This is a genomic window from Chitinivorax sp. B, assembly GCF_005503445.1.
Lineage (GTDB): Bacteria > Pseudomonadota > Gammaproteobacteria > Burkholderiales > SCOH01 > Chitinivorax.
The window spans coordinates 1-57671 of sequence record NZ_SCOH01000016.1; the positions used below are offsets into that span (position 1 = coordinate 1).

General features: G+C 54.3%; 43 protein-coding genes (1 of these 43 running past the window's edge). 19 read left to right on the forward strand and 24 right to left on the reverse strand.

The features are described from left to right. Positions 1 to 155: transposase (locus tag FFS57_RS11485; RefSeq protein WP_171013860.1), on the forward strand; the 155-nt coding region annotated here is incomplete at its 5' end. 54 nt (positions 156 to 209) lie between these two features. Next, on the forward strand, positions 210 to 710 hold the full coding sequence (locus FFS57_RS25810) for a PEPxxWA-CTERM sorting domain-containing protein (protein WP_249383976.1): 501 nt from the start codon (positions 210 to 212) through the stop codon (positions 708 to 710). A 70-nt stretch (positions 711 to 780) separates the two neighbouring features. Here FFS57_RS25810 and acnA read toward each other — a convergent pair whose 3' ends face one another. Next, the gene (gene acnA, locus FFS57_RS11495) at positions 781 to 3480 is read right to left on the reverse strand and encodes an aconitate hydratase AcnA (RefSeq protein WP_137937937.1); all 2700 of its coding nucleotides are present in this window, start codon (positions 3478 to 3480) and stop codon (positions 781 to 783) included. A 218-nt stretch (positions 3481 to 3698) separates the two neighbouring features. Next, positions 3699 to 4580 carry a transcriptional regulator GcvA gene (gene gcvA / locus FFS57_RS11500; RefSeq protein ID WP_137937938.1) on the reverse strand — a complete coding sequence of 294 codons (882 nt, stop codon included), beginning with the start codon at positions 4578 to 4580 and terminating at the stop codon, positions 3699 to 3701. Positions 4581 to 4734: 154 nt separating this feature from the next. Here gcvA and acnB point away from each other — a divergent pair, with 154 nt between their 5' ends. The 3 genes from acnB to FFS57_RS11515 all read left to right on the forward strand — a co-directional run bounded on the left by acnB (position 4735) and on the right by FFS57_RS11515 (position 9102). After that, a complete protein-coding gene (acnB, locus tag FFS57_RS11505; RefSeq protein WP_137937939.1) occupies positions 4735 to 7323 on the forward strand; it encodes a bifunctional aconitate hydratase 2/2-methylisocitrate dehydratase in 2589 nt (862 codons plus the stop codon). Between the two features lie 339 nt (positions 7324 to 7662). Further along, entirely contained in the window at positions 7663 to 8592 is a 930-nt protein-coding gene (locus tag FFS57_RS11510) for a LysR family transcriptional regulator (protein WP_249383977.1), read from the forward strand. A 96-nt stretch (positions 8593 to 8688) separates the two neighbouring features. Then, complete coding sequence (locus FFS57_RS11515) at positions 8689 to 9102, forward strand: RidA family protein (protein WP_137937940.1); 414 nt, start codon at positions 8689 to 8691, stop codon at positions 9100 to 9102. Between the two features lie 188 nt (positions 9103 to 9290). On the opposite strand, the gene FFS57_RS11520 is transcribed toward FFS57_RS11515, so the two are convergent. Continuing rightward, positions 9291 to 10184: a LysR family transcriptional regulator gene (locus tag FFS57_RS11520; RefSeq protein WP_137938026.1), complete on the reverse strand. Its 894-nt coding sequence runs from the start codon at positions 10182 to 10184 to the stop codon at positions 9291 to 9293. Between the two features lie 95 nt (positions 10185 to 10279). On the opposite strand from FFS57_RS11520, the gene FFS57_RS11525 reads away from it, so the two are divergent. Then, positions 10280 to 11152 (forward strand): pirin family protein, encoded by an 873-nt coding sequence (locus tag FFS57_RS11525; protein WP_137937941.1) that lies wholly within the window; start codon positions 10280 to 10282, stop codon positions 11150 to 11152. Positions 11153 to 11249: 97 nt separating this feature from the next. Next, on the forward strand, positions 11250 to 11876 hold the full coding sequence (ycaC, locus tag FFS57_RS11530; protein ID WP_137937942.1) for an isochorismate family cysteine hydrolase YcaC: 627 nt from the start codon (positions 11250 to 11252) through the stop codon (positions 11874 to 11876). Between the two features lie 570 nt (positions 11877 to 12446). Here ycaC and FFS57_RS11535 read toward each other — a convergent pair. From FFS57_RS11535 to FFS57_RS11565, 6 genes are all read right to left on the reverse strand, one after another. Beyond that, positions 12447 to 13502, reverse strand: coding sequence for a haloacid dehalogenase-like hydrolase (locus FFS57_RS11535; RefSeq protein ID WP_137937943.1), 1056 nt, complete (start codon positions 13500 to 13502; stop codon positions 12447 to 12449). 270 nt (positions 13503 to 13772) lie between these two features. Beyond that, positions 13773 to 14942 (reverse strand): class C beta-lactamase, encoded by a 1170-nt coding sequence (gene ampC / locus FFS57_RS11540; RefSeq protein ID WP_137937944.1) that lies wholly within the window; start codon positions 14940 to 14942, stop codon positions 13773 to 13775. Between the two features lie 240 nt (positions 14943 to 15182). Continuing rightward, positions 15183 to 15926, reverse strand: coding sequence for a substrate-binding periplasmic protein (locus FFS57_RS11545; RefSeq protein WP_137937945.1), 744 nt, complete (start codon positions 15924 to 15926; stop codon positions 15183 to 15185). 294 nt (positions 15927 to 16220) lie between these two features. Beyond that, entirely contained in the window at positions 16221 to 16754 is a 534-nt protein-coding gene (locus FFS57_RS11550) for an SRPBCC family protein (protein WP_137937946.1), read from the reverse strand. Positions 16755 to 17708: 954 nt separating this feature from the next. Continuing rightward, positions 17709 to 18509: a 2,5-didehydrogluconate reductase DkgB gene (dkgB, locus tag FFS57_RS11560; RefSeq protein WP_137937947.1), complete on the reverse strand. Its 801-nt coding sequence runs from the start codon at positions 18507 to 18509 to the stop codon at positions 17709 to 17711. 245 nt (positions 18510 to 18754) lie between these two features. Then, entirely contained in the window at positions 18755 to 19960 is a 1206-nt protein-coding gene (locus FFS57_RS11565) for an MFS transporter (protein WP_137937948.1), read from the reverse strand. A gap of 99 nt (positions 19961 to 20059) precedes the next feature. On the opposite strand from FFS57_RS11565, the gene FFS57_RS11570 reads away from it, so the two are divergent. The 3 genes from FFS57_RS11570 to FFS57_RS11580 all read left to right on the forward strand — a co-directional run bounded on the left by FFS57_RS11570 (position 20060) and on the right by FFS57_RS11580 (position 23983). Then, the gene (locus tag FFS57_RS11570; protein ID WP_137937949.1) at positions 20060 to 20944 is read left to right on the forward strand and encodes a LysR family transcriptional regulator; all 885 of its coding nucleotides are present in this window, start codon (positions 20060 to 20062) and stop codon (positions 20942 to 20944) included. Between the two features lie 508 nt (positions 20945 to 21452). Next, the gene (locus FFS57_RS11575; RefSeq protein WP_137937950.1) at positions 21453 to 22604 is read left to right on the forward strand and encodes a hypothetical protein; all 1152 of its coding nucleotides are present in this window, start codon (positions 21453 to 21455) and stop codon (positions 22602 to 22604) included. Between the two features lie 242 nt (positions 22605 to 22846). After that, complete coding sequence (locus FFS57_RS11580) at positions 22847 to 23983, forward strand: hypothetical protein (protein ID WP_137937951.1); 1137 nt, start codon at positions 22847 to 22849, stop codon at positions 23981 to 23983. Positions 23984 to 24230: 247 nt separating this feature from the next. Here the strand turns inward: FFS57_RS11580 and FFS57_RS11585 are convergent, their stop codons facing one another. From FFS57_RS11585 to FFS57_RS11625, 9 genes are all read right to left on the reverse strand, one after another. After that, positions 24231 to 24923 carry a PEP-CTERM sorting domain-containing protein gene (locus FFS57_RS11585; protein WP_137937952.1) on the reverse strand — a complete coding sequence of 231 codons (693 nt, stop codon included), beginning with the start codon at positions 24921 to 24923 and terminating at the stop codon, positions 24231 to 24233. Positions 24924 to 25387: 464 nt separating this feature from the next. Next, positions 25388 to 27469, reverse strand: coding sequence for a YehQ family protein (locus FFS57_RS11590; RefSeq protein ID WP_137937953.1), 2082 nt, complete (start codon positions 27467 to 27469; stop codon positions 25388 to 25390). Further along, positions 27466 to 28620 carry a VWA domain-containing protein gene (locus tag FFS57_RS11595; RefSeq protein WP_137937954.1) on the reverse strand — a complete coding sequence of 385 codons (1155 nt, stop codon included), beginning with the start codon at positions 28618 to 28620 and terminating at the stop codon, positions 27466 to 27468. Before FFS57_RS11595 ends, FFS57_RS11590 begins: the two co-directional genes overlap by 4 nt. 4 nt (positions 28621 to 28624) lie before the next feature. Continuing rightward, positions 28625 to 31033 carry a DUF5682 family protein gene (locus FFS57_RS11600; RefSeq protein WP_137937955.1) on the reverse strand — a complete coding sequence of 803 codons (2409 nt, stop codon included), beginning with the start codon at positions 31031 to 31033 and terminating at the stop codon, positions 28625 to 28627. Further along, positions 31030 to 32130 (reverse strand): ATP-binding protein, encoded by a 1101-nt coding sequence (locus FFS57_RS11605; protein WP_137937956.1) that lies wholly within the window; start codon positions 32128 to 32130, stop codon positions 31030 to 31032. The genes FFS57_RS11600 and FFS57_RS11605 overlap by 4 nt, the downstream gene beginning before the upstream one ends. Positions 32131 to 32144: 14 nt before the next feature. Then, positions 32145 to 35966 (reverse strand): WGR and DUF4132 domain-containing protein, encoded by a 3822-nt coding sequence (locus FFS57_RS11610; RefSeq protein ID WP_137937957.1) that lies wholly within the window; start codon positions 35964 to 35966, stop codon positions 32145 to 32147. A 330-nt stretch (positions 35967 to 36296) separates the two neighbouring features. After that, positions 36297 to 38942 (reverse strand): PEP/pyruvate-binding domain-containing protein, encoded by a 2646-nt coding sequence (locus FFS57_RS11615; RefSeq protein WP_137937958.1) that lies wholly within the window; start codon positions 38940 to 38942, stop codon positions 36297 to 36299. Positions 38943 to 38945: 3 nt separating this feature from the next. Next, positions 38946 to 39545: a TetR/AcrR family transcriptional regulator gene (locus tag FFS57_RS11620; RefSeq protein ID WP_171013862.1), complete on the reverse strand. Its 600-nt coding sequence runs from the start codon at positions 39543 to 39545 to the stop codon at positions 38946 to 38948. 143 nt (positions 39546 to 39688) lie between these two features. Next, a complete protein-coding gene (locus FFS57_RS11625; RefSeq protein ID WP_137937960.1) occupies positions 39689 to 40645 on the reverse strand; it encodes an MBL fold metallo-hydrolase in 957 nt (318 codons plus the stop codon). Between the two features lie 373 nt (positions 40646 to 41018). Here FFS57_RS11625 and FFS57_RS11630 point away from each other — a divergent pair, with 373 nt between their 5' ends. From FFS57_RS11630 to FFS57_RS11640, 3 genes are all read left to right on the forward strand, one after another. Further along, positions 41019 to 42812: an acyl-CoA dehydrogenase C-terminal domain-containing protein gene (locus FFS57_RS11630; RefSeq protein WP_137937961.1), complete on the forward strand. Its 1794-nt coding sequence runs from the start codon at positions 41019 to 41021 to the stop codon at positions 42810 to 42812. A gap of 245 nt (positions 42813 to 43057) precedes the next feature. Next, positions 43058 to 45268 carry a cellulase family glycosylhydrolase gene (locus FFS57_RS11635; RefSeq protein WP_137937962.1) on the forward strand — a complete coding sequence of 737 codons (2211 nt, stop codon included), beginning with the start codon at positions 43058 to 43060 and terminating at the stop codon, positions 45266 to 45268. Positions 45269 to 45468: 200 nt separating this feature from the next. Beyond that, positions 45469 to 46047: a hypothetical protein gene (locus FFS57_RS11640; protein WP_137937963.1), complete on the forward strand. Its 579-nt coding sequence runs from the start codon at positions 45469 to 45471 to the stop codon at positions 46045 to 46047. On the opposite strand, the gene FFS57_RS11645 is transcribed toward FFS57_RS11640, so the two are convergent. Beyond that, the gene (locus FFS57_RS11645) at positions 46029 to 47477 is read right to left on the reverse strand and encodes an SH3 domain-containing protein (protein ID WP_137937964.1); all 1449 of its coding nucleotides are present in this window, start codon (positions 47475 to 47477) and stop codon (positions 46029 to 46031) included. The two genes, FFS57_RS11640 and FFS57_RS11645, sit on opposite strands and share 19 nt — an antisense overlap. A gap of 213 nt (positions 47478 to 47690) precedes the next feature. Between FFS57_RS11645 and FFS57_RS11650 the strand changes: the two genes are divergently transcribed. The 3 genes from FFS57_RS11650 to FFS57_RS11660 all read left to right on the forward strand — a co-directional run bounded on the left by FFS57_RS11650 (position 47691) and on the right by FFS57_RS11660 (position 50064). Further along, positions 47691 to 48035 (forward strand): ArsR/SmtB family transcription factor, encoded by a 345-nt coding sequence (locus FFS57_RS11650; RefSeq protein ID WP_137937965.1) that lies wholly within the window; start codon positions 47691 to 47693, stop codon positions 48033 to 48035. Further along, a complete protein-coding gene (locus FFS57_RS11655) occupies positions 48028 to 49314 on the forward strand; it encodes an acyl-CoA desaturase (protein ID WP_137937966.1) in 1287 nt (428 codons plus the stop codon). Before FFS57_RS11650 ends, FFS57_RS11655 begins: the two co-directional genes overlap by 8 nt. Before the next feature lie 144 nt (positions 49315 to 49458). Then, positions 49459 to 50064, forward strand: coding sequence for a class I SAM-dependent methyltransferase (locus FFS57_RS11660; protein ID WP_137937967.1), 606 nt, complete (start codon positions 49459 to 49461; stop codon positions 50062 to 50064). Positions 50065 to 50067: 3 nt separating this feature from the next. On the opposite strand, the gene FFS57_RS11665 is transcribed toward FFS57_RS11660, so the two are convergent. The 3 genes from FFS57_RS11665 to FFS57_RS11675 all read right to left on the reverse strand — a co-directional run bounded on the left by FFS57_RS11665 (position 50068) and on the right by FFS57_RS11675 (position 52648). Beyond that, positions 50068 to 50613 carry a GNAT family N-acetyltransferase gene (locus tag FFS57_RS11665; RefSeq protein WP_137937968.1) on the reverse strand — a complete coding sequence of 182 codons (546 nt, stop codon included), beginning with the start codon at positions 50611 to 50613 and terminating at the stop codon, positions 50068 to 50070. Between the two features lie 14 nt (positions 50614 to 50627). Then, positions 50628 to 51959: a M1 family metallopeptidase gene (locus FFS57_RS11670; protein WP_171013864.1), complete on the reverse strand. Its 1332-nt coding sequence runs from the start codon at positions 51957 to 51959 to the stop codon at positions 50628 to 50630. A gap of 410 nt (positions 51960 to 52369) precedes the next feature. Further along, complete coding sequence (locus tag FFS57_RS11675; protein ID WP_137937970.1) at positions 52370 to 52648, reverse strand: hypothetical protein; 279 nt, start codon at positions 52646 to 52648, stop codon at positions 52370 to 52372. Between FFS57_RS11675 and FFS57_RS11680 the strand changes: the two genes are divergently transcribed. Genes FFS57_RS11680 through fabI form a run of 3 tightly spaced genes read left to right on the forward strand, consistent with a single transcriptional unit; the run spans position 52647 to position 56003 of the window. Beyond that, on the forward strand, positions 52647 to 54020 hold the full coding sequence (locus FFS57_RS11680; protein WP_137937971.1) for a bifunctional enoyl-CoA hydratase/phosphate acetyltransferase: 1374 nt from the start codon (positions 52647 to 52649) through the stop codon (positions 54018 to 54020). The genes FFS57_RS11675 and FFS57_RS11680 overlap by 2 nt on opposite strands. A 3-nt stretch (positions 54021 to 54023) precedes the next feature. Then, a complete protein-coding gene (locus FFS57_RS11685) occupies positions 54024 to 55211 on the forward strand; it encodes an acetate/propionate family kinase (RefSeq protein ID WP_137937972.1) in 1188 nt (395 codons plus the stop codon). Positions 55212 to 55226: 15 nt separating this feature from the next. After that, positions 55227 to 56003 carry an enoyl-ACP reductase FabI gene (gene fabI / locus FFS57_RS11690; protein ID WP_137937973.1) on the forward strand — a complete coding sequence of 259 codons (777 nt, stop codon included), beginning with the start codon at positions 55227 to 55229 and terminating at the stop codon, positions 56001 to 56003. A gap of 511 nt (positions 56004 to 56514) precedes the next feature. Here fabI and FFS57_RS11695 read toward each other — a convergent pair. Together FFS57_RS11695 and FFS57_RS11700 are read right to left on the reverse strand one after the other, a co-directional pair. Further along, positions 56515 to 57069: a GNAT family N-acetyltransferase gene (locus tag FFS57_RS11695; RefSeq protein WP_137938028.1), complete on the reverse strand. Its 555-nt coding sequence runs from the start codon at positions 57067 to 57069 to the stop codon at positions 56515 to 56517. A 192-nt stretch (positions 57070 to 57261) separates the two neighbouring features. Continuing rightward, positions 57262 to 57671: the 3' end of a polyphosphate kinase 2 family protein gene (locus tag FFS57_RS11700; protein WP_137937974.1), read on the reverse strand. 475 nt of this gene lie beyond the right edge of the window; the window shows 410 of its 885 coding nt (coding positions 476–885); its start codon lies beyond the right edge, outside the window — the gene reads right to left on this strand; its stop codon occupies positions 57262 to 57264.

Sequence of the window (57671 nt, forward strand, 5' to 3'; positions counted from 1 at the left end):
CATTTAAGGTTATGCCACAACGCTGGATTGTAGAGCGCAGTTTCGCTTGGTTGGAAAAACATCGGCGGCTGTGGAAGAACTGTGAGCGGCAGTTGAATACCAGCTTGCAGTTCATCCATCTCGCCTTCTTGGCTCTATTGCTCAAAAGACTTTGAACAGGCTCTTATAACGCAGGGAAGTATTCAGCCTCTTCGGCCACAGATGGCAATATGATCACCCAGAAAGTGTCATTGGGTGAGCTGCCATTTGCGGCCGGCTTGCAAAGCATTTCGTCATTCTCCCGCCACTTCACGTTAATGGGGGCTGGGCGTTTGGAAATCATGCTGCACTATGGCTATAAGGCAGGCAATAATCCGAAATCGATCTACGATCCGGCGTTCAATTTTTATTCCAGCCTGGAAGTATCGGCCATTGCCCCTTCGTCGGATGGTTCTCAAACCCGTCGTTTCGATGCGTTTGAAATCGCTCGTCCAGGTGGCAATATTGGCAGTTTTGCCGAAGGAACCGGCAGCATGTTCGTGTCCTTCGAGAACTTTGGCAATTCCGCCATGGATGTGATGTTGACGGATTTCTCCCGCGTCAATATCGCCAATGCCCAGTGGGGACAGCCCGTACCTGAACCAGAAACCTACGCCATGATGTTGGCTGGCCTGGGGGTGGTGGGTTTTGCCATCCGCAAGCGTCGCCGTGCGATGGCGGATATTGGTTGATGTATTAGGACTGTGTTGATGTGGTGGGTTTTACGGGTCGCCTGACTGATGGCAGGCGGCCCGTTTTTGCTTAGGCGCTCAGTAATTCACGCAGCACATACGGCAGAATGCCGCCGTGTTTATAGTAATCCACCTCGATTGGCGTATCGATGCGGCACAGTACCGGAATGGATTGCTTGCTGCCATCGGCGCGAGTGATCACCAGAGTCAAGTCCTGCTGTGGTTTCAAATCAGCAGTGACACCGATCACGTCGAAGGTTTCACCGCCGGTCAGGCCAAGCGATTCGACGCTGTCCGTGCCTTTGAACTGCAACGGCAGTACGCCCATGCCAACCAGGTTGGATCGGTGAATGCGTTCAAAGCTTTTTGCACACACGGCCTTGATTCCCAACAGTTGTGTGCCCTTGGCGGCCCAGTCACGGCTGGAGCCGGTGCCATATTCCTCCCCGGCAAAGACAACCGTAGGAACACCGCGTTGCTGATAGGCTTGTGCCGCTTCGTATACCGTCGTCTGTTGCCCGTCCAGCACCGTGAAACCGCCTTCCACACGGCTTCCGTCTTCCTTTGGTGGTAGCATCAGGTTCTTCACGCGAACGTTGGCAAATGTACCGCGCACCATCACGTCATGGTTGCCGCGGCGCGAGCCGTAGCTATTGAAATTGAGCGGCGTCACACCTTGTTCCTGCAGCCATTTGCCGGCTGGCGTGACTGGCTTGAAGCTACCCGCCGGGCTGATATGATCGGTGGTGACCGAATCGCCTAGAATCAACAAGGGTTTGGCGCCCACAATATTACCAATGCTGCCGGGCTGCATTCCAAACTGATCAAAGAATGGTGGTCTGGCAATATAGGTGGAGGCTGGCCAGGAATAGACCTGCCCGGTGGGGGCGGGGATCGCATTCCATAGATCATGATCCTTGGTGAAATCGCCATAAAGTGCCCGGAACACGGACGGGTTCATGGCGTAATGCATCAGCTTGTGGATCTCATCGCTACTTGGCCAGATGTCGCGCAAGTAGACGGGTTGGCCTTCCTTGCTGGTACCCAAGGGTTCCTGATCCAGATTGATGTTCACGCGCCCGGCAATGGCAAACGCGACCACCAGTGGCGGGCTGGCCAGGAAGTTGGCGCGTAGGTTGGGGTGGATGCGTGCTTCGAAGTTGCGGTTGCCAGACAGCACGGCAGCACAGACCAGGTCATGACCGGTGATGGCTTCATTGATTTCAGGTAGCAAGTCGCCCGCATTGCCGATACAGGTGGTACAGCCATAGGCGGCAATGTTGAAACCAAGTTGGTCCAGATAGGGTTGCAGGCCGGTTTCCTTCAGGTATTCGGTCACCACGCGAGAACCAGGGCCAAAGCTGGTCTTGATGCGTGGATTGACCGTCAGGCCTTTTTCAACGGCTTTCTTTGCCAATAACCCGGCGGCCAATAACACACCAGGGTTAGAGGTATTGGTGCAACTGGTGATGGCTGCAATCAGCACATCGCCACTGGCAACGTCGATGCCTTCCTTTTTGGTGGCATGTCGTTCACCAAGCTTGTTGGCTGGTTGATTGAAACCATTTTCCGCCACTGGTTTGCTGAACAGGGTGTTGAAACTGTCTTTCATTGCTGGCAGCGGAATGCGGTCCTGCGGGCGCTTGGGGCCGGCCAGTGAAGGCACAATGGTGGACAGATCAAGCTGCAGTGTCTTGCTGTACTGGATATCACCTGCTTTGGGCATGCCAAACAGGCCCTGGGCTTTGAAGTAGGCCTCAAATGTCGCGATTTCCTGCTCCTGTCGGCCAGTACCACGCAGATAGTCGATGGTTTTTTCATCGACTGGGAAAAAGCCCATGGTGGCGCCATATTCCGGGGCCATATTACCGATGGTGGCGCGGTCGACCACGGTCAGACTGGCAGCACCTTCGCCAAAGAATTCGACAAACTTGCCTACTACTTTTTCACGACGCAACAGCTCAGTGACAGTCAGGACCAGATCAGTCGCCGTGATGCCTTCATTCAACTTGCCTTTCAGTTCTACGCCAACCACATCCGGTGTCAGGAAATATACCGGCTGCCCGAGCATGCCGGCTTCGGCTTCGATGCCACCCACGCCCCAGCCAACCACGCCCACCCCGTTGATCATAGTGGTATGGCTATCTGTGCCGACCAAGGTATCCGGGAATGCCACGCCATCGCGAATCTGCACGCCCCGGAACAGATATTCCAGATTCACCTGATGCACGATGCCAATGCCAGGTGGTACGATCTTGAATGTATCAAACGCCTGCATGCCCCATTTCATGAACTGATAGCGCTCGGCATTGCGTTGGAACTCCAGTTCCATGTTCAGGCGCAGGGCTTGCGGGCTGCCTTGATGATCGATCATCACGGAATGGTCGACCACCAGATCCACCGGGACTAGCGGCTCAATGACTTTGGGGTTCTTGCCCATGCTGTGTGCCACGTTTCGCATGGCGGCCAGATCGGCCAATAAAGGAACGCCTGTGAAATCCTGTAGGACCACGCGCGCTACCACAAACGGAATTTCATCCACTCGCTCGACAGTGGGCTGCCAGTTGGCCAACTGCCGTATATGGGCTTCGGTCACTTTTTTGCCATCGCAGTTACGCAGTACGGATTCGAGCACCAGACGAATCGATACTGGCAGCTTCGAGACTGGGCCGATACCGGCGGCTTCGAGTGCGGGTAGCGAATAATAAGCGAGGGGGGGGGCTGCGGGAATCGTCAGGATCTGACGGGTATTGAAAAGGTTGTGGCGCATGATGACTCCGGAAAGGTGGACGGGAGATAACCGGCCTGCTCGATGACCCTGTCTGCATGGCAGATCAAACTCAGTCGGGTGGCCCAACCGTGTGGATAGCTGGGTATGGGGATTGTTCAAGGAATTTCAAGCGCGGATTTTGCGCCATGCCCCATTATAGGTTGCCTTCAGTTTGCGTGTGGTGGCTAGTCAGGGCTATAAAATCAATAGCTTGGTGTTTATTTGGCACTGTTCTCCAGCCATTGGCAAAACGCCTCGATGGCTGGGTCGTTCATCATTGCTCGCGGCACCACCCAGCAATAGCCTCGGACTGGTACACGTGGGGTGGGAAGTGGGGCGATCAGTCCGCCAGTGGCGATTTCCGATTGCATCATCGGCAATGGCCCCAATACCACGCCGAGGCCATCCATGGCGGCTTGCAGGGCTAGGTAGAAATGATCAAAGTGTTGGGTACGGGCAGGTTTCAGATCCGGTACCCCTGCCAAGGTCAGCCAGCGTTGCCAGGCGGTGGGGCGGGTGTCAGCTTGCAATAGCGTGTGTCGGGCAAGATCGGCCGGGATAGTCACTGGCAGCCGCGCCAGCAAGGTTGGGCTGCACAAGGGCAGTTCCCATTCTTCAAGAAACGGTTTGGCGATATAGCCTGGCCAGTCGCCGGGCCAACGTCGCAGGGCAATGTCGAATGGGCTTTCCAGTCGACCCACGTCGCGATCGGAGGTCATCAGTCGCAGTTCGATATCTGGAAACTGCTGCTGAAACTGCGGCAACTGTGGTAGCAACCAGTGCATGGCCAACGTTGGAGTGGAATTGATCACCAGCCGGCGTTGCACATTGGGTTGCATCAGTTGCGCGGTGGCGTTGGCGATGATGTCCAAGCCATCCTGCACCTGTACCAGATAGCGCCAGCCGACATCGGTGAGTTTGACGCGGCGACCGGTGCGTTCGAACAGCTTGACGCCAAGCCAGTCTTCCAGCTGCTTGATCTGTTTGCTCACAGCACCATGTGTGACGAACAGCTCGTTCGCTGCTGCGGAAAAACTGCCTAACCTAGCTGCTACCTCGAAAGTTCGCAGCGCGTTGAGGGGAGGGATATGATTGTTCATCCTGTGATTTTAACTCACAAGGGATGTGGCAATTACTCGTTTGTGTATCTAAGCGTATGGGCGTAATCTACACGCCGATTAAAAGGCTTTGCTGCACTGCATTCGCACGTAGGCAAGCCAATGCCGATCAACCATCAAATTGAAGGTCAACATCATGCTTGAAGCTTATCGCCAACATGTTGCCGAGCGTGCGGCGCTTGGGATTCCCGCCCTGCCGCTGAATGCGCAGCAAACTGCCGATCTGGTCGAACTGCTGAAGAACCCGCCGGCTGGCGAGGCGGAATTCCTGGTCGATCTGATCACTAACCGTGTACCGCCGGGTGTGGATGATGCTGCCAAGGTCAAGGCTTCTTACCTGGCCGCCGTAGCATTCGGTACTGAAGCTTGCCCGCTGATCAGCCGTGAAAAAGCAACTGAACTGTTGGGCACGATGCTGGGTGGCTACAACGTCAAGCCGTTGATCGAGCTGCTGGCAGATGCTGCTGTAGGCGCCATCGCTGCAGAAGGTCTGAAAAAGACCCTGTTGATGTTTGATTACTTCCACGATGTGAAGGAACTGGCCGACAAGGGCAATGCACACGCCAAGGCAGTGATCCAATCGTGGGCAGATGCTGAATGGTTCACCAACCGTCCGGAACTGGCCAAGAAAATCACCCTGACCGTGTTCAAGGTGACTGGCGAGACCAACACCGATGACCTGTCCCCAGCGCCGGATGCGTGGTCCCGCCCTGACATTCCGCTGCATGCATTGGCGATGTTGAAAAACCCGCGCCCTGGTATTGAGGCTGATGAAGCAGGTAAAATCGGCCCGATCAAGCAATTGGCTGCACTGCAAGCCAAAGGCCATCAGATTGCTTACGTTGGTGACGTAGTCGGTACCGGTTCTTCCCGTAAGTCGGCAACCAACTCGGTGTTGTGGTTCACTGGTGACGACATTCCGTTCGTACCCAACAAGCGCTTTGGCGGTTTCTGCTTCGGCACCAAGATCGCGCCGATTTTCTTCAACACCATGGAAGATGCTGGTGCACTGCCTGTTGAAGTGGATGCGGGCAAAATGGATATGGGCGATGTGATCGACTTCTACCCATACGAAGGTAAGGTTGAGAAGAACGGTGAAGTGATTGCCCAATTCGCACTGAAGTCTGATGTGTTGTTGGATGAAGTCCGTGCTGGTGGTCGTATTCCGCTGATCATCGGTCGTGGCCTGACTGCCAAGGCGCGTGAAGCACTGGGTCTGCCGGCTTCCACCGTATTCCGTCTGCCGCACGATCCTGCAGATTCCGGCAAGGGCTTCTCGCTGGCACAAAAGATGGTTGGTCGCGCCTGTGGTCTGCCAGAAGGCAAGGGCGTGCGCCCTGGTACTTACTGCGAGCCGAAGATGACGACCGTGGGTTCGCAAGATACCACTGGGCCGATGACCCGCGACGAGCTGAAGGATCTGGCTTGCCTGGGTTTCTCGGCTGATCTGGTCATGCAATCTTTCTGCCACACTGCAGCGTATCCGAAGCCTGTTGATGTGAAGATGCACCATGAACTGCCAAACTTCATCTCCAGCCGTGGCGGCGTTGCGTTGCGTCCGGGTGATGGTGTGATCCACAGCTGGTTGAACCGCCTGTTGATGCCGGATACCGTGGGTACCGGTGGCGATTCGCACACCCGCTTCCCGATCGGTATTTCCTTCCCGGCTGGTTCTGGTTTGGTGGCGTTTGCTGCTGCTACCGGAGTTATGCCGCTGGATATGCCGGAATCCGTACTGGTCCGTTTCAAGGGTGAAATGCAGCCTGGCGTGACCCTGCGCGATCTGGTCAATGCGATTCCGCTGTATGCGATCAAGGCGGGTCTGTTGACTGTTGAGAAGAAGGGTAAGAAGAACATCTTCTCCGGCCGCATCCTGGAAATTGAAGGTTTGCCAAAGCTGAAGGTTGAGCAGGCATTCGAGCTGTCCGACGCATCTGCAGAGCGCTCCGCAGCCGGTTGTACTGTGCATTTGGATGAAGAACCGATCATCGAATACATGAAGTCCAACATCACCCTGATGAAGTGGATGATTGCGAATGGTTACGCTGACGCACGCACCCTGGAGCGCCGCATCAAATCGATGGAAGCCTGGATTGCCAAGCCGGAACTGCTGCAGCCGGATGCCGATGCAGATTACGCTGCAGTGATCGAGATCAATCTGGCTGACATCAAGGAGCCGATCGTTGCTTGCCCGAACGATCCAGATGATGTGAAGACGTTGTCTGAGGTTGCTGGCGACAAGATCGATGAAGTGTTCATCGGTTCGTGCATGACCAACATCGGCCACTTCCGTGCAGCTTCCAAGCTGTTGGAAGGCAAGAGCGACATCCCGGTTCGCCTGTGGGTTGCGCCACCGACCAAGATGGACGCGCAACAGCTGACTGAAGAAGGTCACTACGGCGTGCTGGGCCGCACAGGTGCACGGATGGAAATGCCAGGTTGTTCGCTGTGTATGGGTAACCAAGCACAAATCCGCAAGGGCTCCACCGCGTTCTCCACTTCCACCCGTAACTTCCCGAACCGTCTGGGCCTGGATACCCGGGTGTACCTGGGCTCCGCCGAATTGGCGTCGGTCTGCTCCATGCTGGGCAAAATCCCGACCTATGAGGAATACATGGCCAACATCGGTGTGATCAACAAGAATGCCGATCAGGTTTACCGTTACATGAACTTCAACGAGATCAAAGAGTATCAAGATGTCGCTGATACCGTTGCAGTGAAGTAACACGCTACTGGCCATTGGCAAATGAAGCGGCCCGCATAAGCGGGTCGTTTTGTTTTGATTGCTGTGATCATTGACTATCGGTGGTGATATGCGTGAAGGCCGTCACCGAATTTTATAGTTGAATGCCTTCAAACGAATGTTGAATGGCTGTGATGAGGGATGATTTGCTGGGTGAATAGCAGGAACGAGTCCATGGCAAACGGTTGCTGTGGGTTGCAATGCTGACATTGGCAGTTTGCTGAGCCAGCGTAGCGCAGTAGGAAAATGGTCCACTTTTCAAATAGTGCCTTAATCGGGTAAAGCCAGTCGGAAGGGTAAAGTTCAAGCATTGGGCTTTAGTTGGAAAAATTGACCAAGGTAATCAGTGAGGCAGGCGTGATCGAGAAGCTCGAAATCAATCATCTCAGAACCCTTGATGCTTTATATAAGTTTGGAAACATATCCCTGGCTGCGGAATATCTCAGTGTCTCTCAGCAGGCAATCAGCCTTCAACTCAAGAAAATAAGAGTGGTTTTGGGGGATCACCTGTTTGTTCGAACCGGGCATGGTATGGTACCAACGCCTTACGCTAAGCTGATTGAACCCCATGTTCTCAAGGTGCTGATTCACCTCAATGAAATACCACTACCTGATTCCATTCTGCCTGGCAGGATGGAAAGGACATTGGTGATATCTGCAACCGACTATACACAAAAGGTCATTGTGGGAGAGTTGATCAAGGATCTGAGAGCATCTGCGCCAAAGGTGAAAGTCATTGTCACCAATATTGAAAGTGCCAATTTAATCAGGAAGATGCATCAAGGTGAAATTGACCTGACATTCACAGTGAGTGGATATGTGCCTGAGGGGTTGATTTCAGAGACCTTGTTTTTCGAGAGGTACCGCTGTGTTTCAGCGGATAAGGCTATCTTGTCTGGCGATTGTCTGTCGCTGGCGGAGCTTGTGAAACATGACTTTGTCGTCACATCACCAGGCATCGCCAGCTTTAAGGGGTCGGCAGACACCTGGTTTGAACAGCAGGGGTTTCATCGGAATGTGGTGCTCTCGGTACCCTCATTTTTTATGGCACAAGCATACTTGAAACAGTCAGATCTGGTGGGATTTCTTCCGTCCCGTCTTTTGCCGTGTGACGGGTTGTTTGACATCCCACTGGAGAAGTACCCTCCGGGATATGAAGTCGTGGCGGCGTATCACCCCAGTGCCAAAAGCGATCCATTTCTGAAATGGTTGCTTGATAGAGTTGGTCAATGCTTTATTGGGTCAACATAGCAAGGCTTGTATCAGTAACAAGCTTGTATTGATGGATCAGGTCTACCTGTATCGGTACGCTGACCGAACGTTTCCATACCGATTTCAGAGGCACTCATGAGTATCAAACATATCAATCCAACCACACTTTATGATGGTGCGCCATTTGGCATGTCTCAGGCTACGATTGAAACAGACAGTGGGTTGGTGTTTGTTTCAGGGCAGGTCGATTGGGACACCAATTATCAGGTCAAAAATGGCAGTATCGAAGTACAGGCAGAAGCCGCTGCAAAAAACCTGCTTGCCGTATTGGCTGCGGCAAACGCTTCTGCCGATCAGATACTGCAGTTGCGTGTCTATGTCAGGGGAGAACTGAGCGATCACATGGAAAAAGTTGTCCCGGTACTCGTCAAGTATTTGGGGGTATCGCGCCCTGCATTGACTGGGATTGGAGTTGCATCTTTGGCATCACCGGATACGTTAATTGAAATTGAAGCGGTGGCGAAAGTATCAAAACAGTCAGTTGCTTGATACCCATCGACTATCTCAAAAGCCATACTCCATATGTTGCCGCACAATATGCCTGATTCCGTCGGTCGAGCCAGATAGCGGGTGAACTTAATTGGGCAGACGAACATGTCTTGCCCCGTACAGAAACAGCCTGTCAGTCAGGCTTTTTTAGGGGCGTGGACAACGTCAGAGGGATTATGTCCGTGCTGTTATGGGTTTTTGATGTGATCAGCCAGGTAATCAATCAGCACGCGCACACTTGGAATCAGCCCCCGCCTGGACGGAAATACCGCATGCACGATACCGGTGGTGGGTGTCCAGTCGGGCAGAATATCGATCAGTTCGCCACTGGCCAGTTCGTCTTCCACTACCATACAGGGTAGTTGGACAACACCCACGCCGCGTAAAGTGGCCCGCTTCAAGGCAGTCATGTCATCGGTAACATAGCGGGGTTGATACAGAACCCGCGCCTTGGCGCCATCAGGGCCGTTCAATTGCCAGCAATGCTCACGATGCGTTCCCCAATCCAGGCTGGGCAAGGTATTCAGGTCAGCAGGGTGTTTGGGGGTGGAATATTTTTCAAGTAATGATGGGCTGGCCACCAGCCGTTGCGGGCTATCAGCCAGATGGCGCATGACCAGATCGCTGTCTTCAAGTGGTGGAAAGCGAACCCGCAGCGCAATATCCAACCCTTCTGCCAACACGTCAACCGGCCGATTGATAGCCTCCAGTAGTACCGTCACTTTCGGATAATCCACCATGAACTGGCCGACCAGTTCACCAATCCGGTAATGCAACAACGTGGTTGGGCAGCTTAACCGGATGACGCCTTGGGGCTCGGACTTGGTGCGCTCAATCACTTCTCTGGCGGATTCCACTTCAACCAGTACGGCCTGGCAACGGCTATAAAACGCCTGGCCGGTTTCCGTGACTGAAAAGTGCCGGGTGGAGCGATTCAGCAAACGTACATCCAGCCGCTCCTCCAGTAAGGCAATGCGCCGACTGAGCTTTGACTTGGGCATGTTCAAAGCCCGGCCTGCTGGTGCGAAGCCGCCATGCTCCACGACTTGCGCAAAATAAAACAGATCGTTCAGGTCATCCATCATCGTTCACAAAATAGAACACTGAGGTCGATTTTACAGGTCTAGCGCGAACAGTGTTGCGAAATTAATATTTCTCCATCAACAGGAGGCACATCATGAAACAAGTTCTTGGCATCTACAGCGCACCGCATCCACACTGGGTTGGGGATGGTTTTCCGGTCCGGACATTGTTCTCATATCACGCATTTGGTAAACATATCAGTCCCTTCCTGCTGTTGGACTACGCAGGCCCGGCAAACTTCGCGCCAACCAGCCAGCAACGAGGTGTTGGACAACATCCCCATAGAGGAATGGAAACGGTTACAATAGTGTATCAGGGCGAACTTCAACACCGCGATTCAACCGGTGCTGGGGGCGTGATTGGACCGGGGGACGTGCAGTGGATGACCGCTGCCTCGGGCATCATGCATGAAGAATTTCATTCAGTACCGTTCTCGCAATCAGGTGGAAACCTGGAGATGGTACAGCTTTGGGTCAACCTGCCTGCGAAGCACAAGATGGACCGCCCTGGTTACCAAAACTTGTTGAATGCCGATATTCCCAACATTTCACTTCCCCATGGGGCTGGGCAGTTGCGGGTAATTGCCGGTCAATATGGTACTGCCCGTGGGCCAGCACATACCTTCACCGAAATGGATGTTTGGGATGTCCGGGTCAAGGCAGGCAATACAGTTACATTCCCCGTTCCTTCTGGTCGCAATACTTCATTGGTGCTGCTACATGGCTCGGTATTGATTAACGCAACATCGGTGGTAAATGAAGGCCAGTTTGCAATGCTTAGCCAGACGGGTGAGGAATTCACACTGCAGGCGAATACTGACGCGGTATTTCTCATACTCAGCGGCGCACCGATTGATGAACCCATTGTGGGGCAGGGGCCTTTTGTCATGAACACCGAGGCAGAAATTCGTCAGGCCATGTACGACCTGAGACAAGGTGCATTTGGCCGTCTCGCCGAACCTGCGTAACTCACGAAAGCTATTTTTGTTTCATCTTTTTCCGTGCCACATTGTGATGTGTGGCGCAATTTCAACCCCACGTTAACTTAATAAAGAGGAATTTCTCATGTCAACAACCTATAAAAGACTGGATAAAAACGACGCGGCCGTATTGCTGGTTGACCATCAAGCCGGTTTGCTCTCGTTGGTGCGTGATATCGAGCCGGACAGATTCACCAACAACGTACTGGCGTTGGCTGATCTCGCTAAGTACTTCAAGCTGCCGACCATTCTGACTACCAGCTTCGAAAACGGCCCAAATGGCCCGCTGATGCCCGAACTGAAAGCACTCTTCCCGGAAGCGCCCTTCATTGCTCGCCCAGGTCAGATCAACGCTTGGGATAATGAAGACTTCGTCAACGCAGTCAAGGCAACTGGCAAAAAGCAACTGATCATCGCCGGTGTGGTGACTGAAGTATGTGTAGCCTTCCCGGTACTCTCCGCACTGGAAGCGGGTTACGACGTTTTCGTCGTGACTGACGCATCCGGTACGTTCAACGACATCACTCGCCAAGCAGCATGGGATCGTATGTCAGCAGCCGGTGCACAGTTGATGAGCTGGTTCGGGCTGGCAGGTGAGTTGCATCGCGACTGGCGTAACGATGTGCAAGGGCTTGGTACTTTGTTTGCCAATCACATTCCGGACTATCGGAATCTGATGACTAGTTTCAGTGCACAAAATGCTAAAGCGTGAAATCGATTTCTAATTTAGATTTTGACTAAGCGATGGGATACAGATCCATATGGATCTGTATCCCATTTTCTTTAGCAAATACTGGGAAGCTGTCTTGAAAACTGAACTACGAGAGCATCCAGCGTGCCTGAACATGAATCGTGGCGGAGAGGATGAGCCATTTGCGCCATGTGCAGGTTCATGCGGCCAACGTGCATGACACTCACAAGATCAAGGATGGCTTTGTCCGTTACTGAAACGGTGGGGAAGCGGGCGTTTGCCTGGCTGAGCAGTTTTCGGCGGCTGGCTAAGGATACGAGGTGCTGACGGCGACGGCCGAAAATTCCGTGCCCATGCTCAACATGATACTTGCCAAATTGCGATGGCATTACCTAGTGTAGTGTTTCACGTAGATTGCGACTGATAAAAGTGATGGATTTCTCGACGAACCGAGGCGCAAACCACATCAATAGCGAGCTATGGCGAGGATTTGTAACGAAGAGTCGGCATGAAGGACACACTTTTATGTCTCAAGAAAAGTGAAACACTACACCAGGCAGCTTCTTGGATGCGGGATTGATTCAGGCTGTGTTACTGGATTTCTTCGGGTTTCACGATCACCCAGTTTTTGTCGGCAGTAACGGGTTGACTCAATGCAGCCTGTTTCTTGGCTGCATCTTCCCACCAACTTTGCATTTGTGGCATGTACTTGGCTTTGCGGTTGACCCACAGGCGCATACCGCCTTTTTCTACATCCACACCGTTCAATAACATATAGCCATCTGACAATGGGGTATCACCGCCAACCAGAATGGGTTTTTTCCATTGATCGATCCAACCGTGGATGGTGCCAAGCTTGCCTTCGTACCAGGTCATTGGGTTAACAAGGTATGGAGTCAGTTCCAGTTGCTGATTGCGGGCCTGGTCGTATTTGCCCTTTTTGATCTGCATGCGAGATGTAGTCAGCTCGCCGGTTTTGCGGTCTTTCAGCAGTAGATTCACACCCAGCACGTTTTGCGGCCTGGCGTTGTAGCCGTATTTCGGGTCAGCGGCGACCATGCGGACCAGTTCTTCACTAGCGGCAGTCATCACATAGACTTCGATACCATTTTCTTGCAGCTTGTTGTACAGCTCTTGCATGCCCGCGAAGGGTTTGGGCGGATTGACGGTACCGTTGACGAGCTTGTCACCCTGGTAGTATTGGATGGGAACGGGCTTGTCGTAAGCCATCAGTTCATCCACGTAACCTTTGAGTTCTTTGAGGGTGAACCCGGAAAACACCTGGGCAACCCAGGGGTAGCAGACCAGATCGTCGATTTCACACAGGCGGAAATAGTAGGAATTCAGGCTTTCCTTGCTTGTATCAGTATCCTTGAACGGGATCAGTTTGAGCGATGGGTCAAGTTTGTCGCGGGTCAGCACACCTTTCATTTCCAAAAACGGTAGCAGGGATTCTTCCAGATCGTAGCGATAGCTGGTGTTGTCCATATCGAATACGGCATAGGCGCCTTTGTTGGCATGTTGCTTGATCAGGACATTCAGCTTGTTGGCCGCTTCAGTTGGCCAGTGTTTCAGATCGGTGGCGTGGGCGCCCAGGCTCAAACTAGTCAGCAGGACAAGGGACGCAAGGCGGGAGGGAATGGACATAAATGGCTTTCTTCTTATATGAACCCGATTGGGAGGTCCACTATTCTAATGACAGATTTGATTTTTAAAAGTATCTGATATGTATTGAATTGAGATTGAATAGAGTTGATCAATTGCGAATTGATTAATTTAAATGTTGAAGCGGACACGCTGCAGTGTGCAGGTGTCCGTAGAAACAAGTGATTGGTAATAGAAGGCCAATGTTGTGGTATGGCTGGCAAAATGCAAGGTCAAGCAGTTTGCTATGGCTGTTGACCTGCTCCGGTCAGTTTATCTCCCTGTGTTGGCCATGCTATCCAGTCGGGTCAAAATTTTGTTGGCTGCAATCAATCGTGGTGCAATGGGGTAGCTCTTGTTGGCCAGAATCACGATGCCAATTTTCCTGGCGGGGATATAGGCAACATAGGCTGCAAAGCCGTTGGTGGAGCCGGTTTTGTTGATGAGTGCATTCGTTGTCGGTGGCTGCGGTGGTGTCAACTGGGTGGCTGGGTTGGCATTGAAGATCATGGTGTCACCGTTGCCTGACTGGAGTTGCTCCAGCTTCACTGGGTAAGGATACTGTTCCCAGATCAGGTCCTGCGTAATGTCGCCTGATTTGAAATAGCCAGTATGGGTGGCATCAATGGCGCGTTGCAGGGGGGTATCAATCTTGTTGACCTGCATATTGGCATCGACGAAGCGAATCATGTCTGCCGCACTGGCTTTCATACTATAGGCCTCAGTCCCCAATAATCCAGGTTGCAAACGTATCGGTTGATCGGCCTTGGTATAGCCCTGTGCATAGAACCTCATCTTGGCTGTGGGTACGGTGATGTAGGTGTTGGTCAGGCCCAGCTTGCTGAATACATGTTGGCTCATGGCGGATTCAAATGATTGATTCAGGCTTTTGGCCGTGATCAGGCCCAGCAGACCGATGCTGACATTGGAATAGTTGCGATGGGTGCCAGCAGCAAAGTCGGATTGCCAGCGTTTCAGATAAGCCGTCAACTGATCAATATGGTTGATTTTGTCGGGCACCTGCAGTGGCAGGCTACCAGCGGTATGGGTAGCAAGATGCAACAGACTGATGTTGTCAAATTGGCTGCCCTGTAATGCAGGCAGGTGTTTGCTGACAGTGTCTGAGAATGACAGTTTGCCAGTGTCACTTGCATACGCGGCCAGGGTGGCGGTGAAGGTTTTGCTGATTGAGCCGATTTCAAACAACGTGTCGCTGCTGATGGGCTGCTGGGTATCTTTTGAAGCGACACCGTAATAGTGGAACGTATGTTTACCATCTACCGTCACGGCGACGGCCATACCGGGGATCGCGTATTGTTGAATGATCGGTTGGATGGCTTTGACAATGGTGTCTTGCAGGTTGGCTGGGTCGGTATTGTCAGCAGCCTGACTGTTTGCGAGGAATAGGGCGGTCAGCAAGGGCAACCACTTTGAAGGTTTCATCTTTTTACTCGAAGTTGAATAGTTGGTCGGATACAGTGGTTTGATGTGTTATCGATGGTCGGTACCACTGCATAGGCGGCCCTGAAAACACATGGAGAGACGTGCACAGATAGACCATCGCTTGGTCACTGAAGACGGACAAGCTGTAAACCTATGGTTGCAAATCTTAGCAGTGGATGGGTTGCGGACAGGCTGCTGGTGTCGTAACACATGTAACGAGATCTGTGCCACATGATTGGTTCAGGGGCTGACGGACATCTGCATGATGGCCTGATAACCATATGGCATCTGTTCCTTGTAAATCTTTTCCAGTGTCCCATCTTTGATCATCTCGCCGACAACCCGATCATATGCGGCGGCCAGTTCGCGCTTATTCTTGTTGAAGGTGAGATAGAGCTTGGTGGAGTCGAGCAAGGGGGTGAGTACCCGGATTTTGATCTGTAGCCGTTCGGCAAGAATGGGAGCCGTATATGGGTCCAGCACAACGTAGTCATAGCGGTGCCGTGCCAGCTTGCGCAGCATGTCCTCATCCGTGGTGGCGTAATTAGGGTGCCAGCCCTTGAAGCTGGTAATTTTGGCTGTGTAGTCGTAACCACGGACCATGCCGATGGTTTTGCCTTGCATGGCCGACCAGCTGAATGTGGTTTGTGGAAAAGTATCCAGCACATAGACGCCAAGTGGGTAGTTGCCCGTAGGGTGTTGGCCACTGATGAAATGCGGTGATGGCGCATTGTCTATCACCGCATCGTAACGCCCTGATTTGACATACTCCAGGCAACGGGGCCAGGGGAGTTCATTGGCTTGAAAGCGGAGTCCGAGCCGACGAAATGCTTCAGTCAACATGGCAAAGGTACCGCCACTGACAATCTTTTGTTTGTCAGTATAGGTGAACGGTGCCCATTCAACCCCGCACAGCATGATATCCCGCCCCCAGGAGAGCTGTGCAGCCAACGCAACGCCGATGATGCCAACTTGGCGGAGCATGGTGATTCCAGTGTGACCCAATGATATCGCTCAAAAAATTGTGAAATGTCAGTATTCAGCGTAGTGCACTGGGCGCAGGGTTTCTGGTTGGATTGACTATGGTTGCGTCTGCAGACAGCAAGATAATGATGTTTGTTTTGGCTGCCGAGATGATGGCAATGTTGCCTGACATCACCGCTTCATCAAGGCTGGGCATCGTGATGGATAAAGGCCGATTCGGCAGCAATCCATTCAGGATTTGCTGCCGTCGGGGTGAAGTGGTATCAGGTCAATTGCAAAAAAGAAGCAAATTGATCAGCCCTGTTTTTCGGCCGCTGTTTTCAAGTTGGCCAGCCCTGCCTCGAAATCCTTGCCGACCATTCGGTCTACGTCGACAAACACCTGCATCAACTTGGAAATAAAGGGTGTCGGGCCAGACATGGTCCAGGTTACATCCGTCGTTTCCCCATGTGGATTCAATGTGAACTCGGCGGTGTTGTGACCGGTAATCGGTTTGACGAAATCCAGCTTGATGGTGACCTTGGATGGGGCGGTGACATCGGTGATCTCCATGCTGCCTTTGCCAACGTCGCGGTTTCCCTCCCATTCATAGATGGCACCCTTGCCATTCGGTGGCCCGCCAAATGTCCGCTTCATTGCGGGATCTTTTTTCTCCCAGGGTGACCATGTGCCCCAGCGGTGGAAGTCGTTGATCAGGGCAAAGACTTCTTCTGGCGGAGCATTGACTGTCGTTGCCCGCTGGATACGGAACGTATCTGGCTTAGTTGCGGCCATGACAAGCAGCACAGCGATGACAACGATGACGAGGACTGCGATGGTTTGAAACATGGTTTCCTCCTGGTTCGACATTGAATCATGTGCAGGGCAGGCTACGGTCGCCATGCCATGCTGATATGGAGAAAGGCTTCAATGAAAATCAATCACATCATCAGATACATCTTTGATTGTTGTGAGGCTACTTTGTTAAATGAATAGTATGAAGCTATTGATGTGTTGTTGACATTGAAGTGGCAAATTCAATATAACAACATCTTCATGGGTGGATATGATTTGGATTAAACTTCGCCGCTGCCAAGTCAAGTGGGAATAGGTTGGTTCATCTATTTTTAAGTTTCTGTATCTTGCTGATAAAGCAGGTTAATAGTTTATCTGTGATTCGCCTTCAACTTATCACCGCTGCGGTGGAATTTCAAGGTGCACGTGGAGTGTTATGAAGGCCTGAATGTCTTTCAATTGTATGATAAATATTTTAGGGGTGGCTTTCAGGTTAAATGATGGAAAGGAGAGGGGCATTAATCGAGATGGTCACATAAAAAGGAACGTGAGGTTTTATCAGGCTAGCCAAGCATCGTGGATGAACGCAGCCAGGTGATACCATGAGCAGGCTGCCATGGCAAATCATATGGCGTATTCCGGAGGGGGCCGTTGCAATTTTCACCTGCCACTGCAAGTGGGGCCGATAACCCCGTATACTGCCGCGCTGATTTGCATCATCGAAAGGAAACATCGTGGCCCAAGCCAATACAGTGAACCCGTGCCCACGTTGTGGCCAGCCCGGTGAAGTGAGGAAGTCGGGCTCGAACCGTTGCTGGGTGCAATGCATCAAATTCGGTAAGGATGGCAATTGCAAAGCGATTTCGACGATCTGCCCAACCAGGGCCGAAGCGATTGCGGCGTGGAACAAGATGCGCTGAGTACAGCTGTTGTTCGTCCAGGAGAACGGCCCAAGTCCACGGGCCGCTTTTTTTCAACTCTTACCCATTTCTTTGGCTGGTCAGCCCATCAGTCCCATTGCGGGCTGAAATCAGGGTTGGCCAGGCGCTCGTTCCGATCCAACTTGGCAATGGCTTGCATGTCGTCGTCACTCAGCACGATGTCGGCGGCTTTCAGATTGTTGGCCAGATGTGTCCGCTGAGTTGATGACGGAATGACGTGCAAACCCTGTTGCAGCAACCATGCCAGCGAGATCAGGGCCGGGGTGGTTTGCCGCTGGGTGGCAATGCGTTGTAATACCGGCTCATCCATCACTTTGCCATAGGCCAGTGGCATGTAAGCCGTTACCCGAATGCCTTGCTGCTGGCAAAAGGTCACCACCTTGCGGTTTTGCAAGAATGGGTGAATCTCGATCTGCTGGTTGGCAATCGCGTGGCTACCGACGATATCAATGGCCCGTTGCAAATGGCGGAGGGTGAAGTTGGAGACGCCAATCGCACGCGTCAGCCCTTGTTGCTGGGCTTCGGCCAGTGCAGTCATGTATTCCTCAACGGAGAGGTCGTTGTTGGGTGAAGGCCAGTGGATCAGCGTCAGATCGACCTGATTGACCTGTAACTTGTCGAGACTCGCTTTCAGGCTGTCGGCCAGCTTGTTTTTGCTCAGGTTGTCGAGCCAGATCTTGGTGGTCAGGTACAACGCGTCACGGGCAACACCGCTTTGACGAATGGCTTTGCCCACCTCCGCTTCATTGCCATAAACCTGTGCCGTGTCGATATGGCGATAGCCTTCCGCCAGCCCGTTGAGCACGGCGTCAATGACAACTTGATCTTGCAGGCGGAACGTACCAAGGCCAATGCGGGGTATGTTCATGTGATGGACTCCAAGTAATGATAAAAGGATCAAGTAACGGTTGATACAGTCGCGAGCCGAGAACCCGCGCCAACAGAAGCTAGTGTGGATATTTCGCAAATTCGCGAGGTGATGGCGCAGGATTTTGATTCATAGGGAGATTTCGTGAAGGCGTCGCGTAGTGGCTCTTACGCGCGACAGAACGAAAATCTTCATATGGATCAAAAGACAAGCTAGCACTCGCGTCAATTTATGAAATATCCAGGCTAGTGTGCGGTGACGGTAACGGCTGGTTTGCCACGTGGGTCTATGCCTGCTTGTCGATCCAGTCGTCCGGCCCAGGTGGTCAGCAGTAGCGCGCCAACAACGACCACAGCACCAATCCAGGGTGTGGCCAGCAATCCAAGGCTGTTGACGATCAGCCCACCCGCCCAGGCGCCGCCGGCAATGCCAATGTTGAAGGCAGCAATATTCAGGCCGGAGGCGACATCCAGCGCATGTGGTGCATCGCGTTCCGCCTGTTTCACCACATACAGTTGCAGCCCGGCCACGTTGCCAAACGCCACGGCACCCCAGGCCAACACAGTGGCAACGACCAGTACTGGCGAATGGGCGGTGAAGGTCAATACCAGCAACACCAACGCCAGCAGGCTGAAAATGCACTGCAGTGCGGTGATCGGGCCTTTACTGTCCGCCAGTTTGCCACCCCAGATGTTGCCGATTGCCACTGATACACCATAGACCAGCATCACCCAGCCCACGCTGCTGGCGGCAAAACCGGTCACTTGCTGCAGGAGGGGGGCCAGATAGGTAAAGGCGATAAAGGAACCGCCGTAGCCCAGCGCCGTCATCGCATACACCAGCAGCAGGCGGGGTTTGGTCAGCACGGTGAGTTGGGCTAACAAGGTGGTCGGCTTGGTCATCGGAATCTGGCGTGGAATCAGAATCAGACTGCCAACGAATGCCATCACGCCCAGCAGCGATACCGCCAGGAAGGTGGCCTGCCAGCCGAAGCTTTGACCGATGAACGTACCCAGCGGCACGCCAGTCACCAGCGCAACCGTCAGGCCGGAAAACATGGTGGCAATTGCACTGGCCCCTTTTCCCTTGGGCACCAGGCCAGTCGCAATCGTGGAGCCGATCGAGAAAAACACCCCATGTGCCAGACCGGTCAGTACCCGTGCCGCCATCAGCGCCTCATAGTTGGGTGCCATCCAAGCGACCAGGTTGCCCAGGGTAAACAATGCCATCAATCCCAGCAGGAGTTGTTTGCGAGGTACGCGACCCGTCAGGGCTGTGAGCACGGGGGCACCAACAGCTACACCCAGCGCATACAGGCTGACCAGCAAACCGGCAGAGGGTAGCGATACCCCTAAACTGATGGCAATGGTTGGGATCAGGCCGACAATGACGAATTCGGTGGTGCCAATGGCAAAGGCGCTGAGTGTCAGCGCCCATAAGGCGGCAGGCATGGTGTGCTCCGGTGAAATTGAATGTGCTGGCATTGTGGCTGCTTGTTCTCTGGGGAAAAATCCGCTCTACTGACAATCACTTTTGACGGGGAGTCAATAATGCTGAATGTCGATGCCTTGATTGCTTTTGTCGCCATCATCGATGCCGGTTCGTTTTCTGCCGCCGCGGCCCAGCTGCAACAAACGCCTTCTGGCGTCAGTCGTACCTTGTCCCGTTTGGAAAGACAGTTGGGTGTCAGCTTGATTACGCGAACGACACGACGGTTGGATCTGACCGAAGAGGGCCGTTGGTTGCTGACCAGAGCTCGGCAGATTCTGATGTCGTTGGCCGAAACAGAAGCCCAACTGCATGCCAGTCTGTCGCAGCCATGCGGTCTGTTGCGGGTGAATGCAGCTACCCCGGTGCTCAATCACTTGATTGCACCACTGGTGGCCGGTTTTCAACGACAATTTCCACTGGTACGGCTTGAACTGATCGGGGCGGAAAGCGTGGTGGATCTGATTGAAGAGCGTGCCGACGTCGCCATTCGTATCGGCCCATTGGCTGATTCCACATTGAATGCACGGCGACTGGGGGAAAGCCGTTTGCGGTTGGTGGCAGCCCCGTCATATTTGTCACGTAATCCAATGCCCAACAATATTGCTGAGCTTTCGAAACACGCGTTGCTTGGGTTCACCAGTCCGGCATCGCTCAATGTTTGGCCGTTGATGGCTGGCCAGCAGGCCGGTTGGTCAATTGAACCGGCAATTGCCGCATCCAGCGGCGAAACGTTACGACACTTGGCACTGAACGGTGCGGGCATTGCCTGCCTTGCCGACTTTCTGATTGGCGGCGACCTGAACGCCGGTCTGCTTCAGCCTGTGCTGGCAGATGCTGTCTTACCTTGGGCACAACCGGTCTGGGCTGTGTTTTACAAGCAGGGTGCGTTGGCACCACGCATCGGTTGTTTTGTGGACTACTTGGCAAGTGCTTTGCCGTTGTAAAACATGGATGTCTCAATCATGGACAGATCAAAACCGGGCTGGTCGGTTTGGATTGGTGGCCTGTCAGCGCCCTGAAAATACCATCTATCAATGAAGGTTTCATCGTGCAAGACAGGGGCTCACTCGTTCGGCTATCAATTCTGCGTAACGTCACTGTTTAAAATCAATTAATTATTTATATGCTCAAACATGCTTAATGAATGTTGTGGTTGTAAAAAATAAATAATATTGAACAGTTAAATAAATGATATTTGACATGTGGATTACAGTTTTCTGCTAGTGGTTTGGCTATGGGTAACGGTTTTAACGAGTTGCTTGATGTGGATATGTTTTTGTTTGTAGTGTTTTGTTTTTGTTGTTTTTTGGTGATTTGTGATTGGGTTGATTTAATTCTTGACTTTGGTGGTTTGGCAGCAAGAATATAATCTCGCCGATGTAGTTGGCGGTTCAAAAGATGGCACTGCATCGGTAATCACAGAAGTATCCCGAAACCTACAAGGAGGTGTTCATGGATAGCTTTCTCAACCTGCAAAATGGATTTTACAATGCATTGTCGCAGGGCTTGGGCTTTTCCCCAGGTAGTCCGTTCCAGTTGTTTCAGCCTTCCACACCGCTGTTACCTGGCAACAACCAAGCATTGTGGATGTATTTCAACAATATTCCGCCATTTTCATTGACCCAGAACTATGTCGCCAGCGCTGGCAACCAGTTCTTCAGTGATTACCAGGGCATGATGTCTGCATTGCAGGGCCCACCCAACAACTTCGAGCAGGATGTGGGCGAAGTCTGCTTCAATGCGTGGATCAGCTATGTCACCAGCCTGAACCCGGCCCCGTCGCCAAACCAGTTGCCTACCTTGTTCCGTAACTGGGCGATGATCCGCTACCCAAGTGTGGCGGTTCGTGGTGCATCGGATCTGTCGGCAATGTTGCTGGACCCGATCAGTGCCGGCCAACTGGCGCTGATGCCATATCAGAATGGTACGCCACCAGACTGGAGCCTTGGCTACGACGCACTGGTGAACCAACTGAGCGTTGCACCGTCCCGCTCGTTTGATCTGTCAAGCAGCAGCATGAATTCGGACGTATCCAATAGCTGGACGCAGGGCGGCAACAGCGGCTTCTTCGGACTGTGGGGCGGTAGCAGTTATCAGTCCAGCGAGAGCCAGACCTTTGCATCGTCCGGTGTCACGGTATCGGCATCGTTTGCACATGTGATGACCTTTGTTGCATCGCCTGGCAACTGGTACAACTCGTCAGCAATGGGCGAGGCTTACAGCCAGAAGAGTGGCGTGCCTTGGAATCCGCAGTCACCAATCAATTGGGGCAATACCTTCGATCCGAAGTCGGGCAACATGGCACGTTTCGCGGCCAACCTGATTGTGGCCGATACCATGCGTATTCAGGTGACTTCGCTGGCTACGTTCAACAGCGATCAACAAACCACTATCCGCAACAATTCCAGCGCCGGCATGTGGCCGTTCTACTGCAAGGGCAGCAGCAGTGGTGCACATACCGAAGTGTCGTTCAACAACAACGGTCAGATGACGGTGTTGATCAGCAGCCAGCCTGGTGTGCCAGTGGTGATCGGTGTGAATGTGCTGTCAGCAGGCGAATTTGTCGGCCACGCGGTTGAAGGGGCGAAGCTGGTCCGCAAGTAAAGGGAAATCCGCCATCTCGCACTGGTTGATGCTGTCAGGGAGAGACTCGGGAGATTGAATCCGAGCATGTCCAGCATCGGCCGTGTGCCGCCGGCGGGTATGACAGAGCCTGGTCGCTTTTGCTGCCAGGCTTTGTCACGATCTCACAAGCTGCAGAATTGCTCATTGCGGCTAATTTCCAAAAATAACACTGGCTTGCCTCTCGCTGACACAGATGCGGCTGGCAGACAGGGAGGTAGGCTATGTTGACGCCATTGCAGCCTGATCCGATGACTCAATTGCAGAACCGTTGGTACAACACCGTGGTGGATAGCTTGCATTTGTCCCGTAATGCATTTCAATTGAATGTCCCGGTAGTGCCTGTGGCAACTGAAGATGCCGCTATCTGGGCATATTTGAATCAGATACCACCGGTTTCTCTGACCGCGAATCAGTCCCAATCGGATGGGAACACCTTTTTTGATCAATATGAAGCAATTGCCTTGCAAATGCAGTTTCCGCAATCTGCGTTTGAACAGGATATCGGCGAGGTGAATTACCAAGCCTGGATGGCTTATCTGGCCACCATTAATCCACCTCCGCAGTTGTCTGCCCTGCCAGCACTTTTCCGTAATTGGGCTATGGTGAAGGCACCGGCAGTAATGGCGGTGGGGGTGGCGGATCTGTCGAATATGGTACTGATCAACACAGCGCAGATTGCTTTGCTACCCTATATCGAACAACCGGCCAAGCCAGTGGACTATATGCTGGGGTATCAGGCGATGATGTCCCAGGTTTACAACGCGCCATCGGCAACGGTGTTGTTTGACAGCATGGCTGCCAGCAGTGACGTCAGCAATACCTGGGCCAAGGGGGTGGATTTCGGTGTGCCGGGGCTCTGGGCTGGCAGTAGTCCGCACAGCCGAATCAGCCGAGGGTTTGCTGCAAGTCACGTGCGGGCGCAACTCAATCTACATGCGGTGTCTGTCTGGACTTCTCCGCCAGGGGCCTGGTATAGCTCAATGATGTTGCACCTTGCCTATTCCAGCCAGAGTAGCCCACCATGGCCCGCGGACGCCTTTCCGAACTGGCAGGATGAATTTGGTGCTGATGGCGCTTTGCCGGATGCAGTGGGTTCGCTACTGATTGTGAATGGGTTGACCCTGACGGTGACAACGTCGCATCGGTTCCCTGCAGTGGATCAGCTATTGATCAATGACAATGTGCAGCGTGGTACCTGGCCGCTGTTCAGTCCAAATCAATCAGGTGTGGTATCGAATCAGGCAGAGTTTGACAATGACGGCTTGTTGACTCTGACGACCACGGTTGCGACAGGGCATCCTGTTGTACTTGGGGCGAATGTACTAGCTATCAACAGCTATCTTGGACATGGTGGCTAGCAGGGGCTGTTTATCAGCGGGCTGTCTGCATGGATGATCATCATGGCACATATGAGGCTGTTCGGATTGGGCCTCAGGATCATGTGCTGTTCAACACCTTGTTTGCCTTAAGTATTCGGCCCCAAGGTATGGCGGATGAAAATCCGCCATACCTTGGGGCCGAACGGGCGTGGCTGCCATGACTGCCGTTATGTCTGTGTCGGTGGCTGGTCAGAGCGGGCTGGGCAATACTCGTGATGTGACACAGCTATGTGCGGTTGCGACGCAAATGACCCAGTCCCAGCAAGCCGAGTGCCGCCAGCGATAAGATACTGGGTTCCGGGACTTTGTTGCTGGGTATGAATGCCTGCAGGTCGCCGAACGTCAGCATGTCGAAACCGATTCCGCCGGTGGATGGGTTGCTCAGGCTAGGGTCGACCACGACTGAATGAAACAGGCCCAAACCTGCCAGTTCCAGGTGATCGTTGCCACCGCCTTCTACCTGTGTCACTTTGCCAATCAAGCTGCCATCCACCGCATAACCGTATAGTGTGATGCTATTACCGCTGCCACCTGCACGGTCAGTATTGATGCTGAAGAAGTCCGTTAGCATGGGGCTGTTGCCATCTTTGGTGGAAACAAAGGTGAAGCGCATTGGGGCATCGTAATCCAGAAAGCCTTTGCTACCAATGCCACCAATCATGTAACGACCTGATGCAGCATGGCCCACGCCACCATCAAGCAATACTGTGTTTTCGGCAACGATGCCCAGATCGGCAAAGTGGCGATTCACTTTCGCGCTATCCGGCAATGCGCTACCTTGCCAGTATGGAATGGCGCTCAAGCCGACGGATTGCGGGTTTTCGAAATCCAGCATGGTCAATGCACTGGCTTGTGTAGCCAAGCCTATCCCTGCGATTGTTGTGATGATGCACAACGCTTTATTAACGATTGATTTCATTTTATCCAGTTTGAAATAGCGATGAAGCTGCCGTGGTCAGGTAGCAGCGTGTTTAACGGTAATATGTCTGAGAACATGTTCAATGTCTTACTTGTGCGAGCGCGATCGGGGCTCATGTACTACTCAACATCCTCATATGTCACACATATATTCCGGTTTTTGCGCTGCGTTTCACCCTGCTGGCGGCCGTTCATGACAGGTATTGAACAGGTTTTGAGGGCATTTATTGCCACATGCCCGTGATCAGTCCGGGCGATCAGAACCCATGTGGTCACTGGGCCAGCGAAGTGGGAGTCCAATGTTCAATATATTACCGCAATCGGTATTATAGATGATTTATATGACTTTTGCATGAATTGGCCTGGTGCGCCATTTGAATGACCTGGTGCACTGCACCTAAGTAGAGAATTCATGGGCGATTCTGCCGGTTTTTCCAATAAGGTGGCCTGTTTGCTTGTCATCGATTACTCAATCTCGCTCAATTCACCCAATAGGATATGTAGCACCGCCAGATTGTTTGCCAAGTCGGCAGGACTAGGGTTACCGAGTGAATCGACCGTATCGGTCAGTGCCTGCGCACAGTGGGTCAGTCCGTTCTGTAGAAGCAAAGCCGCCTGGTCACGAGCCCGGGTCAACGCAGTTTGACCCTGATGTCGCAGGCCTTGTCGCAACCATTGCGATAACAGGGCACATGTATTGCCAAGCATCGTTTGCAGGTCCGAAGTGGCCCGATCAGGAGCGTAGGAGGGTAAGGCCTGTGTGGGTTTGTGGCCAAGTGGCCCAAATGCCAGGACATGAGCCTGCCGATCGGTCATGATGGCCAACGGTGTCATGACCAGTCTGCCGTCCACGGTTTGCACCATACCGGCTACAGCATGAATCACACCATTTTCGCCGGCCAGTACATGAGCTAGTCTATCCACAGCATGTGGACTGGCGGGGTTGTGTCGCAAGCAAAGTAATAACGACTCGTCATTGGATGGCTCGTCTTCGTCACCTACTTCCGCAATTTGCAGATTGGCCTGCAGGATTTGATTGGCGGCATCCCAGCCCCAATCCATGACATTGGCCACAGGTAGCACATGGACATGTTCAATGACCTGCAATGGCCGGGTGAAGCCGGGTGGTTGGTGCTGCAGATAGTTACGCAACGCGGCCAGGCTGGGCTGCCGCAACGGCGCAGGCAGGTTGTCCCAACTGCTGGACGAGAGTGGCAATACGTTGGTCTGCCGGGTGTTGCTGGCAATTTCCAGCAGGCCATTGGCGTGCCGCTTGGCGCTCTTGGTGACGATTTGACTGGTGGCCAGCCGATGCAGCGGTTGGCCAACCACCCGGCGGTCCGCCAACGTGGTGTTGGATTGCTGGTCATCCATTTTGGGCCAACTGCGGGCCAATACAGTGATGGCCAGCGTGTCCGGGTCGACGAACACCAACTGCGCCCCTTCATGCTGGTTGTCGGCCCAGCATAACGCGCCTAGTGACACCAGCCGCAAGTGGTCCAGTGCGACCTGGCCTTTGATGCCGATTCCCAGTATCTGGCTGGCTGGTATTGGCGGCAATTGGCCTTGCCAGGTCAACTGATCTGCATGTTGAGCAGCAGCCAGCCGTGCCAGGAGTTGCGACAGCTGGTTCAGGATGAGGTCGCCATCCACTCGGCTGGACCGGGCATGCAGATCCTGGATGCTTTGCTGAAGTTGTGAGAGCGATTCGCTGACCCAGCACCAGCCCAAAGCCGTGCAAGCCCGTTGGGCTTGTTCAAACCGTGACGTCACTGCCAGCGCCGGTTGCATGGTGCCTTCCAGCCAAAGCTGGTTGGCCAGTTGGCGGATCGTATCGATGGCCTGTATGGCGTCCGCGACTTGCAGCGGACTAATACTCATCTCTTCGCCATCCGTGTGGACGGGTTGCAGCTCGACGGTGGCCTCGACAAAGTCGGCCCGTTGGGCATGTGCTTGCTGAAAGGCCCAGATGGCGACCACCACATGTGCACAACCGCTGCCTTGTTGGCAATCGCAACGAGCATGGGCCAAGCTGCTGCGAGAGAAAAAACGGACATTGCACAATGGCAGCCGGGCCATGGGGGTGGTGGATTGTGCTTGCCATGCCGTCAGCTTGATGATTGGCCTTGCTGCGGCCAGTTTGACGGCCTGGGCCTGTACTGCTGCCGGCAGTGTTGAAATGGCGTCGGCCAGCTCAGATGGGCACCAGGGGGCTTCAGTCCCGGGCGTGGTGCTGTCAGCGTCTGCCGATGGGGCGGCAGCCTGAGCATGGGCTTGATACGCCAGCACCAGTGTCACGCGATGCCGGCACAAGCCACTGGCTGGGCAGGTGCATTGTGCATCGCGCAAGGTTTTGCCTGGGGGCAGGGTGGTGACCTGGCCATCGGCATATCGAGCGGTCACAGTGCCATCGTCGTGCTGCTCAATGCCGGGTAGGTTGCCTTCGGCAATATCTTTCTGCGCGCGTTTGACGAAGCCGGCATTGGCGAGTGCAATCAGCGCATCCGCTGTCAGCTCAAGCAGGTCACTGCGGGTCAAGGGGCTCATCGGCGTATCTTTTCTGCCAGCCAGGCGGCCAACTGGCCAGGCGTCATTGCCCCGATATGGGCACCGGCGTTGACCATCCGAGTGGCGGTTTCACGGTCATAGTTGGGGGTTGCGTCGGCATCCAGTGCGGCTAGGCCCAATACCTGAGTGCCGTTTTCCACCAGGGTTTTCACACGTCTGACCAACTCGTGATCACTGCCGCCTTCATAGAAATCGCTGATCAGGACCACCACCGACTTTTGCGGATTGTGGATCAACGACTGCGCATAGCCCACGGCTTTGGCAATATCAGTACCGCCACCCAACTGGACTTTCATCAACAGCTCGACCGGGTCGGCAACATCATCGGTCAGGTCAACCACCGCAGTATCGAACGCTACCAGATGCGTGCGCATGCCGGGTAGGCTCCACAGACAGGCTGCCATCACGGCGGAATGGATCACCGAATCCACCATCGAGCCGCTTTGGTCAACCAATAGGATGACATCCCACTGCTCGGTATGGCGTTTGACCCGGCTCATGAAAGCCGGTTTGTCGAGGTACAGCTTTTTGCGTTGCGGATCCCAGCGGTGCAGGTTGTCCTGTACGGTACGCTTGAAATCGAAGTTGCGCGCCACGGGAACCCAGGATCGCCGCCGCCGATCACGGCTGCCCGAAAAGGCTTGCCGCACGTCGGTGGCCAATTGTTCCATGATGCGGCGGACCACTTCGGCCACCAGCTTGCGTGCTGCAGCCAGCACGTCCGGGTTCATCAGATGCTTGGTGTGCAGCACGGCACGCAGCAGACTGGGCGAGGGCTCGATGCGCTCCAGCACTTCCAGGTTGGTCACTACTTCGTCAATGCCGAAACGCTCCACTGCATCCTGTTCCAGTCGTTCGATGACCTCCTTCGGGAACAGCTCGTGAATGGTGTTGATCCAGTCCGGTGTGGTCAGTTGCGATTTCTCGTGCCCGCCATGCCGACTGGCGGACCGCTCACCCCGCGCCTTGCGGTCGGGGTCGCGCCCATACAGCCATTCCAGTGCGGCATCGGCTGCCTGGGCCTCACCGGGCAAATCTCCCAGGCAGCCCTGGGCGGCTTCGCCCAGCAGCAGGCGCCAGCGGGTCAATGGATCGGATATGGAAAGTTGTAGCGCTTGGTGGCGGCTCATGAGATCAGTTCAAGGTTGAGATGGCGTCGCGCTGGGGTGGTATCAGCGTGATCCCCCAACTGGCGAGTTTGTCGACGGCGGTTTGTTCCAGTTGCAGATGGGTAGCCAGGCTTTCGGCCGATAGCGTGGGCAACTCTGCCAGCAAGCTGCGGCGCGATATGGGGGGCGCCTGATAGAGCGACAAGATGGCTTCGGCCAGGGCGGCCCGTTCTTGTGTGGGTAACCAGGCAAATGCGCCGCGAATGGCGGGTAGTGCCTGCAAAAAGTCGGCGCCATCCAGTGTGCCAATCAGGCTGTCCAAGGTGCTCACGAATGCCCGATCCTGCGTCAGTTGCTCCCGAGCCAATGCCAACAAGCCAGCCAGCGCATCGCCAATGTGGGCTGTGGGCAGGCTTTGCAGCAATGCGCTGGCATCGGGCTGCGAATCGGATTCCGGTGACAGGCTGAGTACCAACCCCAGGGCGGCGCCACGGCTGACGGCTGCGGCATCGACGGCCTGGGCTTTGCGCCGGCACACGGCCAGGGCGCGATCAGGTTCCAGCGCTGGCAAAGTTGGCTGGCTGCCCGGCTGCGTGGCGAGTGCGTCACGCACGATCAGGCGGATCGCCTGGAAAGCCTGGATGTGCGCCAGTTGTTGCTCGGGCGGGACACTGCCGGTTGCCTCCAGTAGCCATAAAGCCCGATCGAATGCGGCACTGACGGCGGTTTGCAACAAAGCGGAACCCACCATGCCCAGTGATTCACCGTGTCGGTACAGGGTGAACAGTACCTGCAATGGTTCACCGAAGGCATCAAAGTGGCCTTCCTGTGCGATGGATGCAGGCAGCTCATCCAGCAGTCGACTACTGACGACGGGCAGCCCTGCAAATGCGGCGCGGTTCAGGGCGCCGGCCAATACCGCTATTCGGCTGCTGCCGGGGGCGACTTGCTGCAGGATTTCTTCCAGCCGGTTGCGGGCGGCATCTTCCAGTGTCGCCCCGTAGACTGCGGCCTCGATCAGCGCGGCTCGTTGCTCAAGCGAGGTCCGGAGTTGCCAGCACTCCTGTTGGCCACGGCCCATGGCCAGATCGGGTCCCGATTCTCGATGAATGCCGGGGATGGCCAGTAATGTCAATCGGTGTAGGACGCGGCTTTTGAGCCGGTCGTCTTGCGCCAGCAGGTTCAAGTCCAGCGTACCATTGAGTGGGATGCCCAGCCGCGCCAGCTCCTGATCGACAGCCAACACCAGTGGCGGTTGTGGGGTACCCGGGGCCAGCGCACCGCTGGCATCACCTGACAGCACATCCATCATCTCGACCAGGGCCGGATCAGTCCCAGGCCGGATCGGGCCGCGATAGGTCCAAGGGAGCGGTACATCCAGTGCTTGTTTGATCAACGCGGTGGCGACGGCATCCAGCCAGTCGCTGCGTAATGGCACGGTGTGGCCGCGCAGCCGGGCCAAACCCAGTGCATGGGTATGAATGGCGATCAAATCGGCGGTGGACGAAGGTAGACGTTTTTGCCGCAAGCGCGTAAGGATGGCCTTTAGCGCATGTTCACCGGCACCGGCTGCGCCATGTTCCCACACCCATTGGTAATAGGCGGGTGAAGACATGCCGGATGCGTAGCCAGTAAAGGCATCCAGCCGCTTGTTGTGGTAGGGCACCAAATAGGAGCCAAATGTAGCTACACCATGCACATTCGCATTCGGCGCCGGAACGTCGGGCGGCGACTGGCCAGCCTGAGCTGGGCAGTCTCGCCAAAGCTTGGCCAGGGCAGGGGCATGGTAGCCGCCGCACACGACGAGCACTGGGCCATCACCTTGTGCCATGGCCCAAGCAATCCAGCGCGCCATCATCCATTCACGGGCCTGGTTGCCGATCGAGCCCGGATCATCGGCCCGCAAATGGATGAAATAGGTCTGTAAGCGATCTGCCAGCTCTGTCAGTGGCAATTCACCTTCAAACAGGTGGTCCCACAGTGCGTCACGACTGTCGATGGCCAGTTTGTCGCATAAGGCCCGTTCATAGGCTGCCGTGCGGGCCTCGTGCGCTTCATCATCTGCATCGGCATAACGGTTCAGTGTATCGGCAAAGGCATCATGCCAGGCTGGCAGGTCAATAAAGCGAGCCTGTGCACCGACTTGCCGTGCTACCTGCAATGCTTGCCATTCCGGTGAGTGCTCGGCAAACGGTGACCACGATGCGCGCCGATCGTCCAGCGGGCCATTGCTGGAGAAAAAACTGTAAATCGCCAAGGGCAGGCGATGCGGCAGATATAACTCATCGATACGTGGATTGAAGTCAGCTGGGCCTTCGATCAGTACGTGGCGCGGCTTGAGTGCGTGAATCTGCGCTGCCACCAGCCGGGCGCAAGCCGGGCTGTGATGACGCACACCGATGATAAGCGGGGAGGGTGGGGTTTTCTCAGTCACGGCAGGCGATGACGGGCGGCGTAGTAGTCGCGCCAGTGTTCACCCTGGCGTTTGGCGACTTTTTGCTCAAAATAACGACGCAGTTTGGCACGATCATCGGCGTTATCCTTGACCACGGTGCCAGCGATACATTCCACCACGTCGGCCGGCTCGCCTTCGCGCTGATCCAGAAACCACGCCCGCACACCGACCGCATGGGCTACGTTGACTGCCTCGGCGGTGGACATCACCGCATTCAGCTTATCCATCCCGTCGCCGCTACCTGCTTTGCCATTGGCCCCGCGCAAATCGCGGAAGGTTGTGACCAACAGCTCAAGGATTGGTGTTGGCAACTTATGTGGAATACCGCTTTTTTCCAGCAACCGGGCCGAGGCAGATTCAACCAGCGCCAGTTCATGGGCAAAATCAAGAATCGGGAAGACCGTCTCGAAATCGAAACGGCGTTTCAATGCCGCACTCATCTCATTCACCCCGCGGTCACGGGTATTGGCGGTCGCGATGATGTTGAAGCCTTCCTTGGCATACAGCATGCCGTGTTCGCCATCCAGTTCCGGCACAGCCATGACACGGTCGGAGAGCATGCCCAACAGGCAGTCCTGTACCTCCAGCGGGGCACGAGTGATTTCCTCGAACCGCACGATGTGGCCGTCCCGCATTCCCTGATAGAGCGGTGCTGGCACCAGCGCGCGTGGGCTGGGGCCTTCGTTGATCAACAGCGCGTAGTTCCAGCAGTACTTGATCTGGTCCTCGGTGATCGAGGCACCCCCTTGAATGGTGAGGGTGGATTGCCCGCAGATGGCAGCGGCCAGCAGTTCCGACAGCATGGATTTGGCTGTGCCAGGTTCACCGACCAGCATCAGCCCACGGCCAGTTGCCAGGGTAACCAGCATGCGCTCGATGGCGGCGGCAGGCGCAACGATTTTGCGTTCGATACCCGCCTCGGCATCACCCAGAATGAAACGTCGGGCACCGGTCAGGCTCATGGCCCAGCCAGGTGGACGAGGGGCCTTGTCGGCCTTGCAGAGCTTCTTCAGTTCATCAGCATAGAGGACTTCTGCTGGTGGGCGCTGTAACTGCGACTTTTTGTTGGCACTCATGGTTGTCTCGCTTTTCAGGCCCGCAGGCTTTCCATATCGCGGATCAGTTCGCTGACGGCGATCGAATCCAGCGTGTTGAATGCCTCGGGTGTATCGACACTACCCCAGCCATTGGGGTGGCCGGTGGAAACGGTTTGCAGGGTTTGTTCCGGGTATTCGTCGACCATGCCGACGATGATGCCCGGGTCCAGGTTCAATTCCACCATTTTTTTGCCCACGGCTTTGGTGAAGTACCAGATCGAGCCACCATCCTGAGCATCACCGCGTCGCCAGCCCTTGTTGCTCAGCCCCAGGACTCGGCCAGTGGGTACGACAACACCTTGCCAGCGCTTCAACTCAGCCGTGGCCAGTTCATCGGCGGTCAAGGCATAGGTATCCCGACCAATCTGTGGGAAGGGCTGCAACAGCTCATAATCGGCCAGCAACTGGCCAAATGCAGCGGCTTGCCCAGTGGGCAGTTCCAGCGCGTGTGGCAGGCCGATGCGCAGGTTGTTGTCTTCTGGTAGCTTAAATGGGTCGTCTTCAGCCGTCGTGAAGCTGCCGTCCTCCGCAACACGGAAGCAATGCAGTAGTTGACCGCCGAAATTGCTATCATCTTCAACCTGATAGATGCCCCATACCAAACGTTGTACCAGATGGCGTACCAGTGGATGACCAGCAAGAAACTGCTTGAACAGCGCCGGTTGCCAGCGGCGGCGCGCGCACATGGCCACTTCCAGTCGCAACACCTGTTGCGAGGCAATGGTGCGGGCATCTTTCTTCAGCGACTTGAACCGTTCCACGGCACTGGCCGACAGCTCGGCATCATCGGTTTTCTTGGGTTTGGGTAGATCGGCCAGTCGAGCACCTTCATTGTCCCTGACATAGGGCTTCAATGATTCATCAAACCCGACACGGAACTGACGTGGGCCGAAATCCAGCAACAAAGTGCCGTTGCTATCCAAGCCCAGATCAGGTGCCAGACGGTCTTCTAGTTCTTCGGTCGTCAGGTCGCGGGCTTCGGCAATCTGGTCGATCTTTTCACGGGCACGATCCTGCAGTCCCTTGAACTTCACTTTTTGGGCAATGCCGTTGAGCAGCATCAGCGCGACATCACTGCCGATATTGGCCAGTACGTCCAGCCCGGCCACAGCACGGGTATGCTGGCTTTCACCTGGCCAGGCACGAATATAAGGGGTGAGCTTGCGGGCAACGTCGTCATTTCCCAGCAATCCCAATGCGTGGAATGCCCAGTTCTCTTTGGATGGTGAGCCTGCATACATCCAGGCGGCAAAACAATCCCAGGCAAAATTGGCCAGCGACTGCGGCGTGCAGGCTTCCTTCAATTGAGGAATACCGGCATAGATGCCGTCACTGGTCGGAAAACGCAGCATCGCCCCGATATGATCCAGTACTTCATCTGGCAAGGCTTTACCGTTGCTGGCCAATATGGGCCGCGGCCAGACGTTGGGTTGCCAGAAATCCGGCAGCTTGCCGATCTTGGTCGGGCAACGATCCAGCGGGTCCTCGTCCAACAGGGCACGCAGGGCCGCGCTGGCTTCAGGGCCCGGATAACGGCCGGCGACGGTCATCAACAGGGCATCGTGCCCGTGACTGGCCAACAACCGCAGTGCCAGGGCGGCGCTGTCACGCGCTTCGCCCGCCTTGCCCAGCGCCGGCGCGATCAGGCCGCAGGCTGCATGTTCCGGGTAGCGTAACAGCCACTGCTTCGCTTCTTCGCGCGCGGTTTTCAGCTTTGCATAGGCTCGGGCAACAATGGGTGCCAGCTCGACCGCGCCAAATGGCAAGGCGTAGGACAAATCCTGAGTCGGGCGCTGCTGGACGGTGGCCATCAGGCCGGGCAGAACCTTCAGGCCATATTTGGCGGTGATGTATTGCACGCCATGGCCGGGCTCAGACGCCAGTGCGTTCCACACCGTGATACCCATATCGTTGGGCAGGTGCGCGGCAGCGGTGGCGTCGAAGTTGAACCAATAGCTCAAGCCAGTCTGTCGGTATTCGTGCCAGGTGGCGATCAGTTCGTCGACATTCTGGGTTCGGATGGCTTGGGCAGCCCGCCCGATCAGCTGGTCGGCCAATTTGGTGTTGCCGCGGTTGTATTGTCCGAAACCCAACTGCTGGGCGAGTCCCAGCATGTCTTTACCTGCCTTCCGGTAGTGTTCCTGCTGCCAGTCGCTCAGCTCCATGGCGCGTTCGCGCTGGCCGGGCTGCCATTGTTCGATGGCCAGTAGGCTGAGCGGGTCCAAGGTCAGCGCAGCCATGCCTTGCTTGCTGCGCTTGTTCAGCCATGGCGGGTTGGCCAGCACACGTGGCAGCTCGCTGATTTCTGCGACCTCGATCGGGTTGGCCAGTTGCTCTGTCAGCTGATCCAATACGGTCATTGCAGCGTTGGACAGCCAGGGTTTCAGTGTTGGCAGCAATTCAAGGTGGGCGGGCAACAAGCTGAGCAGGGTCGCATGAAACAGTGGGGACTCTTTGCTGCTGGCTGCCATTTTCTCAGTAAGGGCGGCAATGGCAGCCACTGGCCAACGACGTACCGCGCGTGAGAATCGTGTCAGGGCATTTTTGCTTGACTGTGCTACACCAGCTAGCGCGATGATGGCTCGGGGTACTCCAATACCGCATAGCAGATCGGCAGCCGTGTCAGCATAGGCGCCATGTTCCAGGATCGGCACCGCCTCCACGCCACGTTCCAGCGCCAGGGTAGAAAGGAAGTCATAGCGATTGAAGAACATTTTGTCGGCATAACGGACCAGATCGGGTCGACCCAGTGCTGCGATCACGTCTGGATCGGTTGCAGTCAGTTGCAGCCAGACTGCACTGTCCGGCGCATTGGGGCCTGCCAGGCTGCGCCCCAACTCGTTCGAGAACTCTGGCAAATCCGGCAGCAATAAGCCAAATAAGGGTTGGCGGCAGGTCGATAATGTGTGCAGTGATGCGTTGATCAAGTTCACACATTCGGTCCAGACTGGTTCTTCCGCTGCAGAGAGGTAGTCGCGGAAGACCAACTCGGTTTCGCCGAACGGGCCATACCAAGTGTCGTCCAGCGGTTCGCTGTCATCCAGCTTGATCGAGCATTGATAGCGCTGGCTACGTGACCATTCGATCTGTACCGAGTAACGCTCGGCTTCGATCAATGCGGAGATGGCGTAAGGCAAGCCATGATGCGCCACTAGGTATTCAACGAATAGCGACCCAATATTGCGTGCTTCAGAAGGTGCGATGACGCAGGCAACGGCCAGTAATATACCATCGGAGCCCAGTGTGCCACCCAACTCGCTGTTGGCGAAGCGTTGCTCGGCCTCAACCAGCAGTGGCTGGATTACCTGCGATGAGCCTGCCTGACTGAACTGGACGTGCTTGGTCAGGAGCTGCCGCACCTCATGCCAGCATTGGCGTGCCGGCCGTACTGTAATGTTGGCTGGAAACTGCCGTGAACTGAGGCGGCATTCCATGGCATCGCGCGGCAGATCAAGAACGGGGCCACTGGCGAGCCAAGGTGGTGTATCACAATCAACAGAGGCCGGAGACAATTGGGTATGTGTAGGCTTGACGGGTGCGGGTGTGGCTTCTGTGTTTGCTTTTACCGGGTCTGGCTTGGAGCTTTTCCCGATACCGGCTGTGGTAACAGCGCCGACTTCCACATAGCCTTTGCTGGTTTTTTCCTTGACCAGTTTGTCCAACGCGGCGGTAGCTTTGGTGGTATCGGCGAAGCCTTTTGTCTGACTCTGACCATTGGTGCCGATCTTGCCCCATCGAATATTCAGATCACTGCCATCCTGCTCGATTTCCCAAAACTTACTGGAATTGCCCTCAACATACTCGAAACGCCGCATTGGTCACCTGTCTGCTGATTATTTGGATTGGCAGGGCATGTTTGGTACTTTGCCCTTGTGAGACTGAGGCTTGCGGTACCTGATGGTGGTTGTATATGCATACATGGCAAGCCAGACGGTATTGTATGCAAAAAGCATTATGCTTTGGTGGGTAAAGATGAAAAAAGTTTGATGGTGGCCGTAAACGTAGCGCATCCTCGAATAGCGAAAATCCAGAGTTGCTAGGCGAAGGCGTGGATTGGCGTCAAGGATAGGTGGATTGGACTGGCAAGGGGGCAATGCCATGTGCCGGCTCACGCTGGCATTGCGTCCACCTGGATTAATTGGCCGTCAACTTGATTGGGCATGCGGACAGATGACCAGCCCGCGGTCACCATCGACTTCTACCTGAGTGCCATTTTTCAGTAACTGCATGATACCCGGGATATTGACGACTGCCGGGATGCCATATTCACGCGCGACAATGGCCCCGTGCGATACCATGCCACCGGTTTCGGTGATCAGTGCGCTGGCTCGTAGAAACAGTGGAGTCCAGGCGGGGTCGGTAGAGGGGGCGACCAACACGTCGCCATGTTGCAGTTGTGCGCCATCATCCGGGCTGTTGATCAGGCGGACCGTACCGGTGGCCCGGCCGGCTGCGACCGCCAAACCGTGATAAACCGTATCGTTTTCTCCTTGTTGAATCCGGGCCTGTACTGGGCGTGGACTGTCCAGTTCCAGCAAATCCGGGGCGACTTGCGCATTCTGCTGTCGTTGGCGTTCATGACGATCGGCAATCAGTGTGATCAGACCTTGGCCTTGCCAGATACCGGTCATCAATTGGGCCAGATCTTCTGAGCTGCAATGGAAGACATCCTCCACCTGCAACAGCAGGCCGCGTCGTTGTAGGCGGCGACCAATCTCCAGTGCGATGAGTCGCGACAGGCCTGATATCCGGACAATGGCTGATTTGGCTGCTTCACGCTGCGCCGCTTCCACGGCGGCATTGCGAGCCATCGTGCGAATGGTGGGGTGCAGCCAGCGCGGCACGTGCTGACGGATGTCTGCCCAAGCATCGTCGCGGGTTTGCCGGCGGCGTATGGCCAGTTGCTTGTGTTCGTCGCGGCCAATCATACTGCGCAGGGTGACCAGCAACCAGCTTGGGTCCTCTCGCCAACGCGGTCGCTGTAAATCCAGTTCATAGATTCCCCGGTGGCCAAAATCGTGGAGGAAGGCGTCCATTGTCTGCCGGAATGTTGATGCTTCAGGCAACTTGCGCCAACAGAAAGGGTCGTGTTCCGCTGTTTGCAACAATGCAATGGCATCGGGTTCACCGGATGCCAAGTCAGCAAGTTGTGCCAGACGCTGGCCATGTTCGGCACTGGTGATGCCTTCGCTGTCTATGACCAATGCTTGTGCCAGTCGTTCGCCTTGGGCTGCGAGAAAGCGATTCAGTAACCAAGCGAGAGCCATGTGGGTGCCCATTCCGGCGCTCAGCATCAGGTGCAGTTCCGGTTGGCGCGTGAAAAACCGCCCAAGGTCGTTCAGCGTTTTGATCAGGGTACTGTCCGGCTCGTCATGCCAGGGATGGTGCAGGTGGCGCGCTACTTCCTGTTCCACGCGTTGAATGTACTGTGAGCCGCGTGGCCGGATGTGGGTCAGCTTGGCGCCTAGCCTGACATTGCGTAACAGGCGGCGTAAACGATCGGGCCAGCTCGATTTACCGGGCACGTCGATTTCGGGCTGATGGCCGCCAATGGTGCGGTTGATCAGTGCGGGTGACAGCCCGAAACAGTCATGGAGTGCCCATTGCATCAATGAAAGATTGAAATAGCCACGTCCGCGATATCGCCGAGCCCAGCTGACCCCCGGTTGAACCGGGTAGCGTACCCGGTGATAGGATGCATGCAGGATGACGCTGACGGGGTAGAGGCTTGAGGTCCAGGTCAGCATCGATTGCGCCATGGGCAATACGTCCCGATAATTGCCGTTGGACCAGAATACCGGCTGATCGGCAATGGCATCCGCGTGACAAAAGCTACGCGTGGTCACGGGGCGGGCCTGTACAAAATGCAGTTGGGTGCCGTCATATACCCATTCGATATCCTGATGCTGTTCACCATCGCCCAATGCATCAAAAATTCTGATCGCAAACTGCGCCAATCGCATGATGGCATTGTCAGGTAGGCAAGGGCGGGAGGCGTCAATCGCATCGGTCCTGACCAGCTCGGTTCCGCCATCGGCAATCAGGCAGGTCTGTTGTTCTTTCCGACCAATATGGCGTTCGGCGATGTGCCAATCCGGTCCTCGCCGCTGTGTGTCGACCACAAATTCGTCCGGTGAAGCGGCACCGCCCACTACCGATTCGCCCAGACCAAAATTGGCGCTGATATACACCAGATCTTCACGTCCGCTGCGTGGATCGCAAGTAAAGGCCACGCCGGCGGCCACAGCCGGTACCATGGCCATGATGACGGCGGCGGGTTTGGCTTGATCAGCGGCAACGGCCATATGTTGCCGATAGCTGATGGCTCGGGCAGTCCAGGCAGATGCCCAGCATTCCCGAATGGCCATGATGACTGCTGTAACCCCCAGTACATTCAGCGAAGAATGATGCACCCCGGCAAATGATGCCTGGCTGGAATCCTCCGCAATTGCAGATGAGCGTACCGCGCATGGTAGTGCGGTCAGTCCTTGTTGTTGCAGAAAAGCCCGAATGGCTTGTTCGATGGCAACGGGAATCGGCAAGGAAAGAAAACTTTGCCGGATGTCAGCCAATAATGTTGCGCTGGCTTGGGCACCAGCTTGTTCCGCCGCCGCCAGCTTGTCGGTCAATTGGTTCTGTATAACAAATTGCGCATACGCTTCGGCAACCACTACGCCACCCGCAGGCACTTGAAAGCCATAGCGTGCCAGACGGCTGAGATTCCAGCCCTTGCCACCTACCACACCCGCACCAGCCTCAAAGGCTGCTGACCAATCGATTACCCAAGTCATGCGCTACTCCGGTTTGTCTGCTGCGCCGTCGAGAAACAAGGCGATCTGCTCTGAAAAAAGCACATGCAATTCAAGGCCCGGTACATTCAGCCAGTACAGGATAGGGCCCAGCATCATTAGCTCCAGGCTGGCAACCAGCCGGTCAACTGGCATGCCCGGTGTGACATCGCCCTGTTCCTGCCCTTTTACCAGCACCATGTTGAGGTGCACGTCAAAGCCAGATCGTGGCGAGTTGCGGTTCATCAGTTGCGGTGCCGACATCCGGTAGGCGACATATCGTGCCACATACAGCTTGTGCTGGGTAAACCAGCCCGCCAGCCCGCCATAAAGCTCATTGAGACGGGTACGGGTATCGGGGAACATTGCCAGCAGCTCTGTGATCTGCTCATGACACGCCTGATTTTGGGCACGAATGTAAGCGGCAAGAATGGCCTCTTTCACTGGAAAGTATTTGTACAGCGTGGCTTTGGAGACATCAGCAGCTTGGGCGATTCGTTCCATGGTGACTTGATCGAATCCTTCCTGCTCGAACAAGGCCATGGCCACATCGATAATCTGGCTGTGGGTGGCGGCTTTTTTCCGCTCGCGACGTCCTGCGTCCATGATTAGAATAGAGGTTAAAAACATACGTCGTATGATAATGAACGTCGTATTGTTTTTAAAGTGGCAATTTGCAGATGTAAAAAAAGCCACGTAAGGTGGCTTTTAACTGGGAATCCCTTCGGTTATCGGGAATGTCAGCAAGTCTATTTCGGTAGGCTGTCCAGCCATACCTCCAGGCCCATTGCATTCAGGTTGCAATCCATCATCAACCAGTCATGGGCGGTGTTTTCACTGCCTTGAAAGCCTTGCCTCTGCAGGCGGTGCCAGAGCCAGTGGTAAAGGCTGTCGCGCAACTGGCGATGGCGGGAGGCGCCTGCGTTTTGTAAAGGCAGCGCAATATTCATGAATGCATCCAAACATTCATGCAGATCTCTTTCCAATTGTGGGATGTCCGTCACTTTACCGAAATGGGTCAAATAGGCGGCATCCGGTTTCAGCGCTGCCAGTCGTTCGATCGAAGTATGAGCTGCATCGGGATCGAATTGGGGTGGGGTGGTGGTCGGAAACACGAAGGCCCGGCCATTGCAATCCAGTGCACGATAACTGAGGCCGAACGTATCGCCGGTAAAAATGCCATTGCTGCCAGAATCGTGCACACAATGGTGGTGCCGAGCATGGCCAGGGGTGTCAAAGAATGTCAGGACACGGCTACCCAATTCGACGGTATCGCCATCGTTCATCACCTGTACACGGTTCGCCGGAATCGGTTTCAGCTGCCCGTAACTGCGTGCCATTTCGGCTTCACCGTATACCTGGGTAGCACTGGCAGTGAGGATGCGCGGGTCGATCATATGCCTTGCCCCACGCGGATGGATCAATACTGTGGCGTTTGGCAATTGTTGAATCAGCGTGCCGGCCCCGCCAGCATGGTCAAGGTGCACATGGGTCAGTATTAGGTATTGCACGGCTTCAACCGGGACATGATGTGCCGCCAGTGCGCGTAACAGGCCTGGTACCGAATAATTGGTTCCGCAATCCACCAAGGCTGCGACATCGTCATCGACAACCAAATGTGATGCGGCCAGGCCGGTTCGCTGGAATTCTACATCGATGGCGCTGACGCCATGGGCGTAGCGATAGATCTGATCATTGTTCTGCATCCGCGCATTCTATCCAAGTTGAGATATGTCATGCGGAAAAATGCAAGGTAGAAATCCGATGAACTTTGTTGCGGTGCAATATGGAAAAATGATTTCGTTTTTGTTGCTTTGCATCATTGTTGCATGGCAGCATAATTTGTTAAGTGTTTATAAGTTAATGATTTATAATGTAAAAATCTGATACTAAATTTGTCTATCAAACGATTGTTTGAAAAATACTTGCGGAAAGATAAACTAAAGCGTACTGTTAAATCAGAGCCCAAAGCGGGTGGTGGGCTTGCATTGTGGCAGATATGCGGTATTCGATATCAAGCCCCGACCTGTCTGGTTTTCCTGTTTTGAACCGCACCGAATTTGATGGAGATTGACTGAGATGGCTACCTACAAGGCGCCGATGCGCGATATGCAGTTCGTATTGCATGAATTGCTGGATGCTGAAAAGGTTTTGTCGACCCTTCCTGGCTATGAAGAGGTCTCAAAGGATGTGCTGGATCAATATCTGGAAGCCAGCGCCCAATTCTGCGAAAACGAGATTGCACCGCTTAACCGTGCTGCCGATGAAGAAGGTTGCCACTGGGATAATGGTGTGGTCACCACACCTAAAGGTTTCAAGGAAGCCTACAAGCAGTTCTGTGAATTGGGTTTTCCCAGCTTGGATTGTGATCCGGCCTATGGTGGTCAAGGCATGCCCAAGACTTTGGGCTTCCCATCCATGGAGATGCTGATTTCTGCCAATGTAGCCTGGTCGATGTACCCCGGTTTGTCGCATGGTGCATACAGTGCCATCCACGCCCATGGCGAACAATGGATGAAAGACCTGTATCTGCCCAAGATCGTTGATGGTACTTGGTCCGGCACCATGTGCTTGACCGAGCCGCATTGTGGTACCGATCTGGGAATGCTGAAGAGCAAGGCGGAAGTCAATGGCGACGGTACGTACAACATCACCGGTACCAAGATTTTCATCTCCGCTGGTGAACACGATCTGACCGATAACATTATCCATTTGGTGCTGGCGCGTCTGCCGGATTCACCAAAAGACATCAAGGGCATCTCTCTGTTCCTGGTACCGAAATTCCTGCTGGATGCGAATGGGAACCCTGGCGAACGCAATGGCGTGAGCTGTGGTTCGATTGAGCACAAGATGGGTATCAAAGCCAATTCGACCGCCGTACTGAACTTTGACGGCGCCAAGGGTTGGCTGGTGGGTGAAGTGAACAAGGGCATGACTTGTATGTTCACCATGATGAATGCAGCGCGCCTGGGTTGTGGCATGCAAGGCCTGGGTTTGGGTGAAGCGTCCTACCAGAATGCAGTAGCTTATGCCAAGGATCGCGTGCAGATGCGCTCACTGACCGGCACCAAACGGAATGACCTGCCGGCCGATCCGATCATCGTACACCCGGATGTACGCCGCATGTTGCTGACTGGTAAGGCTTATACCGAAGCAGGGCGTGCGTTCTCCACTTGGCTGGCATTGCAACTGGATATCGAAGAGAAATCCACTGACGATGCAATCCGCCAGGATGCTGCTGATATGGTGGCATTGCTGACCCCGATCGCCAAAGCCTTCATGACTGACAATGGCTACACCGTGACCAACCTGAGCATGCAGGTTTACGGAGGTCATGGCTTCATCCGTGAATGGGGCATGGAACAATTTGTACGTGACTGCCGAATTTCGCAGATTTACGAAGGCACCAATACCATTCAAGCTCTGGATCTGATCGGCCGTAAAGTCTTGCTGGATCAAGGCCAGAAGCTGCGTAAATTTACCAAGATCATCCACAAGTTCTGTGAAGCCAACGGGCAAGACCCGCAGATGAAAGAGTTCGTCGAGCCACTGGTCAAGCTGATGAAGGACGTGGGTGATGTCACCATGCATATCGGCATGCAGTCGATGATGAACAAAGACGAAGCAGGTGCCGCAGCAGTAGATTACTTGCGCCTGGTGGGGCACTTGGCCTTCGGTTTCTTCTGGGCCTGGATGGTCAAGGTTGCCTACAGCAAGATGGAAACCGGCGACAAGAAGTTTTACCAATCCAAGGTGACCACGGCACGTTTCTACTTCCAGCGGCTGTTGCCTGAAACCGCATCGTTGCTGCAAACACTGCGCTCTGGTTGCAAGAACCTGATGGATCTGGAAGAAGACAGCTTCATCTTCTAATACCCAAGGCGGTTTAGCCGCTAACGAAAGTTTTACCTTCGATATTTGCCCGGCTTTGGCCGGGCTTTTTTTATGCCGTCATCCATAATTTATAACTAAGATGGAAAATATAACGTTGATATTTTAATGAATACCGTTGTGCTATGTTGAAGCTGGCGCCATTTGCACATCGCCGCAGTGAAGCGATGGGGAATGAGGCTGGCACCGGCCCTTGTCGGTGACGAACAACCAATGAGGAGAGCAACATGCAACAACATCACACGGGCCTTGGCCGCTGGTGGCTTGGGCTCATCTTGCTATTGTCGGTGCTGGGACTGACATCCTGCCTGGAGGTGGCAAAGCCCAGCCAGAACCGATACCTGGTTGATGCTCAGGGGAGGGCGCTGGTACTACATGGCATGAATACGTCCAGTTCGGCAAAGCACAGTGCCGATCACATGCCATGGATTATTGAAAGTGATGTTGAGCGGGAAGCCACCGAATGGGGCTTCAACTTTGTGCGGATACTGGTGTTCTGGGGGGCCATTGAACCGCAGAAAGGAGTCTATGACTACCAATATCTCGACGAAGTGCAAAAGCGGGTGGAATGGTATACCCGGCGTGGTATGCATGTGTTGATCGATATGCACCAGGATTTGTACGGTTATGGTGTAGGTGGTAATGGTGCACCACCATGGGCTACCGAGACTGATGGCCACAAGCCTGGCAGTTTTGATGTTGGCCAGTTCTGGTGGTTGAAAAATCTGGACCCTTCCATCATTGCTGCATTCAAGAATTTCTGGGAATACCGTGATCATCGCTATCTGCAAGACCATTACATTGCCGCATTTCAGCTAATCGCCCAACGCTTTCGGGGCAATGTCGATGTGATTGGCTACGACTTGATGAATGAACCCCACGCGGGGGATTTGGGCAAGGCAATCAGTGGTGAATTTCAACGAAACTGGCTGGCAGATTTCTACCGTCGCCTGATTCCCAAATTGCGCCAGATTGAGCCAGATAAGTACCTGTTCTTCGAACCACAGGCTTTCGGTATCAATTTCGGTTTTCCAGCGGCGCTGCCAAAAGTCGAGGACGTTCGCGGCGGCGAGCCGCGGCTGGTCTATTCCCCTCATATCTATCCGGTATTTCAGCATGAGGGCATGAAGTACAATGATATCGATCGCAAACAGATGCGGGACTGGTCCAAGTACCGGGCTGCCGAAATGGACTTGCACGGTACACCAATGGTTGTCGGGGAGCTGGGTGGATCGGAAAAAATGCCAGGCTTTCATCAATACTTGGACGATGTGCTCACCATGCTCGACGACATGGGAGCGGGTTGGGCTTATTGGGCAAGCGATCCGGGGGATTGGGGACCGGTCAACGGTGATCGCGTCGAAATGCCCAAGCTGAATCGGTTGATCCGCACCTACCCACGCGCCATTGCCGGCGAACCCGTGTCGTTTCGCTATGTACCTGGCGCAGCTCATTTCACGTTGGTATTCAGGGAAAAAGCCGGCGTGACGGGGCCGACTGAAATCTTCATTCCGCGTCGTCATTACCCTGAAGGTTTTGAATTGACGGTGTCTGACCCGGCAGGCAGTTGGCGGTCTGAATATGACGTACGAACGCAAGTGCTGAAGCTGTGGACCAATCCTGCCGTTGCTGAACATACCGTACGTATCCATCGCAAATATCAGAACTTGTATCTGCCTTATCTGGCCAAATGCGTGGGGACACAAAACGGTTCGGTGACCAATGGTACGCAGGCATTGGCCCAGGATTGCAACGGTGATATCTCGCAGGGCTGGATGATTGGCAGCGATCAGACATTACGCAGCAAGCAGGACATCAATCAATGTCTGGACGTCAGCGATGGATTGGCGATCAATGCCAAAAAAGTCCAAACCTACACTTGCAACGGTACCAATGCGCAGAAATGGTACTTCGACAATGGTCTGTTGCGTTCAGCACTGAACACTAGCAAATGCCTGGACGTATCCTATGGTGGTACCAGCGATAAGATGCAACTATGGGATTGCATTGGTGGCCGTTCACAGACTTTTGCCTATCGGGCAGAAGCCACCAATCGATATTTGGCGATGAAGAACGAAGCTAATGGCCTGTGTCTGGATGTCGAGGGTGGCAACATGGCAGATGGGACCAATGTCATTGCCTATGCTTGCCACGGTGGCGCCAATCAAAGCTGGCTATACGAGCCCAGTACCGGCTTCATCCACAGCAGGCAGGATAACCGCTATTGCCTGGATAACCGCGGCAAGACTGAATCCGGCAGCAGTCTGGGTATCTGGCTGTGTACCGACTCCGACAATCTGCGCTTTAACTGGAATGGCAGTACCATCCGGCCTTATCGAAATGTTGACCTGGCCGTGGCCGCAGGCAATGCGGGAAACCCCGTAACGCAACAGGCCAGCGATGGTGCCAGTGCTCAAGTGAAATGGCGGATGGAGTAATCAGCACGGATAACTTGTTGATCTGACCCGGCAGGACGGCTGCGCTGCATGATGTAGCCGTCCGCAGCCTGTTTGTGTGAAGCGCATGGGGCTGTTTGGGTCATGAGCCTTGTGGAACATCTGAACGCGGTGGGCTCGACCATGGGCTCCCATTCGGATACGCTCTGATTCCCACCCATCACACAATCCTATGCCTGTTCATGCCTGGTTTGATTTCGCTCCTGATGGCGGTCCTGTTCATGTTGGTGGCTGCTTGGTTGTACTGGCCATCACCAGAGATTGCTTTTCGTACGGATGAATCACCTGTTGCATGGTTGTCCAGTGCGCAGATGTGGGCGATGGCCGTGTTGTCACTCAGGCTTTGGGGAAACTCGATCCTACCCCGCAAGTTATGCCTATGGCTGGCGCTGGCAATGATGGGAATGGCGTTCGATGAACAGTTCATGCTGCATGAGCATTGGAAGTACTCATGCCACCAGTGGATATCGGCCTGTCGTTACACCTGGATGACTGAGCTGCCGATGTTACTGGTCGGCAGCCTTGGCTTGTTGACAGGAATCTGGTTGCAACACAGTTTGCTCACACCTCATTTACGCAGGTTATTGTGGGCGTCGCTGTTGATAGGGCTGATGGCGCTACTGTTGCGCTTCACCGAACAGCCTATCGTGTTGCTACCTTACAAAGCGGCGTTGCTGGTGATTGCCCAGGCGTTGTTCATTGCCACATTGCTTGGCGTACCATCAGCATCAGCCGATACCCGTCAGGTGCACTCCGCATAGAAATCACTTTCAAACGGATACCATTCGCCACCTATATTGGCAAAGACAATACGGCGTTTGAGGATGGGCGTCGTGCCCTCGACGATTTCGGGCATGCCCCAAAGATCCCATTGTACGAAGTCCGCAATGGCGTCGTTGTTCAAGTCAATCTCATAGACGGCAGCACGTAATATCCCCTCCGGGCTACCACCAGCAACCGATGTTTCAGTACGGTGACTGATCTTGGCTGTTCGTAACGGAAGTGCTGTCGGCGCCTGAAACCAGAGCAAGGGATCTTTGATGGCAGGGTAGTCAGCCAATACATTCTTGCCACGACGACGATTGCTCAAGCCTTCTGCACAACCACCGTTTTCACCGTTAGGCTTGAACTGGATCTGTGGTGTCCATTGATAGGCACCCACCAGGCCGGTACACCCAACCACATGCTCCACAATCGGTTTGTCGAGCTTAAGATCGAAGCGACCAATATCCCATGCCCCTGAATAGTGCCAACCCAGGTGTTGACGGAACTCCCAACGCGGCCCACCCGTGACATGACCCCGCTGCAGGATACCGAAGTGCGCACTGACCTGTTCGATACCTGCATTGCCCGACAGGATTTCGCGAGGGCTACGGAACAACGAAGGCCGGATTGCGGGTAGCTGCAATTTTGAAAAACCTTGAACCCGGCAATCATGCACAATCGGCGACCCATAGGGAAAATCTTTGATGTTCGGATAATCCGTACGGGGCCAGAGCAGCGCGAATTTTTCCCCTTTGGCATTCGCGGTGGCTTGCTGCATCTGTTTGCAGCTCAATAGCGGGGGATTCATGCTGGCAGGGGCAACGATCCCATTTGCCAGCAGGTTTTTCATGGCATCGAATTCCGGAACCGGATAACGGATCAACTTGGGTTGCGGCACTTCGTCTGTCAGGAATTCCCCGCTTTCATTTCTGCCGTTTTCCAGGTGGCGCTGCTTGTCGGAGAGTAAGCGCTTATGGAAATGGCCACCAGCGGTAAAGAGTGCCTGAGCTGATGGTGCTATCCAGAACGCACGCAGTGGTGAATACAGCGGGTTTTTCTGACCGGAGTTGGGTGGAGCATATTCATTGCCGATCTCTGCAAGTATCAGTGGCTTGTCCCCCAGTAAGTTGCATGGAACAAAGCCCCGGCGTGACTCGCTCCATTCGATCTCGCAGCTTTTATCATGCTGTGAGATAGGGGTGACCTTGGTGTTGGTAATCAGTTGAACAATAACCGGACTGTTTACGTCAGCGGTCTGGCGGACATTCACCCATGAGCCCAACACCCACTTTGTTGAGTCTGCTGCGTTTGCGGAAAACGTCAGCAGGAAGTATGCCCCTGCAAGCCCCGCCTGTTTGACAAAGCGAGGAAGCCAATCGTGTGGGGTGAGAATGTCTGAACTGCGTATGTGTGTTGAACGTGTCATGTTGTTCCTGAATGAAATGGCGTATCAACCTGTCCGTAGCGTGCTTCAGACTACTGTTCTTGACACCACAGGCCAGTCGTGACGCAGGAATGCCGCATGATAAGTCAAGCCAGGACGGGACATGCGCATATTCTGGTTTTTACGAAATCAGATACTTGACCTGTCAGTTCATTGTCATGTATAAATCTATTAACAAATTAGTTAATAGTTAAAATGACACAATCTCTAGACCGCATTTTTGAAGCGTTGGCATCAGGGCCCAGACGGCAGATTTTGGCTTATCTGACGGAAGCCGAGCTATCGACGTCTGATCTGGCTACCCGTTTTTCAATGAGCACGCCGGCAATATCGAGGCACCTTTCGGTACTTGAGACAGCTGGATTGGTTACCAGTGAACGGCGCGGACAGTTTGTGATGTACCGCTTGAATCGCGACAGTCTGGTGAACAGTCTGATGGGCTATGCCTTCGAACTTTGCCCTGTGGGTAACGAGTTGAAACGTGAATCCCGTGAATTGTCACAGCAGCATAAAGATGAACTGAAAGGTGATCATGTCTGACCTCCAAGTCATACCTAAGCACCACCGGGTCCAAGTACAACATGAAACGGATGTGGTGCAAGGATCAGTCAAATGGGCACCCGCGAAATCATTTTGGTTTACCGGTATGCTGTTCGCAACGCTGATTGGCGGTAGTCTGACATGGAGCTGGTCGGCATTTGGCGTGTTTCTGGCGAGCACTGCGGCTGTATTGCTGTTTGGACATTCATTGGGCAGCCATCGCAAGTTGATTCACGACAGTTACCAATGCCCGCGCTGGCTGGAGTACACATTGGTTTATATGGGGGTACAGGTAGGGTTGTCGGGGCCTTTGGGGTTGTTGCGACAACATGATCTGCGCGACTTTGCGCAACGGCTGCCCGATTGCCACGACTACCTGCGTCACCGCAACGTGTTCTGGCGAGATGCATGGTGGCAGTTGAATTGCGAACTGATTCTGGATCGACCGCCGAAACTGAATCTGGAACCACGTGTTGCCAATGATCGTTTCTATCAATTTCTGGAACGGACCTGGATGTGGCAACAGTTACCGCCCGCCATTGTGCTTTACATGCTGGGCGGATGGGCCTTTGTGTTCTGGGGGGTATGTGCACGCATCACGGCGGGCGTATTCGGACACTGGTTGGTTGGTTATTTTGCACACAATCAGGGTGACATGCATTTTGAAGTAACGGGTGCCGCAGTACAGGGGCATAACATTCACTTGGTCTCATTGCTAACCATGGGGGAGTGTTGGCACAACAATCATCATGCTTTCCCTGGTTCTGCCAAGCTGGGGTTGGCACCCGGTGAATGGGATCCGGGTTGGTGGGCATTGAAATTGATGGCGAGGGTAGGGTGGGTATGGGGTATTCGTCTGCCTGCCGATCTGCCTCATCGTGCCGTTTTGCAGCCTTGCCATGTTGATGCAATGTCCATGGTGCAACGAGCGGGAACATCTCTCACGTTACCAGCCACAAGGCAGTGGTCCGTATTGTGGGGGGTAATGCGAGAGTGGTCGGCACATGCGCAGAGGGCAACACCCACCATCTCTGGCCCGGTAGCCAATTTATCGCCAAGTCAGCTGCGATGGCTGGTGGGTGAACGGATTCCCTTCAGCATAAAGCGGACCAGCCGACGTGTCTCGCTACAAGTCGGTGAGCAAAGAATTGATGGATTGCCTGCGATTTGTTTGGTGTGGTTTGATCGAGGTGGATTGTTCCGCGGGGCCGCGATCGTATTGCTTCCGGTGGCATGCATGGTTGAAACGGTGCGTAGTTGGGTCGAATTGCCGGCCTGAGCGGCTTTCATAAAGCAATTTTCGTGGGTAAGGATTGTGGTGAGGTGCAACACGATGGCATGATCTGCAGCCTGCTGCCGCGCTTAACATGATGATCATGCCGGGTGTTGCAGTTTCCGATCCCATCCTCACTGCACAACAACCATGAAAATACTCAACCCAGCAGTACAGGCAGCTTTGCAGTCCGGTGCCCCGATCAAGTTGAACGTTGGTGGGGGTACCACGCGTCGGGACGGTTATTTCAATATTGATCTGGTGGCGTTGCCTGAGGTGGATATTGTGGCGGATCTGAATGCGCCATTATCCCTGTTGCCAGATAACTGCGTTAGTGCGGTCTATACCAGCCATGTGCTGGAGCATGTCACCAATTTATTGGGGCTGATGGAAGAACTGCACAGAGTCTGTCGGCCAGATGCGATGCTGGAGATCATCGTGCCACATTTTTCCAGCCCCCTGTATTACTCCGATCCAACCCATGTTCGTCCCTGGGGCATTTACACCATCGGCTACTTCATGGATCGCGAAGACCAGATCGGGCGCAAGGTGCCCAGCTATTATTCCCAGGCACGTTTCAAATTGCTGGAACGACGACTGGTGTTTTCGCGGAGCAATCTGTTTGACCGCTTACTGGTGCCGGCACTGCGAGCAGTCCTCAATCGCTGGTTCGCTGCAATGGAGGTTTATGAGCGACGTTGGGCATGGATTTATCCCGCCCTTGAAATCCGCATGATGGTCACACCCAAGAAATAGCACTCAGCTTTGACTGGCGTTCATAAAACTGATGGAGAACAAGCTGGTCAGCTCATCGTCCCCTGGCAACATCAGGTCGCGTTCGTAGGTCATTCCGATGTGTTCCAGCAGACGTATCGAACGCTGATTGTCCGGTGAGGTAATGGCCAGTAATCTGGTCAGCTTCAAGGTGTGCTGTGCATGATGCAACATGCTCTGGGTAGCTTCCCGAGCATAGCCATGACCGCGACTGGCCGGCAGGAAGGCATAGCCGATATCAATATCCGGCAGTGTGTCACGACGGATCAACCCACATAGTCCCAATGGCGTACCATCCTCGGTCCGTTCAGTCAGATACATGCCAAAGCCATGCTGTACATAGCTGACCATTGGGCCATCTTGAATATATCGGCGGGCATCGTCCAGCGAATGCACATCGCGGCTGCCAATGAAGTGCAGCCAGTCCGGATCGTTGACCAAGGCCATGATGAACGCAGCATCATCAACAGTGAGTGGGCGCAAGGTGAGGCGAGCAGTATGCAGGATGGTGTTGTGGGTGGATGTATCCATATCGATCCTTGGTGTCATGCTTTGGGTTGCTGGGACTGTGCATGGTAGACCCATTTCGCGAAGAACGGGGTGAGATCCTGCCCGCTGGCCTGCGCCATCGCTGCCTTGAAATCGTTGGTGGTGACCGACAAACCCCAATAACGTTGGGTATAGTGACGCAGGCCATGCCAAAAGATTGTGTCACCCAAATGCTCTCGCAGCATGTGGACGACATAGGTTCCTTTGTCATACACCAACGCACGGTCATTGGCACTAGGGTTTAGCCAGTCGGAGAAAATCAGCGGCTTGTCTTCACCTCGTTCGCGAACATGCTCGTACGAAGTACGGGCGCTGTCGATGTGACGCAAGTATTCCTCGCGGCCGAAGCGATATTCCAGATAGGCGGCAGTCATGAAGCTGGCGATACCCTCATTGAGCCACATTTCGGTCCAGCGACGGTTGGTCAGGCCGTTCCCCCACCATTGATGGGCTAGCTCATGCGCGCCCAGCCAGATCTTCTTTTCGTTGGCAAGCACACGCTTGCCGTAACTTTCATCCAACATGGCGATGTGATTCAGCTCCTGGGCTACTTTGCCTGCTGCCAATACCTGTGTGTAATGTTGACCAGGGTAGGGGATGCCTGCCTTATCTTCAAAAAAGCGCAACATGGTTGGCGTGTCGGCAAACACCTGTCGCAGTGCCTGTTCGTCAAAATTGGCTGAGCCAAGATAACGGAGCTGTACGTGCGCATGATGTGCCCTGACTTCACGATACAGGCCAGCGGTAAAACCATAGAGGTAGCTGGGCATCGGTGCTGTTTGTCGCCACTCGCTGGCGATACGATCACCTGATAAGGGGCGGGTGGTGTGATGCTGGCCATTGGCGGCGGCTTTCAGGCCGCTTGGCAAAATCAGCGTCAGGTTCAATGTGGCCCGATCACTTGGATCATCCACGCAGGGCATCCAGTCACTGGTGGAAAATGCGGTGTAGATCTGCTGTGCTGCGGGGGAGAAGTACAACCCAGCTTTAGGTTGTCCTTGATATCGAATGGTGAGCGTATGCGGGTTTTCGGTTGATGCAGGTAGACTGACGACAAGACGTCTTCCTTGCTTGCTGAAAGCCAGTGTCTGGTGGTTGTGGTTGGTAATGTTGTCGATGTTCAGCTCACCCGCATCCAGCTGGATTTGAGATGCCGTACTGGTGAATGTGACCGTTAGTTCCCCTTGAAGGTGCTGGGTAAGCAGGTCAGGTGTCAGTTGCAGCTGATAATGGAGAATATCGATGTTGCCTTCTGGATGCGGCAAGCTGGTGCAGCCTGTCAGCAAGGCCAGGATGATCAACCATGGGGTGCGATGTATTGGTGTCATTGTTTCAGGTGGATAGGGGGGGTGCCCAACTGCTTTAGGCGCCGTCATTGCAAGTCATCGGATATGTACTGTTGGCGAAGCGTCTGAATGGTAAACCAAGCGGAGCGATATACGTTTTCGTGTGTGGATCTGGTTGGCCTGTTGTATTGGGTGTAAGACCACCACCTCGGTCCATTCAGACCGTATTGGTGCAAATAGCTGCTTGGCTTGCACAAGCAGGCATCATCATCCAATACTTCTTCAGTCTTGGTACCGTCAGCCATGGGGTCTTGGCGCGATTGCATTCCCGATTGATTTTGCCTGATTTAAATTCACATGGTTTGTAGGTAAAAGTCGATTCAGTGCTGGAAATGTTGAGTAGCTATCCATCATTCGTGCTTCGCCAAGACACACTTTCGGCTTGATCTTGCCTAGAGGACAACAGTGGAGGCAGCAGTGCTGACGAGGTTGTCCACCGTTTGTTTGAATGTTTCAACAGTAACCTCGGCAATCTTCCTTTTGCCAGCCTGTGGCGCAGATATGCCGTTGATTTTATGAATACCAGTGGTACTACATGTTGTGAGCAGACAATCTGCTGCTGATGCGCTGTATTGTTGCGCTGACGCAAGGATTGTTTTCTTGTGCAATGCAAAAATGTCATCGAATACTGCTATATGAAGGGTAACCGACGGTATGGAAAAGGTGAGCATGACTGAAAACTATCCACTAGAAGGTCTGCGGCCCGGTCAGCGTGCTGAAACGATGCGTCGTCTGACGGTCAACGATATAGAGTTGTTTGCGCTGATGGGGGGCGAGATTGATAGCGAGCAGATACGACCTGCAGGCGAAGGGCATGTGGCTGCCCATGCCAGTGGCTGTGTGGCGTTGGTGCTGTGGTTGATCTGCAACCGCATGCCAGGGGCTGGCAGCGAAGTGATGCGGCACGACCTGCGGTCAGCTGGCATGGTCATGGTAGGGGACGAGATCGATTGCGATGCAGAATTGTCAGAAGTCGATGCCGAGACCGGCTTGGCCCTGTTTCGTGTCGGTTGTCGCAATCAACATGGTTCGACTTTACTGTATGGCCATGTTTGGGTTCGGGCACCACGTGAGCGAATTGTCAGCGAGCACGAATCGTTGCCGGAAATCACGCTGCATCGCCATGATGGTTTTGCCCATTTGCTGGAATCCTGCAAGACAAGAGAGGCGGTCAGCTGCGCAATTGTTCACCCTTGCGATCGTGATTCCCTGCTGGGTGCGCTGGAGGCGGCGCGCCATGGTTTGATTCGGCCGATTCTGGTAGGGCCACAGGCCAAGATTCGAGCCACTGCCGAGGCAGCTGGTGCGAGCCTGGATGGCATTGAGATGCTGCACACCGAACATAGTCACGCTGCAGCGATGGCCGCTGTCGAGCTGGCGCGCAATGGCCTTGTTGAATCGTTGATGAAAGGTTCGCTACATACCGATGAATTGATGGCCGCCGTGGTGCCCAGTGCCACGGGCCTGAGAACCGGCCGACGTATCAGTCATGTGTTTGTACTGGATGTGCCAGCCTACTCGCGGCCACTGCTGGTGACCGATGCGGCCATCAACATTGCACCGGCTTTTGAAGAGAAGATCGATATCGTGCAAAACGCTATCGATCTGGCACACATTCTGGGTATTCCTGAACCCAAGGTCGCAATTTTGTCGGCAACCGAGGTGGTCAATTCGAAAATTCCGTCGACCATGGATGCCGCTCTACTATGCAAAATGGCCGATCGGGGGCAGATTACTGGTGGCATACTGGATGGCCCGCTCGCTTTCGACAACGCCATCAGCATTGAAGCAGCCCGTACCAAGCGTATTGTGTCACCCGTGGCTGGCCAAGCAGATATTCTGGTCGCACCAGATCTGGAGGCCGGGAATATGCTTGCCAAGAATATGGCGTATTTTGCGGGGGCCGATATTGCGGGGGTGGTTGTCGGTGCACGGGTACCGATTGTACTGACCAGTCGTGCCGACAGTGTGCGTTCGCGTCTGGCCTCTGCTGCCATCATGGCATTGGTGGCGCATGCCCGTCGCCCAACTGTTGAGGAATGAGCCATGGATGGCTTGTTGGTGGTCAATGCTGGTTCATCCAGCCTGAAATTTGCTATCTACACGGTTGACGATACATTACCAGACCCGCTCTGGCGCGGTATTCTGGACGGCCTACCCAAAAAGCCCCATGCACGGGTAGTGGATCAGCACGGGAATGAATTGATCAATCAACAGGTAGCCTTGCCAGCCGGAGATCCGGCGCTGGCCCCCAGCCGCTGGTTGCTCGCCTGGTTGTCGACATTGAATGAAATCGAACTGAAGGCGGTTGGCCATCGGGTGGTGCATGGCGGTACGGAATTCATTTCGCCGGTGCGTATCGATGGTGAAGTCATGATCCGCCTGCAAGCGCTGATCCCACTGGCCCCCTTACATCAGCCTGGCAATCTGATTCCGATTCAGGCCATCACCAATCATTACCCGACACTACCGCAAATTGCCTGCTTCGATACCGCCTTTCACCGTAGCCAGCCGGCGTTGGCCCAACTTTATGCCTTGCCAGACCATATCACCCGTCAGGGCGTAAGAGCTTATGGTTTTCATGGCCTGTCTTATGATTACATCACCAGCCGGCTACAGGATATTGCTCCGCAGCATGCACAAGGCAAGCTGGTGGTGGCACATCTGGGCAATGGTGCCAGCATGTGTGCCATTGAGGGGGGTAAAAGTGTGGCCAGCAGTATGGGTTTCACTGCGCTGGATGGCCTGATGATGGGCACCCGCTGCGGAAATCTCGATCCCGGGGTGTTGCTGTATCTGATGGCGCAGGGGATGGATCACACTGCACTGGAACACCTACTGTATCGTGAATCCGGCCTATTGGGGGTGTCCGGTCTGTCGTCGGATATGCGAGATCTGCTGGCGAGTGATGTGGAGTCAGCCAAACGGGCTGTTGCCATGTTCTGCTATCGTGCTGGTCGGCAACTTGGGTCGCTCGCCGCAGCACTACAAGGGCTGGATACCTTGATCTTCACGGGGGGGATCGGTGAACATGCCGCACCGATTCGAGCACAGATTGCCATGCGTGCGGCTTGGCTGGGCGTAGCGATCGACCCGGACCTGAACAATGCCCATGCGCCAATCATTTCTCCACCGGGCAGTAAAGTAATGGTACGGGTGATGGCGACTGATGAAGAAGCAGTGATTGCCGAACATGTTCGATCCTGGTTGCTGCTGGATTCCACCGAACATTGAAAGGACTTGACCGGAATGAATATTCCTTGCCTGACACTGGCAGGTAGCAAGGCCCTGGTTGTTGGCGTTGCCAATGAACACTCCATTGCCTGGGGATGTGCCCGCGTGTTCCACAAGCTGGGGGCGGAGGTGGCATTGACCTATTTGAACGAGAAGGCCTTACCTCATGTGAAGCCATTGGCTGAACACATCAACGCACCATTGCTGTTGCCACTGGATGTAAGCATTCCAGGTCAACTGGAAGCGGTATTCAATGAGGTTCGTCAATATTGGGGCCGTTTGGATATGGTGGTGCATTCAATTGCCTGGGCTCCCCTTGCGGATTTGCATGGCCGATTGACCGACAGCTCGGTTGATGGATTTTTACGGGCGATGGATGTGTCCTGCCACTCGTTCATACGTATGGCCAAGCTGGCCGAGCCACTGATGCCAGATGGCGGTACCCTACTGGCGATGAGTTACTTGGGGGCCAACAAGGTGGTGCAGAATTACCAACTGATGGGGCCGGTGAAGGCAGCATTGGAGGCATCGGTACGTTATCTGGCCTATGAACTGGGGCCGATGGGAATCCGTGTGCACGCGCTGTCACCAGGTCCGATCCGCACACGTGCCGCCAGTGGGCTGCAGGATTTCGATGAACTATTGTACGACGCCATGCAGCGCTCACCAGAACAGGATCTGGTCGATATCGATGATGTTGGCCATGCCGCTGCCTACTTATGCACACCAGCAGCCCGATTGATCACTGGATCGGTCCAGTATATTGATGCCGGGCACCACATCATGGCTTGATGGTCACGCTGGGTGTGGCCTATCGCGATGCCCGGCAGGTTTGATCACATCATTGACATCACTGTGTCATCCACATTGCTTGTGGAAAAAGGTTTGAATTGTGGTGGCAAGTTATTATTCTGTAATGTGAATTCCTGTGTGATTAAAAAATAGGCAAAGATGTTGCGATGCCGCAATCTAGTGGACATCGTAATGTGATGCACACCATACCGAGCGATATTACCGAGTTGTCTGAAATTTGAGCGATGCTGAAAAGGGTTGCTGCCTCAATGGCTTGGTGCCTGAGTTCATCATTTTGTCCACAGTGATTGTGGATGACCCGCCAGTGTGGGCTATGTCCGCACCATCTGGCCTGCTGAGCCGTGACTGATCCTTCGAATAGGGAGCCTGCCTAGGTTCAACTCTGCATCCATCCACATTCGCTGTGGACAACTATGCGAATTGCCTGGTCAAGTCATTCTGATGAAAGAAAAATTTCAGATTGACTGAAAAATGGGCAGGCAGGGGTGGTTCAATCAGTCAGTAAAAAATCCCGCCGCAGCAGTGACCATTGCAGCATGTCGTGAAACTGACTGCCCCAATAAGCTCCCTCACGAAAGCAGCCTTCCTCCACAAAGCCCAGTGTTCTGGCAAGTTTGATCGATGGATGGTTCTGTGGATGGATTTGTGCCTCAATACGATTCAGCGACATCTGTTCAAAGCCCCAGCTCAATATCGCCTGCATTGCTTCACGCATATAGCCTTGGCCCTGATGCTGCATGGCCAGTTCATAACCGACGGAACATTTTCGCCACGGGCGATGCCAGTTGAACAGCCCGCAACTTCCAATCAGGTTAGTCTCGCCATGTTGTTGGATGCCCCAGCGGGTACCGGGATTGGGAAGGGTGCGCCAACTGGCAAAGGTATCGACCAGTTGGTGGGCTGCTTGGACATCGGGCAATGGGTCGCTACCAAACCAGCGCATCAATACTGGGTCGCTATGAATGGCATAGAGAGCAGGGGTATCGTTGTGCGTAATTTCACGCAGGATAAGGCGCGCAGTGTGTAATTCGGGAAAGGGTGTCATAGTCATGAAAACGTGGGAAGGTTTGACAGTGGCTGCCTGGATACGTGGTTTTACACGCCAATCAGAATCAGATCATTGCACATCAAACTCACCCGATTTCATCCACAGATGCTGTGGATGAGGGCGTGGAAGGTATTGCCAAGTATTTGTACGGATAATTAAATTCGGTATTGATTAAATATAAGGCGCCTGTCAGGTTTCTGTATCCAACTGTTGGCGAGCAGTGGTCAATGCTTCCCGCTCTGTCGCGGCAAGTGTCGGGTAACTCAGCTTCATGTCTTTGAGTGCATCGATAATTGCGCCGATCACTACCAGCCGGGTAAACCACTTGTTGTCCGCTGGCACTACAAACCAGGGAGCTTGAGGGGTGGCTGTGGCGCGGATTGCCTGTTCGTAGGCGTGCATATAGTCGTCCCAGTGTTGGCGTTCGGCGATGTCGGCTGCAGAAAACTTCCAGTTTTTCTCTGGGTTGTTCAAACGTTCATAGAAGCGGCGTTTCTGCTCATCCTTGGATACATGTAGAAAGAATTTGCGGATCATCGTGCCATTACGGCCCAGGTAATCCTCGAAGTGGCGGAGATCGTCACATCGTTCATCCCAGA

Excerpts from the sequence above, each read along its gene's own strand:
- FFS57_RS25810 (WP_249383976.1), top strand. The coding sequence starts at position 210 with ATGATCACCCAGAAAGTGTCATTGGGTGAGCTGCCATTTGCGGCCGGC.
- acnA (WP_137937937.1), bottom strand. The coding sequence starts at position 3,480 with ATGCGCCACAACCTTTTCAATACCCGTCAGATCCTGACGATTCCCGCA.
- gcvA (WP_137937938.1), bottom strand. The coding sequence starts at position 4,580 with ATGAACAATCATATCCCTCCCCTCAACGCGCTGCGAACTTTCGAGGTA.
- acnB (WP_137937939.1), top strand. The coding sequence starts at position 4,735 with ATGCTTGAAGCTTATCGCCAACATGTTGCCGAGCGTGCGGCGCTTGGG.
- FFS57_RS11515 (WP_137937940.1), top strand. The coding sequence starts at position 8,689 with ATGAGTATCAAACATATCAATCCAACCACACTTTATGATGGTGCGCCA.
- FFS57_RS11520 (WP_137938026.1), bottom strand. The coding sequence starts at position 10,184 with ATGGATGACCTGAACGATCTGTTTTATTTTGCGCAAGTCGTGGAGCAT.
- FFS57_RS11525 (WP_137937941.1), top strand. The coding sequence starts at position 10,280 with ATGAAACAAGTTCTTGGCATCTACAGCGCACCGCATCCACACTGGGTT.
- ycaC (WP_137937942.1), top strand. The coding sequence starts at position 11,250 with ATGTCAACAACCTATAAAAGACTGGATAAAAACGACGCGGCCGTATTG.
- FFS57_RS11535 (WP_137937943.1), bottom strand. The coding sequence starts at position 13,502 with ATGTCCATTCCCTCCCGCCTTGCGTCCCTTGTCCTGCTGACTAGTTTG.
- ampC (WP_137937944.1), bottom strand. The coding sequence starts at position 14,942 with ATGAAACCTTCAAAGTGGTTGCCCTTGCTGACCGCCCTATTCCTCGCA.
- FFS57_RS11545 (WP_137937945.1), bottom strand. The coding sequence starts at position 15,926 with ATGCTCCGCCAAGTTGGCATCATCGGCGTTGCGTTGGCTGCACAGCTC.
- FFS57_RS11550 (WP_137937946.1), bottom strand. The coding sequence starts at position 16,754 with ATGTTTCAAACCATCGCAGTCCTCGTCATCGTTGTCATCGCTGTGCTG.
- dkgB (WP_137937947.1), bottom strand. The coding sequence starts at position 18,509 with ATGAACATACCCCGCATTGGCCTTGGTACGTTCCGCCTGCAAGATCAA.
- FFS57_RS11565 (WP_137937948.1), bottom strand. The coding sequence starts at position 19,960 with ATGCCTGCCGCCTTATGGGCGCTGACACTCAGCGCCTTTGCCATTGGC.
- FFS57_RS11570 (WP_137937949.1), top strand. The coding sequence starts at position 20,060 with ATGCTGAATGTCGATGCCTTGATTGCTTTTGTCGCCATCATCGATGCC.
- FFS57_RS11575 (WP_137937950.1), top strand. The coding sequence starts at position 21,453 with ATGGATAGCTTTCTCAACCTGCAAAATGGATTTTACAATGCATTGTCG.
- FFS57_RS11580 (WP_137937951.1), top strand. The coding sequence starts at position 22,847 with ATGTTGACGCCATTGCAGCCTGATCCGATGACTCAATTGCAGAACCGT.
- FFS57_RS11585 (WP_137937952.1), bottom strand. The coding sequence starts at position 24,923 with ATGAAATCAATCGTTAATAAAGCGTTGTGCATCATCACAACAATCGCA.
- FFS57_RS11590 (WP_137937953.1), bottom strand. The coding sequence starts at position 27,469 with ATGAGCCCCTTGACCCGCAGTGACCTGCTTGAGCTGACAGCGGATGCG.
- FFS57_RS11595 (WP_137937954.1), bottom strand. The coding sequence starts at position 28,620 with ATGAGCCGCCACCAAGCGCTACAACTTTCCATATCCGATCCATTGACC.
- FFS57_RS11605 (WP_137937956.1), bottom strand. The coding sequence starts at position 32,130 with ATGAGTGCCAACAAAAAGTCGCAGTTACAGCGCCCACCAGCAGAAGTC.
- FFS57_RS11610 (WP_137937957.1), bottom strand. The coding sequence starts at position 35,966 with ATGCGGCGTTTCGAGTATGTTGAGGGCAATTCCAGTAAGTTTTGGGAA.
- FFS57_RS11615 (WP_137937958.1), bottom strand. The coding sequence starts at position 38,942 with ATGACTTGGGTAATCGATTGGTCAGCAGCCTTTGAGGCTGGTGCGGGT.
- FFS57_RS11620 (WP_171013862.1), bottom strand. The coding sequence starts at position 39,545 with ATGGACGCAGGACGTCGCGAGCGGAAAAAAGCCGCCACCCACAGCCAG.
- FFS57_RS11625 (WP_137937960.1), bottom strand. The coding sequence starts at position 40,645 with ATGCAGAACAATGATCAGATCTATCGCTACGCCCATGGCGTCAGCGCC.
- FFS57_RS11630 (WP_137937961.1), top strand. The coding sequence starts at position 41,019 with ATGGCTACCTACAAGGCGCCGATGCGCGATATGCAGTTCGTATTGCAT.
- FFS57_RS11635 (WP_137937962.1), top strand. The coding sequence starts at position 43,058 with ATGCAACAACATCACACGGGCCTTGGCCGCTGGTGGCTTGGGCTCATC.
- FFS57_RS11640 (WP_137937963.1), top strand. The coding sequence starts at position 45,469 with ATGCCTGGTTTGATTTCGCTCCTGATGGCGGTCCTGTTCATGTTGGTG.
- FFS57_RS11645 (WP_137937964.1), bottom strand. The coding sequence starts at position 47,477 with ATGACACGTTCAACACACATACGCAGTTCAGACATTCTCACCCCACAC.
- FFS57_RS11650 (WP_137937965.1), top strand. The coding sequence starts at position 47,691 with ATGACACAATCTCTAGACCGCATTTTTGAAGCGTTGGCATCAGGGCCC.
- FFS57_RS11655 (WP_137937966.1), top strand. The coding sequence starts at position 48,028 with ATGTCTGACCTCCAAGTCATACCTAAGCACCACCGGGTCCAAGTACAA.
- FFS57_RS11660 (WP_137937967.1), top strand. The coding sequence starts at position 49,459 with ATGAAAATACTCAACCCAGCAGTACAGGCAGCTTTGCAGTCCGGTGCC.
- FFS57_RS11665 (WP_137937968.1), bottom strand. The coding sequence starts at position 50,613 with ATGGATACATCCACCCACAACACCATCCTGCATACTGCTCGCCTCACC.
- FFS57_RS11670 (WP_171013864.1), bottom strand. The coding sequence starts at position 51,959 with ATGACACCAATACATCGCACCCCATGGTTGATCATCCTGGCCTTGCTG.
- FFS57_RS11680 (WP_137937971.1), top strand. The coding sequence starts at position 52,647 with ATGACTGAAAACTATCCACTAGAAGGTCTGCGGCCCGGTCAGCGTGCT.
- FFS57_RS11675 (WP_137937970.1), bottom strand. The coding sequence starts at position 52,648 with ATGCTCACCTTTTCCATACCGTCGGTTACCCTTCATATAGCAGTATTC.
- FFS57_RS11685 (WP_137937972.1), top strand. The coding sequence starts at position 54,024 with ATGGATGGCTTGTTGGTGGTCAATGCTGGTTCATCCAGCCTGAAATTT.
- fabI (WP_137937973.1), top strand. The coding sequence starts at position 55,227 with ATGAATATTCCTTGCCTGACACTGGCAGGTAGCAAGGCCCTGGTTGTT.
- FFS57_RS11695 (WP_137938028.1), bottom strand. The coding sequence starts at position 57,069 with ATGACACCCTTTCCCGAATTACACACTGCGCGCCTTATCCTGCGTGAA.